We start from the raw sequence: 57,671 nt of genomic DNA, 5'->3' as shown, positions 1-57,671 counted from the left end.
TGTAACTTTTTAATTCTGCGGGTAGGTTTGGTAGTATCAATTCGTTGTCTTTTATATCTCCCATTAAATGCAAGTAAACCTTTTTTTCTCTATAGGTACAGGCTCCCCATGGTCCAGAAATATATGGGCCTCCCTGAGTAGCATAAATACTTTCACCATATTGCTCCAAATACTCACCCATTTCTCTCAGTCTGGACGCATGCTTATCAACCACTGAGCCATCAGGCCGCGGACCAATACCTAACATCAGATTCCCTCCATTACCTGCTGTTTTTGTTAGAGTACGAATAGCTATTGGAAGAGGTGAAGCATCAGATTCCCCATTGTAAGCCCATGCCCCCGAAAGAACGTGACAGGTTTCCCATGGTCTGTTTGTTTGAAAACGACCAATACCGCGTTCCGGCCCATCAAAATCACCCATGTGCCATTGAGGCGTTCCATGACGATGATTCACAACCGCTTTGGGGTTTACATCCCTGATAATCTTTAGCATTTTGGGCGAATCCCATCTGCTTGGAGGCAAACCGAGACCATCGAACCAGATACCATCAACACCGGGGTAGCTCATCAGCTCTCGCAGTTGTGGATATAAAACCTGTTCATTGTATTCTGTATGCGGAAGTTCTTTCCGATACAATGGATGTGTCCAGTCCGGTTGCGAATAGTACCACATTAATTTCATATCATGTTTTTCACATGCTTTAGCAATATCGACCATTACATCTTTGCCATAAGGTGTATTCATAATGTTAAATTCGGTCGTTTTAGTGTTCCACATACAAAAACCATAATGATGCTTTGTCAGAAAGACAAAGTATTTCATACCTGCTTCTTTCCATAATTTAACCCACTCCTCAGCATTGAATTTATCAGGATTAAAGGATTTATAGCTATTGTTATACTCTTGCTCTGGAACACCTTTAGTGATCTTACCATCGGTTGAATGATGCGGTCGACGACCATGCCTCCCCCAGCTAAGTGCAACTTGAGTAACCGATGCAGGATCCCAGCACACCAAAACTCCAAATTTAGCTTCTTTCCACCATTGCATATTTTCCTCAGAAGCAAACATATAAGGCAAATAATCTGGATCTATCGTTTTTAGATAATCTTTTAGCTGCTTGGTTTGATAATAGGGTTCAATACCATCGGTATGGGGTTTATGGTGGTGTTGTGCATATACTAAGCTACTAAATTGCAGCACCAGGCATATAAGTGCGAGTCTTATTGTATTCATATTATTAAATTTACTTTGCTGACTGTATTTATTACTGATTGTTGATTTATATTTTTAAAGGAATTACGCTATAACTTTTTGTTCATGAAAGCAAGAGGGTTCCATTATTTGCGATTATTAATTGCCATTCCACCTCTGTATCGTTGAAGCTCTTTGTGCATCTCTTCAACGCGCTCAGGGTATTTTTCGTATAGATTTACTCGCTGCTCCGGATCTTTTTTCATATTAAAAAGCAATCCGACCGTTTCAAAATCCGTATATCCCCTTAATGCTTTAAAATCAGCAGGCATGTCCCTATGCCCACCTGTGTGACTGTTGATATAGAGCCAATCGCCTATGCGAATGCCCCATTTAGATGCCCGAGTATTGTGTATGGTCGCCTCCCGCAAAGGTGTTTTATGGGGTTGACCCAAAAGCACAGGGAGAAGATTATAACTATCTGGAGCAACATCTTCTGCTAATTCCACTCCGGCGATTGTAGCAATAGTCGCCATTATATCCACTTGTGAAATCACCTCATTAGATACTGTACCGGCTTTAATTTTACCCGGCCATTTGATTATAAACGGTACGTGGTGCCCCCCTTCCCAAACATCTCTTTTCAAGCCTCGAAAATCACCCATACTAAAGTGGTCGTATTCAACAGCCCGTTTCCAGGCATAAGCCTCCGCGCCATTGTCGGAACTAAAAACAACAATCGTATTTTCATCCAAACCTTTATCTTTCAGCGTCTGAAGCACTTGCCCTGCCACCCAATCGGTTTGAACCATAAAATCACCATAGGCACCAGCTTCTGATTGTCCGTCAAACTCATCATTCGGTATAATGGGTGCATGTGGCGAAGGCAAAGCAAAGTATAAAAAGAAAGGTTTTTCTTTATCCTGCATTTCAATCCACTCTACTGTTTTTTCGGTCAATGTTGGCAGCACTTCATAAGGGTTCCAGTCTTTTACACGTGGTCCGGGACGAAATTCCCATGCTCCTTCTTTTGTTTGAAAACCAATATTTTCAGGCATCATTAATTCGCTAGGAATGGCCAGTGCACGATCATTTTCAATCCATACGTAAGGCGGAAAATTAATCGTACCATCTCCATAATAATAATCAAAGCCCTTGTCCAGCGGCCCTCCTTTTATGGGTTTGCTCCAATCAATATCTTCAGGGCCGTATGTCTTTCTAAGCTTCCCCCACTGCATCACTTCATAGGATGGTTCTTGTTCAAATTCCCAATCCCATCCCAAATGCCATTTACCAATACATGCAGTGGTGTATCCATTATCTTTTAAAACCTGTGAAAGAGTAACATCATCATCCTTGAAAAAAGAAGCTCCAAAGCTCCCAACAATACCATGCCTGGTACGCCAGTGATATTTACCCGTAAGTAAAGCATATCTACTTGGTGAACAAACACCCGACGAACTATGACCATCGGTAAAGCGCATCCCTTCTGCAGCTATCTGATCAAGGTGGGGCGTTGATATTTTTGAATCCGGATTTTGACAATTCAAGTCTCCATAACCCATATCATCAGCATAAATTATCACAATGTTAGGCAATTGCGATTGCACGGGCTTTACGCACGAGGGCAGCAGTATACTAAACACCAATAATTTTAATAAAAACCTCATAATATCGATCTTAATCTGAATTAATATTTTAGCTTATGCCAACCATTCTAATTGTCTACCTTAATTATTTTTCATTACTAATTCCAATCAAGGGTTAAACCTATTGTTTATAAAGAGGGATTTCATCCCTTAAACCCTGACTTACTTTCCTTTTCTTGATAAAAGAAAGTAAACAAACAAAATCAAGACTAGGCCTGCTTCGCTATAAAAACTACGCTTCTTTTGACTAAATCGCTAAAACTCGAACTCTCCTTACGTCGAATTCTCAAACAAACACGATTTCACGTCAAAACAAACTTGTTTTTTTGCTCACCAGCCAAGGTCTATCCTTGAATTATCCCTAAACCAATTTTTAACTATTGATTGGCATTACTAACTAATTCGGTACTATTTATTCATAAAAAACTCTAGTCATGCGCTTTGAGCAAGGCCTTTTTCATCTCAACATAAATGGTCTTTGGTTCTAACTGTTCATCCCATGGAGCAATAACCCATTTCTTTTCATTCTTATAGTGAGGGACGTCTTTTATGTTCCATAAGTTAAATCCAATAACACCTCCATGACGCATTTCCAGTAGCGTATTGAATATACTCATGTAGGTTCTCATATGGTCTTGTTCAGAGCCAGGATTGTCTGTGGGAACATGTATATTACATTCGGTCACATGAAATTCAAGATTATTATCATGAGCCCAGCTAATGAGTTGTTTTAAAGATTCTGCATCAACTTCGGGTGTTTCCCATTGTACATCTCTACCATAACTTATGTGTGCCTGCCATCCGATACCATCTACCCGATACCCATTATCACGCAAATAGCGAACTAAATCTTTAATTTTATCCCACATGCCTGTTTCCATACCGCCATGTTGATTAATAATTAACTGTTTATTTGTTGCTTCTTCACATGCAATTTCAAATGCCTGAATGATATAAATTGGGATTACACCTTCTAAGTGTGGATAGCTTGATACATCAACTTGTATATATCCAATAGTCTCCCATGGCATTTCCCAACCATCATCACCTGCAGCAGCTTTTTTCCAGGTACCATCTCTATTAACACTTTCATTGATCACGTCCATCCATTCAACCACATCCTCGTTGTTATATCTTTGACATAGAGCAGTCATAAACTCTCTGAGGTTGGTTGAAAGTTCTTCCTTGGTACGCTCGTCATTTCGAGCCCATCGTGAACATTGGGGACTTATCGGCCCATGAATGCGAATGATTTGCTTTTGCTCCCTGGCAAATTTTATCCAGGCATCAGATTTTTCCCATTTCCAGATATTGTTGTCAGGGTGAACATAGCTTTGTTTAAAGTCATTTGCAGGAGTCGTATAAGAAAATTCTTTTGCTAACAAGTCAGTTTCTTCCGTTCCAATTGCATCGTACTTACTGGTTGCTCCTACGAAAAGTGTATTTTTTGAAAAGTTCTTTGAAACGATGTCCCTTATTGGTGTGTTTAATTCTTCATCAGAGAACTCAATTTGCTCATCAATAACTTTTTCCAAGTCTGATGAACATGAACAACAATGGCTTATTATTAAGACTACTGCCAAGAGCTGTGAAGTATATTTAAATGTATTGTCCATGAGTTTCAGTTTAGTCAGCTGCATCTTCTAGTGCTTTTTTCATCTCAAAATAAATGGCTTTGGGTTTTAACTGCTTATCCCAAGGGGCAATGACCGTCTTACTTTTGTTTTTATAATGCGGCACATCCTTAATATTCCACAAGTTAAAAGTCACCACGCCACTATGGCGCATTTCCAGTACGGTATTAAAAACACTCATGTAAGTATCAATATGCTCTTGCTCACTTCCTGGCTTATTAAGAGGTACATGAATATTGCATTCTGTCACATGAAACTCTAAACTGTTAGTATGCGCCCATGCAATCAAATCCTTTAAAGCCTGCCTGCTAACTTCGGGTGACTCCCAATCGACATCTCGACCATAGCTGATGTGTGCCTGCCAGCCAACACCATCCACCCTCAATCCAGAATCACGCAGGTAACGTACCAAATCCTTCACCTTGTTCCACATCTCCACATGCATCCCTCCATGTTGATTAATGACCAGTTTTTTATTGCTTGCTTCTTTGGTCGCAATTTCGAACGCCCTAATAATGTAAAGGGGAACCTTGCCTCCCAGATGAGGGTATTTATCCTTATCCACTTTTTCATAACCGATAGACTCCCATGGTAATTCCCATTTTGTATCCCCAGTTTCTGAAGTCTTCCAGCTACCATCACGACTAACCGTTTCATTGATCACATCCATCCACTGCACCACTTCTTCATCGTTATAACGACGACATAATTCGGACATGTATTCACTCAGGTTAGTCAGCAATTCAATATCCGTACGTGCATCATTTTTTGCCCAACGCGAGCATTGAGGACTTATTGGGCCATGAATTCGGATGACTTGCTGATGCTTCCTGGCAAACTGAATCCAGGCGTCAGCTTTATCCCAACGCCAGGTATCATTATTGGGATGCACGTAACTCTGTTTAAAATCATTAGCTGGCGTTGTATAAGAAAATTCGCGCGCAAGCAACTTTGTTTCCTTGCTCCCAATCTTACTATACATGCTGGTGGCACCAATGTATACATTATTTGCAGGATATTTGTCATCTACAATTTGCCTGAGAGTTTGAGTCTGTGAGCTTAAATGACTAGCAAATAGAATTATTGATCCAACAATACTGAGTATGTGCTTATTCATAATATTTCGGATGATTATTTAATATTCTTATTACTCTCCAATGATCTCTATTAGCTCTTTGGCAAATAGTTCGGCACCTTTAATGCTAAAGTGCACCTTGTCATTTGGATTGTCATCTCTTAAGTTTTCAACAGAACTAATTTCATCACCCTCAATCAAAAACAAACGTTTATCACCCTTGGACTGCTCATGATAAATGAAGTTTCGAAGAGCCAATCGGTATTGATCAGGTGTAATCCCCGTTTTTTCACTTTTCTCCGACTTAGTGTATGTCAATGTGATACAATAGATTTTGGCATCAGGATGGTTATTTCTGATCGATTGTAAAAAACTTTCATAGGCAGCTATATATTGCTCAACTGTTTTTCCACTAAAAATAAGATCGTTGTAACCTATTAAAATCGTTATTAAGTCCGCCTTTGGCAATTCGTCAGTCATATCGGCTATTGCCTGCGATACTTTAGCACCTCCAACAGCTAAATTATAGTAATCGTATCCCAATGACTTTGCTACCAGGTATGGATATGTCAGATAGGAAGCAGAGCCTTGACCTACCCCATGCGTGATGCTATTACCAATGGCCAGGTAAACAGGCTTACTGTCATCTGCTAATTTTTCCAATTCACTCGTGCCCCATAATTCCATCGAATTTAAAGCCACATTGGCCCAGCTAGGCATAACCACCTCAAAATAAGTTGACAAGCCTGGATACTGATTCACCACCTCAATGGTCATTTGCTGCGAACATTCTTGCGCGTTAAATTCAAACGCTTGCGTTGGCTGTCCATTTTGATTGATAGCGAAAGCAGCACCTCTGTTGTCACCCAACTGTGGCATAAAGGCCAACTTTACTCTAACGCTTTTAGTTTTGAATTGCATACGCACGCCACTGTTCGTTCGGGCTTTATCAGCATTAAATAGTGACTGCGACTGTGGCAATGCCAATGTTTTTTCTGAGAAACGACTCCAACTTAGATATTCATTTGATCTATCAACATAATTCGCACCCTTCACTTTTATTTTAGTATCCTTGATATCTACATTTCGGTAAGTAGCAACTCGATTTTGCTTCTTATCACAAGATGTGAATAACAAAACGATGACCAGCAATAAGCAGTTTAATCTAAACATATCAGTATCTCCTTTGTCAAGCATTACTCTTCATTCCTAAGGATTCCTCATGAATAAAAAATCCTTAAACCTGAAGAATCAATGCTTCACTTTAATTCTATAAACAATTCCAGTTATAAAACTAAGGTACCTATCTGAAAAACGAGGTTCATAAATCGTTCGATGAAGAGGTGAAAATTGCTCAGCCACTAATCAACACCCTCCTCAATGAGTTCAATATCTATACATTGCACAACTACACTTGCTTTAAATTCCTTCTATGCTCCTCACACAGAAACCATGCGTCACACCACGCATATGGTATGCATCAAATAGCGCGAGGTGCTTGTATGTAACTACGCGAGGTGTTTGCGCTTATGCACGCAAACACCTCGCGTAGTTAATGAAGTGTATTTTCTACAGTCAGATCTTAATTTGCACAAAGCAATTGCATATAACCATCACAACCACCTCCCCACTCCGTGGTACTCCTCCTTTTTGCAAGGAGGAGAGTCATGCAATCCCTTCCACTCCTAAGCTTTAGGAGGGGTGCCGACAGGCATGGTGGTATATTTAGTTTTCAATGCAAATGCCTTGTTAGTTATCCTTAGCGATAATGGAATACAACTCTTCAGCAAACAAAGCAGCCCCTTTAATGCCAAAGTGAACCGGATCCTTCGGATTATCCTCTCGTAAGTTCTCCTTGGAACTTATTTTATCGCCTTCAACAAAGATTATTTTGTTATCATCCCGGGAGAATTCCGCAACCAATTCATTTAAAGACTTTCGAAAATCATCTGGGGTATAGTTAGTCTTTTTACCCTTCTTTGTATTAGTATAAGTGACACTTATGCAATAAATCGTTGCATTGGCTTGATGCTTGCGAATTGTTTTAAGGAACTTCCGATAGTCTTTTTTATAGTCTTCGGGTGTTTTTCCAAAACCCACCAAGTCGTTATAGCCAATAAGAATAGTAATCAAATCGGCTTGTGGCATTTCTGATGTTTGCTCGGCCACTGCCTGAGATATTTTCGCTCCTCCTACAGCTAAATTAAAATAGTTATAATCCAGTTTCTCGGCTAACAAGTATGGGTAGCTCAAATAACTGGCTGACCCTTGTCCGACACCATGGGTGATACTGTTTCCTATTGCGAGGTATACCGGCTTCTTATCGGGCGTAAAGACCTCCAAATCGGCCCCTTCATCTACAATCAATTGATGAAGTTTAAGATTTATTAAACTTGGCAATACTATTTCAAAGACCGTCGATTGACCTGTAAACTTATTGGTAAGATCCAATACCATTTCTCCTTTACTCATAGAGTTATTAAATTTATAGGTATTGTCAAACTGTCCATCTTGAAGAACTAAAAACTCAGCACCTCTATTAGTTCCTTCAGCAGGAACAAACTTCAAGCTTACTTTATTGCTGGCTGTTTTAAACAAGAGCTTAATCCCACTGTTCGTTCTTCCATTAGCCAGGCTAAACATCCTTACTTCGTTTGGCGAATGGTAGGTTTTATGAGAAAAGCGACTGAAGGATAATTCATTACTCGAACGCGTAACATAATTGGCTCCCAATACATGGATATTTTTATTATCAAGACGAACACTCCCCTCTACAAAAGGTACAGCTACCTTCGCTTTATCTCCCAAATCAATTTCCTGAATGATATATTCTCCTTTTTCAATAAAGAGTAATTTTAAGGTATAAGCACCTGTTGCCTGAATTGGGAAATTCAGTTCCTGCGTACTCCGCTCTTGACTCAAATTTAAGTGACGCACAATCTGTTTTCCACCTTCGGGATGCAGTACCACACGTCCTTCACCACCTTTACCCTTAATGTGTAGACGAAACGTTTCGCCGGCCTTAAGCTGCATTGGCATTTTCGACATCATTTGTATATCCCATGGATTTTTACCCAAGTTGAAAACCGCAACTTTTAAGGTATGACCATCATCACTGGCAATCCTTTTGAAGTCAACAACAGCACCATTGGCTCCTTTGGTCTTCCAGCTTTTTGATAACTCTTGTGAGAAATGCCCATCAATTATGGCCATCGAAGCCAATCCTTTTCCTGAGTCTTTTTTCGTTTTTTCTCCCTGAGCTTTTCCTGCATAATTAACCTTGTTTTGTTTGGCCTGTTCTTGCAGTAGTGTTAATAGTTTATTTCTTAATTCAGCTGTTATTTCACGATAAGCCGGATCTCCAGCCAAGGATATTTTCTCAAGTGGATCTCTCTTGTAATCATATAGTTCAACACCTAAGATGGAAGGTTTATGAACAATGGAACCTTTTTGAAATTCACCTTTTAACCAAAGAGTCAAGCGGTAACGTTCAGTACGCATTGAGTAGCCCATATTATTGTTGCCACGCGGAAACTGACTGATCGCATAATCCTTTACTTTTTTATTGGGCTTCTCCAACACCGGAAGCAAACTATGCCCTTCCAGCTGTTTTGGTACATTAAAGCCAGCGTATTCAATCAATGTTGGGAATATATCCACCATTTCGGTCATGGTAGCAGCTCGCTCACCCATAGCCATTCCAGGTGCGCTAATAATAAAAGGCACCTTAGTGGCCTGCTCAAAATTGGAATGTTTGCACCACAAACCATGGTCACCCAGATGCCAGCCATGGTCGCCCCATAGTACCACGATTGTATTTTCATCTAATTTCAGCTCTTTTAACTTGTCCATTACCTTTGCCACCTGGGCATCGGCAAATGAAGTAGCAGCACGGTAGCCATGAATCAACTCCTTTTGCTTATCAATTGACAAATCTCCTTTATCAGGAATATCTGAGTAGTTACGTAATTCACCCCAGGTGTGGTAAGCATAATCGGGTGAATGCTTGGCTTTCTCCTGAAAAGGATGTACCTCTATATTTTCACGTTTATAGAGATCCCAATATTTCTTCGGTGCGGCAAAAGGCAAATGCGGCTTATTCAAGCCAACAGCCAAAAAGAACGGCTTATCACCTTTTGCAAACTGCTCCAATTGCATCATACTAGCTTCTGCCACTGCACCATCGGGGTAGGCATCATCAGGCACAACTCTGCTCTCGACTGATGGTGATAGATTACGCTCTTTTAAATAGGCATTGGTTTCAAACCAGTTTAGCTTTTTACTTTTTGCTTCTTGATAAGCTTTAATAGCTTCTGGATTCTGGTATTTCCCATTGGCAGGATATGCGTAGCCTTTGGCATACTTGAGTTGGTCTTTTTCCTTGTAGGGTATGGTCCAGGAAAGTGGATCATTGCCTTTGGCTCCGTGCATCAACTTACCAAATCCAACAGTTTCATAGCCTTTATTCTTAAAAAACTGAGGTATCGTGATGATGTCAGGCGTTTTATCGCGCATATCCGTTTTTAAATCGACTACCTGCGTGCGATCAGGTCGCATACCTGTAAAGCAGCTAATACGAGAAGGTGCACATACTGCCTGCTGACAGTAGGCATTATCGAAGATGACACCCTGGGCAGCTAATTGATCGATACCTGGTGTTACAAGACCTGTTTGACCATAACATGCCAGATCTGTTTTTAAATCATCTACAACGATGAATAAAATATTCGGCTTGTCTTTAGGGCTTTTGCAAAAACTTTGCAATGGCATCAACAAGACTGCAGTGAATAAGAGTATTTTTATATTTTTCATTCTAAATGCGATTATCTATTCTTATATTTTTTGATAAAATGTTTTAGTTATTCTATTCCAGATTTATGCCCTGTTGTTGCACAATAAATTCAAATGCCAACTCGGCTAAGTCCTTATCGTTAACAGTCGCTCCCCAGGCTCCGTGCCCCTTCCCTTCTAGTGGATAATAAGCCAATGGCACCTTATTCGTTTCATAAATCGTTTTTAACTCCTCTGCCTTAGAAAAAGGAACAGTAGGATCTTCCGTTCCATGTGCAATAAATAAAGCAGGATCATCACTATCAAATCGTTGATGACCATAAATTTGCTCCATTACATCCAATGCTAGCTTTGATCCCCATAAATCAACGATGGTTTGTATTTTATATGCCTGATCTAAATGTGTAGTCGCTAATGTTGGATCCTGCTTGCCATAAATCTCATCTCTAAAATCTTCTTGATTTGATATCCCCAAGGTAATGGCTGTTATAGCGCCTGCAGAACCACCACCTACGGTAATAAAGTTAGTGTTGATTTTATAAGTATTGGCATTGCTTACTAACCAACGAAGAGCCGCCTTGGCATCTCGCTGTGCGGGATAAATGGCTAAAAACTGAGCGGCTTTATTTTTAGGAATGTTTACTGCATAATCAAGCCACTGTTGCGGAACGGTGCCTTTATCTCTCTTAAGTCTGTAATCAAGCGAAATAAAGACCCAACCTCGTGAGGTATAATAATTGGCCCATTCAATTATTCTTCCTTGTTGTTTGGAACCGCCAGCAAAACCGCCGCCATGAATAAATACGAAGGCAGGTCGGTTATCAGAGGTATTATCAGGCGTATACACATCTAACTTCAAAGGAAGCAATTGCGCACTTTCACTGTTAATGCTTTCATGACTCAGACCTTGAGCATATATTATATCTTCCTTAACAAGTACACCATACATTGGAGTCGATTGCACGGTGGGTATTTCACTTTGTGAATCAACTGAAGCTACTTTATTATTGCTACCACAAGATGACAAAAGAATAATAAACAGCAGGATGCAAGTAGGTATTATTATATTTTTCATGATTTTAGGATTTTAAACAACTTCATGATACAGGATTAAATGATAAAAAGATATAATTCAGTTAATTAGTAATTTATTTCTTCTGCCATTTGTTTTTACTCGGATCTAGCTTAACGGCATTAATTGATTGGCGCCATTCTTTTACCAAGTGGTGCATTTCACTTGCTTTGTCAGGCATACTACTACTAAGATCCTTACTCTCTCCAATGTCATCTTTTATATTAAATAATTCTATGCGCCCTTCATCGTACCAATCAATTAATTTATAATCGCCCAATCGTACAGCTGAACTATTACTATCGCCAGTACTTCCTGGTCGTCCCGCGGGTGAATGCCAAAAAAGAGGCGCATTACGCTCAAACTTATTTCCTTTGATGGCATTTGTTACATCCATGCCATCCATGTGATCGTTGGGACGTTGTTTTAAACCGGCCATCTCCAATACCGTTGGATAAATATCTGTGCCAGTTACCAAAGCATCAGACACAGAGCCTGCCTTGGTTTGTCCAGGCCATTTCACAATAAAAGCCTCACGAATACCACCTTCGTACAACCAGCCTTTACCATAGCGCAAAGGATAATTCGAGGTGGCCAATTGACGTGTATTACCACGGGTAGATAAACCGCCATTGTCAGCCGTAAAAATGACAATGGTGTTATCCTCAATTCCCAAGCCTTCTAAGGTGGATTGAATCTTTGCCATGCTCTGATCTACACTCTCGATCATGGCCGCATAAACCGGGAAATCCTGACGCAGCTTATTGTCGCCTGTAATGGTCTTTTCATATTCAGGCAGTTCATACTTCATTTTAGCCAATTTAGCTTCGTACTTGGCTACCAACTCCGGTTTTGCTTCAAAAGGGGTGTGTACACCATAATGCGAGAGAAATACAAAGAAAGGTTCATCTGATTTCTTCTTCACATGCTCTGTCATGAACTTCACCGTTTCATCAGTCAAACGATCGGTAATATATTCTCCTTCTTTTCCATCTTCTAAACCATGTATCTCATCTTTTTTATAGCCTTTACGGCCTGAGGGTGTAGATTCACCTTTCCGATAGGGGTAGACGTAAGTTGGAGGTGCGCCTGCAGCACCACCGGCCACATTAACATCAAAACCCTGATTTTGCGGCATATTACCTTCTTTATCACGAAATAACAAATGCCATTTACCGGTAAAAAAAGTGGCATAACCGCCCTCATTCAAAGCTTCGGCAATGGTTACATCTTCGGCCACCATGCCTTTGCCTCCTGGCACTGGTCCGCGAGCAGGGTATTTCCCTGTCATTACTCCATAACGAGCAGGCACACATCTGGGGTGTGCCGTATAGCCCTGGGTAAAGCGAATGCCTTCATTAGCCAGTTGATCAATGGCTGGTGTTTCGTAAAATTCAGAACCTTGACAGGCCAAATCCATCCACCCCAAATCATCGACATAGAAAATTAAAATGTTTGGTTGCGATGGCTTTGTACGTTTTTTAGCGCCTAAAACAGTGACACTAATTACACAACTTAATAACAATATGGAGAATAAGGTACGCATTACTTATAAATTTAAATATTCATTAGATTACTTGAAACGTAAAAATAGCTTCTACAAACCAAATGATGTATTAATAATCGTTCAATAGAGACCGAAAGATTGCTCTGCAAGCACCAACAAAACACCGATAAGGACTTTTAATAACACAAAAAAGGGCTCCTGCATAACAAGAACCCCCTTTCATCACTAAACTAATCTTATAATATTACTGCTTTGTCACTTTTTTACGAATCACTTCACCATCAACCACCATGCTAACGATGTAAACACCTTTATCTAGTTGCGCCACATCAACCTGCTTGTTGCCTGTGTTACTACCATATACTTTTTGGCCCGTTAACGAGTAGATTTCAACTACTCCAAGCTGACCAGTAGTTTTTATGTTTAATGTCGATTGTAATGGGTTTGGATAAATCGAAAGTTCAATAAGGTTATCATCAATACTTGTTGCTGTTTCCACAGTAATCATAACAACATAAAACTTCTTCATTCCATTTTCTGCCTCCACCAAAATACTGGCTTTTCCAGCACCTAAAGAAACATCAATGTTTCCATCAGCAACTACAGTTGCAGTCTCAACGTCTGCTTCGGTAGTCATTTGCCTAACAGTTACCGTTGATTTGTCACTTACAGTGGCTAGTGCAGAAAAATTAACCACTTGCGTTCCGGATGGAACGCTTAAAGTATAATCACTAACATCAGCACTAAAAGCAGGACTTAAGGTTCCAACAGAATTTGTCATACTACTTAATGTAGCGTCTTTATTACCATTTAATAGTTTAATATAATCAATTTCAACTGTACCTGCAGTCGTAGGCTCAGATAATAAGCTAGGCCCCATAAATGATATACTTTCTATTATTCCATTCCAATATTCATGCCCGCCTAAAGGAATCCTATAAACCTTAAATTCAGAATCATTTACACTGGTATTTGCAATCCCAATATTCCTATTTCTTCCAACTGTAGGATCCCAATATAAAATTTTCATTTGATTATCAGTAGCTCCAAATGCTGTATTGTTTTTTATCCTGATTTCAACGACATCAAGCACATCTGAATCAATACCCAATTGTTCTTTTATTAATTTAGGATAATCTCCGGATAAAGACATAACAGCATTGCCTCCAGCAACATCTACACTGCAGTGGCTTGAGGTTGTCCATCCTTCAGCATCTGTATCAGTATTAAAATTCCACTCAAAAAGAGTTTCATAATCTGCCTTTTTAGTAAAAGTAGCAGAAATACTTTTATCGGCATCCATTGTTAAAGTAGCTGGATTTGTAGCTCCACTTAAATCACCACCCCACCCTGAAAACTCATAGCCATGATATGGGATTGCTGTAATGGTTTGGTCTGAATCCTGCGGCACATCACCACTAGAAGGTGAAATTGTTCCAGGGCCAGAAACTGATGTTGTTAAACTATACGTATCTATTCTTACTCCGAAAAACAAATCATCGACCACGAAAGTTTGAGCTCCGGAAGCCTCAACAGTTTGAGCCTGAACTACAAACTTATTAATATTCACAGTTGCATCCAAGCTAACAGTCTTACTAAATTGCTCCCAGGTATCGGATTCCTTAAATGCAGTACCAATCACCGTTGTCATACTACCATCTGTGAATACCACTTTAAATTTTGCCTGTTGGCCGACTACTCCTTTTGCCCAAAAAGACAGTTCGTAATCTCCACTTACTAATTCGGTTAATCCGTCCGTTACATACTGCACACCTTTATTTGCAATTCCCTCAATTTGGTAGGCATTAGTTGAACCATCATGACCTGGGGAAACAATTTTCCTACTAATGCCACCACTATTGATCCAACCAGCATCCCCTCCTTCGAAATCAGGATTCGGCACATAATTTTGCGCATATATATTAACGGATAATGCGACAATAAAAAGAGTAAACAATTTTTTCATAACTAAACAGATTTAATAATTAACAACCCAAAAGTATGGTTTTGATAAGCTTTTTGGGTTGAAATAACGTTCTGTAATGGTGGGCAAATAGTTCATTCACTGATGCAGAACGATTTAATCATCTATAACGAACGATTTATAAAACACGTCAACAAACAAATGTGCCTACGTTTACATTGGAAACAATCTGTTCAAAAAAAACTATGCAAAAATCTATCTACCTCATAATTTGTCTTATTTTATCATCCTTATCGATGCAAGGTTATGCACAAAACCCTCGTCAGTTTTTTCAGGATACCTGGAAAGAAAAACACTACATCACACCAAGTTCATATACCAATAGCACACTCCCAACTACTTCGGGAGATGCTAGGGTTACTTTTAACACCAATTTGGTTTTAAACAAAGTATTACCCACTCACCTGGGTGTGAATACCACCTTTAGAAACGGCAATACCCAATTAGACCGCACTCAGCTATATACCAATGCTGGCATTGGTTCTATGCGTTACCCTGCCGGCAGTGGGTCCAATATCTATTTTTACGATGGTAACACACCCACAGAAACACGGGTAGAGTTTAATCCGATTGATGGCACCCTCAGCAAACACAACAGCATGCCACCAGAGATGTTTGTCCAGTTTAAGAAGAATGCCAATAGTGAAGCCACCGTGGTAGTCAACTATTTTTATGCGCGTTATGGTATCACCACCGAAGGAACACGTGAAGCCAGAGTACAACAAGCAGCCGATTATGCCGCTGGTTTTGTTCGTAGGCTAAATATTGAGCTGGATGCCGGTATTAAATACTGGGAAATTGGTAACGAATGCTACGGAGCCTGGGAAGAGGGCTACGAAATAGATGGTGTGGTAACAACAGGGCAAGAATATGGCGAAGACTTTTGTGTGTTTGCTGAAGCGATGAAGGCCGTTGATGCATCCATTAAAGTAGGTGCTGTAGTCACTCGCGAAGATGACGACTGGAACAGTGGCTTGCTACCTGAAGTGAAAGACCATGCCGACTTTTTGGTGGTTCATAATTATTTTACAAGTGTGAAAGATGCCACAGCAGAAAATATACTGGCCAGTGTGCCCCAGGTAGAAAGTGTACACACCACCTTACTGGATTGCATTGAGAAATACACCGGTAAACCACGTGACTATTACCCGGTGGCCATGACCGAGTTTAACTCACGTGGCCCCATGAACTGCACCATGGTCAATGGACTATTTGTGACACAGGTATTGGCCGAAGCCATTAAAAACGGCTATGGCATGGTTGATCTGTGGGTGTCGGAATGGAACTGGAGCGAATCAGCACAAGAGAGCAAAGGCTTTCTTGCAAAAGCTGATCCTCAGCAGGCCGACTATACGCCGCGCCAGAGTTACATGCCCTATCAATACATCAATAGCCACTTTGGTGATCAGATGATTGAGGCGTCATCCAACAATGCCCACATTAAAACCTATGCTTCCACTTTCAGCAGTGGTGAGGTGGGCTTGATCATCATCAACACCGATGCCAATGCCCATACCGTAAATATTGACTTATCGACTTTTGCAACGGAAGAAGCGGACATGTACTGGCACGAACTACATGCCAACAGCCTTGAAGCCGGTGACCATAAGTTTTACATCAATGGCGAAACAGGCACAAGCACAGGAGGTGGCCCGAATAACTATGCCAGTATTGCACCTTTTAAAGCGCAGCTAAAGAGTGAAAACACTTTTGAAGCCAAAAAATACAGTGTTAACTTTTTGGTATTAAAGCCAAAAGTGACAGTACCGCGTCGTAATGTGTTGATGATTGCCGTGGATGATTTGCGTCCCGTTCTCAACTGCTATGGCGAATCACAGATTCACTCTCCCAATATTGATCGTTTGGCAGAGCAAGGTGTCGTATTCACCAAAGCCTACTGCCAGTGGGCAGTGTGTGGTCCATCGCGTGCCAGCATCATGAGCGGACTCACACCTGATGGGACTGGCATTCGTAATTTATCTTCTCAATTAAGAACAGAGAACCCTGAAGTGCTTACTTTGCCCGAATATTTTTTAAACAATGGCTACACCACTGCCGGTGCTGGTAAAATTTACGACCCGCGTAATGTGGATGATAAACACGATGCCTATAGCTGGACCATTCCATATACCAACCCTTCGGACTATACTTACCCGACTGAGTACGGTCCTTTTGTACAAGGCAGTAACTACCGGGTAGCAGCCAATATGGCCACAGAACAAGGGCCGGCAGGTGTTGATGACGATGGTTATACCGACGGACAAATCGCCCTTGATGCCCTGGGTAAATTAGATGCTTTGGCAAGCGAGTCAGAGAATTTCTTTTTAGCGGTTGGTTTTAAAAAACCCCACATCCCCTTTGTGGCTCCAAAAAAATATTGGGATCTGTACGATCGTGCCTCACTCGATTTGGCAGAGTTTCAGAAGATGGCTACAGGTAGTCCTGATTATGCTTATAACACACCAGAACCTATGAGTTATGATGATGTGGATGATGTATGGACACACAACGACCCTACTTTGGGCGATGGCATACTAACACCTGATGATCAGCGTGAATTACTGCACGGCTACTACGCTTGTGTTTCCTACATAGATGCACAAGTGGGTAAACTACTGAATAAATTAGAGGAAAGGAGCCTAAGCGAAAACACAGTGGTGTTGCTATTTGGCGATCATGGTTATCATTTGGGTGATCATAACCAGTGGGGCAAACACACGCAGTTTGAAAATTCGGTGAGAGCACCTCTAATCATCTCTTCACCCGATGGTAGCACTGGCATAAATAATACACCGGTAGAATTTACCGATATTTACCCTACCCTGTGCGATTTGGCCGGATTGGATGTACCACAAAATACTTTACAAGGCGAAAGTCTGTCGCCGGCCTTGCGTGGTGAGGAACTTAGCAAAAACATGGCCGTTAGTGAATACCGTAAGGGCGGTGGAGCCAGTTACTCATTCAGGACTGATCGATACCGCATGACCCTGTGGATGCATAGCAGCAACGATCGTACCGACCTGATTGACTGGGATGAATCGCGTATTAAACTGATAGAACTATATGATTACGAAACCGACCCGCTAGAAACAATCAACCGGGCCAGTGATCAGGCCTACAGCACAGTTATTGATGAACTAAAATTAAAAGCTGCCGATTGGTGGAGTCAGCAATATTCATTTTTAAATGAACTACCTACCAGTCAATTAGGCATTCCGTATATTGAGCATTTCGAAAATTATCAGATAAATGATGCTTTCCAGGGTGATTATTGGCTGCATGCTGAATCCATGTGGAACCGACTATGGAAATCGGATTACCTCAATAGTTTTACGGCCCAGGTAGTAGACGACAGCCCCAACAATGGTAGCCAGGCACTGGAAATCACCTTTAACGCTAAAGAAACAAGTGAAGGTGGCAACCTTGTTAAACTCAGAACCATTGACATGTCGGGTTTCGGAGGTCAGGATTTTATTGTATCCTATAAAGCACGAACCAATAGCAGTGGTCAAAATATGCTATCCATTGGCAGTATTAATAATCCATCAAAATACAATGCCCTCAGCACCGAGTACACCGAGTTTTTCGACACTGTCGTACTCAGTAACAACCGCTTGTTTATTTACTTCAACAACCTGGCTGTGCAGAAAAATACGGAATACAAAATATGGATTGATGATTTGAAAATATCCCGATCAACAGCTACCATTGTAGATGCTATTGATGATGCACCGATGAACGCCATTAGTGTTTACCCCAATCCGGCTAAAAGCACCTTGTATTTTAAAGGCGTTGAGCTGCTTGATTCATCACGCATCTATACTATTAACGGGCAAATAATTAAGCACATCACTAAGCAGCACTCATCCATTGACATTGGATCACTGGCAAAAGGTGTATATTACATCGAAATACAAAGTCAAGGACAAAAGACAATACTCAAATTTATTAAAGCATAAATAATGTTTACATCACTCTACAAATTTCTGACAGTCTGTTTTTTCTTATGCTTCATTCTACAGCAGGCATCAGCTCAAAAGCCATATAATATTCTTTGGCTGAGCTGTGAAGACATCGGTCCGGTACTGGGGGCCTATGGTAGCGAAGGCATTGAAACGCCCAACATTGACCGCTTGGCACATGAAGGTGTTTTATTTAAAAATGCCTATGCCACGGTGGGTGTTTGTGCGCCAAGTCGTGCCTCTATTATAACCGGCATGTACCCCGTAAGTATTGGTGCACAGCACATGCGAACAGGTAATCATTGGGGTTTTAAAACACCTGAAGAGGAGAGCTATAAAAGAATTATTAAAGTAAAAGATAAAACAGGCCGTAATGTGCCCGAATATTCGGTTGTGCCACCGGCAGAGGTGCGCTGCTTTAGCGAATACATGCGTGAAGCAGGTTACTACTGCACCAACAACGCCAAATGCGATTACCAGTTTAATTGTCCCATAACTGCCTGGGATGAGGTAGGCAGCCAGGCGCATTATAAAAACCGGGAACAAGATCAGCCATTCTTTGCGGTGTTTAACCATGGCGTGAGTCATGAATCGCAAATATGGAAGCGCCAAAACGAACCCATTACTGTAGACACAGCACAAATACACATACCCGCTTACTTTGCCAACATTCCGCTTGTGAGACGCGATGTGGGGCGAAAGTACTCCAACATCGAAACTCTGGATCAGGAAATTGGCGTGTGGCTAAAAAAGCTTGAGGACGAAGACTTGCTTGATAATACCATCATATTTTTCTGGAGCGATCATGGCGGACCACTGTTACGTCAGAAACGCGCCGTTGGCAATTCAGGTTTACAGGTGCCTTTAATCGTTCGTTTCCCCGATAAGAGAATGGCTGGCACCGAAGTAAAGGACATCGTTTCGCTGATGGATTTAGGACCCACCGTTATGTCGCTGGCAGGTATTGAAACACCGGATCACATGCAAGGACAAGCCTTTTTGGGAAAGCACAAAGCACCAACAGCACGCTCCTATAACTTTGGTAGCGCCGATCGTTTTGATGAACACACACAGATGAGTCGTTCGGTGATTGATGGGCGCTATGTTTATATTCGTAATTACCTGCTTAATCAGCCCTATACCTATCCACTCTTTTACCGTGAACAGATAGAGATGACGCAAGAGCTGATAAAGATGAATACCGCCGGCGAGTTACAAGGTGATGCGCAATACATTTTTCAGAATAGCTTACCCTATGAGGAGTTGTATGATCTGGAAAATGACCCCGATGAAGTAAATAATTTAGCCCAAAGCCCAGAGCACAAAAACAAACTGATTGAACTGAGAAATGCATTGTACCAATGGCAGCTGGCCATAAACGATAAGGGTTTTATACCAGAACACGATCTGGTGAACATGATGTGGCCAGGAGGTGTACAACCAGCCACGCTGCCTGTTACCTATAGCAAAGAGGGCAAGAATCTGGCCTTACACTCTGGTACACAAGGTGCCTCAATCGCTTATCAAATGGGTGCAAACATTGGATCTGATCACTGGCAATTGTATTCAAAACCGTTAAAAACAAAGAGCGGTCGAATAGTTGCTCGCGCGGTTCGAATTGGCTATAAAACATCGGATATTACTAGTTATACATATTAAGCTAGTTTAGAGAATTACAATGTAGGTAGTTAAAACCTTGGCGAGCGAACAATTAACTTAATTTGCTCAATTTTACGGGAACACATTGAATCAAATAGTCGACAGTTATATTTCTGATAAAAGAAGTACAGTTTAAATTGAACATCTTTAACAGAACAGAAGAAATAATAGTGAGCTTCTTCACCACGGAGATCAGTGAACTTTTTTTCTTTTAAATCGATGCCAAAATAATCCTCCAGGTACAACACAAACGAATTGATGGAGGTATTTATCCGAATAGCTTTGTCAGAAGGTGTTACTGACTGATGTACAGAATTATCAACAGACCATTCCCAAATAAGCGAGCTAACACGTGGTTGAACATCATTGGTCACAATGGGTGTAATTTTTCCCTTGTATCCATCCACTTGAGTAAACATTGGCTTCAGTACTTTTCCCTGCTTATCAATTGTTGATAAGAGATCGGAGTGCGTATCTAATATCTCTCCAATTGAAAACTGTCCCAATTGTTGTGCTTTTAAAGGTGTAACAGACTGAAATGAAAAGCACAATAATATACCCTTAAAAAAAATGCTTAAACGTAAAATTATCATCTACAACACCATTAGTTAAACATAGAATAATTTTGCGTACGCTCAACAGCCACTAATAATGGTTCTAGCTGCCTGCCATTATCTGGGTAATTTTTCGGCACCCTACTTTGGGTAAATGACTGATCAGCTCCGCAAAAGCAGATTCTACTGCCTAACAACATTAATTGTAAAATTGCCTTCGACAAAATGGTAACTTCAGTAAGAATATACTCTTTCAATATCTTTATATTCATAATAAACACGATTACAAACGACAGATTCAAGAGCTTGGTTATTGAATAGGCAAAACTATTAAATGACTTATTACCAAAAAAAAGATAAAGGACGAAAACGGATTTATGAGGTATGAAGCGGTTAAAAAGAATGAAGATCCATTATACGGCATTAGTTTTTGCCATTTCATTCTTCGATTTAAACAATAGTAATTGCCATTCAATTAAGCATCGCCAGTCATCGGCATAATCAACTTCGAAAGAACGCTCTTTAAGTGGACTTTTAATAATGATACCTTTAGGAATAAAGTTGGCCGTTTTAAGAATCATTACACTTTCTATTTTTGACAGAACGATATTAAACCCAGCTTCCTTAGCAGAGTTGGATATTTTTGGCAAAAAAACAATACGCTGATTGGTTAAATAAAGTTTACCCATCTGATTATTGAAATTAGCCATTCCATCAATAATTATTGCCTCATTTTTTTTTACAATAAGGTTAGTGCCAGCAAACTGTTGCTTTAATCTAGCTACTCTAAAGTGCATAATTATCCCGCTTAAAAGCGAGCATATCAAACCAATTAAAATGGCCAAGTATACTGTATCTAGTTGAGCTCTAAATCCGAAAACAACTAATAGTAAATAGGCCATTATCATGAAAAAACTTCCCAAGATAAGGGTTAGCAAAATATTCTGATTATTCATAAACTTGGATTTGAGGGTAAACACCAGAGGAGATTTTACTCCTCTGGTGTACATTAGAAACTAACCACCTTTATTTATTAACCACTATTTTAACAGTTGCTTTCATTTGACCATTAAGGCTATATCGGCAGAAGTAAACACCATTCGATAGCTTTGAAACGTTTATTTCTTCTCCAAAAACACCTTCTTGTCGATCGCCAACCAAGCTTGTAGCACACTTCACACCTCTGAGGTCAAAAATATCCAATACAACCTCACCTTCCTCCTGTACATCAAACCATACCTTAGCCTGAGGGTTTACAAGCGGATTGGGCGTAACAATAAGCAAGTCATCCATTTTCTCAGGTGCATGCCCTATAAAATCAGGACTTCCATCCACAGCATCTGGATCATTAATGATAACAACATATACACCATACACCACAAATCCACCTTCTTTACCGTCATCGGCAGCAAAAGCTAAAAACCCAGTTCCTTCTTGCAAGGGATTAATGGTTATAAAACGCTCACCCAATGCCAAATCAACAATCTCAGGCGTATAATTACCTGCTAATATCTGCAAGGCATCACCATCAGGATCGGTAAATAACTCATTACCATCGATCGTATATCCTTGCTTTGGATCGGCCATGTTTAAATAGATAATACCTAAATCAGGATCTAATATTGGTGCACGGTTCTTATCTAAGACCTCAATTAACACACTGTCGCGCGTGGTATTGCCAGCAACATCGCTAATATTAACATGGTAGGTATACAAACCTTGGCCATCATAGTCTGTTCTTAGCTTTAACTGTATAGAATGATTATTCAATGTCGTCATCTCCAACTCAGGATTATCATTGTTCTCTTCTAGGTCAAACGATAAAGCTTCACCTTCGGGGTCGGATGCCATCATATTAACGACTAACTCATCCCACTCTCTCACTTGCAAGGTATCCACTTCCTGATTTGGATGATAAACAACTTCGGGAGCACCATTCACATTAATAGTGATATCGACCTGATCATTAGCACGATTAACATCATTAGACTTAACAATTAGTTTGGCTTTGTGCTTCCCAGGACCTGATAAATTAGCATCAAATGTAGCAGTAATACCAACGCTTTCACCTTGAGCTGCTTCTCCTGAGTACTGATCTAATTCAATCCACTGGTTTTTACCTGCTGCGGTTAAAGGTCGAACTTTGTAGATGGAATTATCCCAGGATTCATTTGCTGTAGAATACCATTTATATATACCGTCGGCCCAGTAAACACCCACGTATGTTTGTTCCTGTAACTGCTGATTAGTGTTTACATCATAACCAATAAAGCTTTTGTCAATAGGCGGTGCCACCATCACATAAAACCGTTCTCCCGCAGGAATACTAACTGGCTCAGCTAATGGATATACAACCCACTGTCCTTCTGTTTGTTGATCAAGCAAATAGTTTTGCTCATACACCTTTGTTCCTGTTTGAGGCACATCGTTCTTATTCTCTTCCGTTGCTTCATCTCCTCCTACATAAATCATCACATTTACATATTGATCAAGCTGTTTTAAATAAGTCCAGGCTTTAACATGTGTGATAAAGAATCCTCCTTCGGGAGCAACAAACTCATTACAGAATGAAAGAATTGCTCCTCCTGCAATAGGCGTAAACAAACCGTCGGCCGTATTTTTAGTATCAATGGCCATGGAATCAACAACATTTGGCAAGTCAAAAGTATAATTACCTACCTCATCAATAATGGCAGAACCTCCATTGTTATTACTCGATGGCACCACAGCTGGTACAAGCTCGAAATTCAAGGTTGTTTCGCCTAAATTTTCAACTTCAAAACTATAGCTACCGCCTTCTGATGCGTTAAGATTAAAGGTTTGATGCGTTGCTGTCCAGTCAAACACTGGCGATTCAACCACTTCAATATCAACACCCATGCTCACCACACCAAAGTCTCCTTCAATATTCACCTGACCATCAACATTGGCAAATTCATCAACCAAAACAATTAGTTCAAACTGTTTAACTTCCCAAGGTTTAATTTCAATTGGATTAATTAATTTACCTGTACTAGCAATGCTTACCTGATCACCATTTTCATCGACCAATGCAATTTCGGCCAGCTGGTTAGTTTTAATGTAGGTAATAGTTGCGATATCAGAACCTGTATTGGTCATTTCAAAACCATCTCTAACCGTTACATCTTTCTTGTAAACAACTTCATTCCAAGACAATTGCTCGGTAACACTAACCTTTGGTTTTCCTGCAAAATTAATTAAGACAGGTATATCTAACTCTGACTGAGCTGAACTGTTGCTCAATAAAGTCACCGTATCACGGTACGAACCACTTTTATAAAACCGATTACCATCAACAAGCATGTTAAAATCAGAACTCACTCCACTGTTCAAACTTGATTTTAAGGGAGGAGCAATCATCATGCTTCTTTCATCTTCAAGATCTGTCCATGGCAAAATCCATGTTTTCGGCTTATTAAGCACTTCCGATTCATCAGGACTCTCTAATCCATATTGCTGTAGACCTTCGAAATATTGTAAACTGTTATAATGAAAATAAATACGTCCATCGGCCAAGAGTTCTAACTGAAAAGATATATTACCACCAGAACCACTGCCTTCCTCTCCGCGGTAGTTGTTCCATTCAATAACTACCCGATCTTCGTGAGTTTTCAACATTACACCTTCTCCTTCATTAGCCGCCACTAATGGGCTCCAAAAAGGAGCTATCATACCCGCTAAACCATCATTGACCTCAAATTCTAAGGAAAAAGGCTCGCCGCTTGGTTCAAAAACTGTCACATAACCATTTTTTGATATCCAAATAGAATCATATACTTCGCCATAAAAAGGAAAATCAAAAGGTAACTCTATGGCATGTTGCTTTCCACTTTTAATGTCCAGCACATCACCATCGTTAATAATAGATTCCCACTTGTAAAAGACACTTATTGAATCAGTGGCCCAGGTATACCCATACAAACCATCCTTTTTAACGCTATTTTCTTTCGATCCATTAATGGTGGTTTGGTGATACACACCGGCATAATGACTATTGACATAACTGTACTCCAGGTTAGCACCTGAAGCAGATGCTGTGAGTGAGAATGGTAATTCACTTACTTCACCCGCCATCACATTCAAGGTAATATCTGAAGGTATGGTGTGAGTATACTGAGGGTCTACCTGCCCTTTAGCTTCTAAACGAACACTTTCACTTGCTCCATTGCTATAAACCAATGTCACTGTACTTGTTGCATCACCAACTACAGTCGGTTCGAAGATAACTGGCAACAACTCATGCGCCATCGGCTGAATAGCGAACGGCAATGAAACACTACTTGAAAATGCATTATTGCTGAAAGTTATACTCGTCACTTGCCCCTTATCACTACCCGTATTATCCACTTTTAATAATTGCTGACTCGCATGGCCCAGGTTTGTTGTTTCAAACCTTAATGTGTCAACTGCCTCAAAGGCTTCAAGTCCTGTAATATTAATAGTGAATGGTAGTTGCACCTGACCCGTTGCTGTATTTGCATTAATCACAAGCGTATTCTCATATGAACCTGCATAAACATCATACATGCTCGGATCAATCGATAGTTGAACCGTTGTTGATTCATTCGCTTCCAAATAAGCTTTTTCGGGCGTTGAGTTCAATATCATGGAAGCGTCGCTCCTTGGCTCAAAACGCACAACTAAACCATCGTAAACATCCTTACCTGTTTCATCCAGATTTTTATAAACCACATAATCTTCAGATGTAAAGCCATGCAAGGCAACAACATATTTCATATCGGGAGTTAAGGCACTTACATCTTTATAACGATACTCAACAGTACCATCGCGATACAACACCACCTGATAAGTCATTTCATCTGTTTCGGCATTAGGGTCTCCTGCAATTCGTTCATGTACCGTTATTGTAAAAATGTTTCGGTCACCATACGAATAGAATATAAACTCCTTAATAGGAAAGTATGTACTGCTATCACTAAATAATAAAGGCGCCATGGCACCCAAACCAACAGAACTTGGGTATTCGGCAGGAAGCTGAACTCCATTTTCCCAGGTTTCGTAAAAATAGATAACACCTTCAAAACCGTGCCATGCTGTTTCCATCACTTCATTAAAAAATGGCACTCGGCTTCCTAATTGAAGCGTATCTTCCCAAACAGATATTTCGTCGTATACGGCACCAATTTCTGAAATGTCTTCCCAAGTACCGGCAACAGGCCCACCAACATCTTCAGATGTTATCAACTGATATGACAAGGCATCAGGCATAGTTGCCTTAGCTTTATTCAGCATTGAATAATGAGACAAATCAAATTCCAAATCAGAACCTATACCATTATTTGTTACATCAAGGCTTATCGTTCCTGTTTCACCATAGGCCAAATCCAAAACAGCATTACTAATAGAGGCATCCATACCTGCAGGTGCTGTGCTATTCATTTTAACAGGAATACCAATGATTCCATGATTAGTCTTTAGCCTAATCTTGGTTTCTAAGACTCCCAAATGAGTTGGCGTATAGGTAAAAGGCACTTCATCAGTATAATCAACGTACACAGTAACGGTATCTGTAAAATCCTTTGCAAAACCAGTGGCATCGGAAAAGATATCATACACTTCAAGATTAGCAAGTCCCAAGTTCTTAAGTTCGAGTACATGCTTATCTTCGATATTCTGAAGTACTTTAAAATCATGTACAGTCATCGTATCTACTGAAGCCGCTTGACCGCTAACATTCACATTCACTTCCATTGACACGTAGGCTTTATCCATATCATTGGTAAGCAAAGTAACCGATGCCAGGTGTTTACCTTCTGAAAGGTTGGTTGCATCAATGTGCACCTCTACATCCTGTGAATCTCCGGCTTCTACCTCTCCATTACCTGGTTTAATAAAAACATATGCTCCATCATCACCTGTGCTTAAAGCACGTACAAGTGGAATAAAGGGGCCATCCCTCCACGTTTGCAAATCAAAATACGAACGCCCATTATCTTTTGACATCAAAAATACACTTGGATAAAAGGTATCAACAGCCAAACCAAGTGGCATCTCATCCTCCTTTGGAAAATGCAATATTACCCAAAAAACTTCTCCATCTTCAAAACGCTGTGGTTGATAAAGCGGAATACGCTGAAAGCCGAATACCTCTGTAGTATCTGAATAGTACTCTTGCAAATAAACCAATTCAGCTTCCTCAATTCTTGTAGAACCTTTACGAAGCTCAACGATAATTGGCTTTTCATTGGTATTGGTATACATGGCCACCTCAAGGTGGGTTAAATTGAAAGTATAATCGTAATCCACATTAAAGCGAGTAGCCTGAATCAAGCCTGCATTCGTATTGTAAGTACTTAACAAGGAAGCAGCATCTTTCCCGTTCTCATACGACATACCTGAGGTAAAAACAGTCTTGTCATAATCCCAATAATCAGTCGGTTTCGTAACAATTTCACCCGACTTTAGAGTCAACACTTGCGTTTGAGGGTTAACAGGCACCTCAAACAGCTGAGGGTTACTCTCGGCATAATTTAATTTCGCACTTAGCTCCTTTTGAATACTGGTGGTTGGGGCTTCTTCTTCCTCCTCTTCTTCCCAATAGAAACGCTCGTTTTCAACATAATTCTCCCAATAAAGGATGCCTTCACCTACGTTTGATAGTTGTATCATTTCGCTGTAGGTGGTGCCAGTGGCCACATCTATATTAAGGTTAATCGTATTTTTAGATAGTTCAAACTGAGGCGAATCAGTCGTTGTTATATCAATAATATTTGATATCTCAGAGATATTACCAAATTGATCTTCCGATTTCATGGCAAACCAATAATCCGTATGCTTAATGAGTCCTCCAATATTAACCTGCACCTGGGTGCCTGCGTCAAATGGATTTTCAAACACAATCTGTGGCTTTAAATCAAAATTATCAGCTGTTATTTCAGAACCACTCAAAGCCAAATAAATGTAAGAAGGCTGAAAATTATCCGGATCAACAGGAATAGTCCATTGCAAACGCACTTCCTGATGGTAGATCTCTGTTGCTTCCAAGTCATCAATTGCTTCAGGCGGTAGCTTTTCATCGTTGGCCAAAGCATTTGGTGCATTTAGCATTCCCGAACCATATTTATTCTGATGCTCAAACACAAAACGTTTAGTCGAATTAACAACTCGGTTTCTTAATTCATCAGGCGTCATTTCATCACCACCGTACTTAGTTAATACCAGTGCGGCCACACCCGATACGTGCGGACAAGCCATGGATGTACCTTGATAAAAGCCATATTCGTTATATGGTAATGTACTTAACACACCACCTTCTTGTTCGTACCAAACCTGATCTCCACCTGGAGCGGCAATATCAGTCCACTCACCGTAGTTAGTATAAGGCGCAGCATATCCCTCTGGACCAAGCGAGGTAACGGCTACCACCTCTTCAAAAGTTGCCGGGTAATGTGTTTGCTCTAATCCATCGTTACCGGCGGCAAAAAATAAGATACCACCTTTCATAGGACTTCCTTCGTACTGACCTGCTTCGGCAATGAAATAGTTAATGGCATCGTACACCTCAGGCTCGTAGTAATTAGGAACCGTATAACCCCAAGAGTTTTGCGATATAACAGCACCATTATCGGCACCATAAACAATTGCAGCAGCAAAATTACCCGATGTTGATGAGCGATTATCAAATACCTGACAAGAAATCATACGCACGCCATTGTCCGTATATTTTTTTCCATCTTCATCAGTATGTGTCACACCACCACCCGCTACGCCGGCAACTCCTATCCCATTATTATTAACGGCACCTACTGTACCAGCTACATGCGTTCCATGCCCATGAGGTGTCACTTGTCCTGAAAATACAAAGTTATACCCGTTAATATCATCAACATATCCGTTCTGGTCATCATCAACGCCATCTTCTCCATTAAGCTCAGCCTCATTAATCCAAATATGTTTTGAGAGATCTTCGTGATTAACATCTATACCACCATCAACAATGGCGACAATTACACTAGAGTCACCAGATGAAATAGACCATGCCTTTAAAAGCTCTATGTCTTTACCATTTTCATACTTCTCCAGGTTTGTTTCGTAATGCCACTGTTGACCAAACAAAGGATCATTGGGTGCTTCAAACTCTTCGTTCGTACTTTTTAATACAGACTGTTGAACAGGAGCTTCGTTTATGAGCTGAAGCTTACCTGCTTTGTATTTTACTGGCTCCTGATCTCCATCTAAACGTACCTTTTTAAACAAAGGCTTAGCTATATCAATCTCTGCTGAATTGGCGTATAACTCAACAGCATACTCCACATCCACCTGACTATCAAACTCTACTTCTAACCAAAGATGTAAGCCGTACTCGCGGTGTTTAGCTTCATCTTTTAGCGAAAATGGGAACACGCGTTTGATACGTGTGATACCAATTTGATCACCAATACGATCAATACTCGTTACACCTATACGTGTTTCTGTTGCACTGGTAACATCCAGACTTTTTAATCCAATACTTTGCTGAAAGACTTCTTGCTTCAGTTTTAAACGTATTTTACCTTTTTCGATGTGTTCGCCTAAATTCTGTATTTGCCCTATTTGAGCAGATACACTTGATGTTAACGCGACCAACAAGATTAGGATACTATATGTATAAATTCTTCTCATCTCTACTTAGTTTATTTAGCAACTTCACGAACATACCTTACCGACATGGAGTAACTCTGGTTGACAATGACAGAACCTGGTAAATCACCCGATTCAACTACACCATAACAGCTTACTAAACCAAACTCCTCATCTACACTTGAGGTCCACCAGTAACCATTGGAATCCTGTAAATCAAAGACATTACGCAATGACGGATCCTGACTACTATACCTTTGGAAATAACCACTGTAATTAAGATCAAGGCCTGTTTCACCATCCATTTTAATCTTCGAATCGGCAAATAAAGGCCCACCTAGAGCCACTAACATATCTTCATATTCCAGAATAGTTGGTAAGCGCCATCCTTCGGGTGCAGCATAATAAGCTGCTTCATAAGAGTATAGTCGACCATAAAACTTACGATCTTCTTCGGTTTCAACAGGAGTACCGCTTTTCACTACTGAGCGATCGGAAAAACCATAATACAATGATCCTACACCTGCATCAAAAGCGTAATTATAATTTTCGGCCATCCACTCTAAACCATTGATTGTTGCAAAGCGGTATGTTTGATTATCGCGTGAGTCAGTCCAAACACCCCATTTACCACGAAATCGGATATCTACTGTATCCATTGATATTTCACCATCTAACTCAACCGTCCACTTTAACGAATAGCTTGTGTCTGCTACTCCTTCAAACAATGAATTAGCATTATCAAGGTGATGAACCTCACCTAACTCACCATCAATTATTTCCCATTGGGCACTGGCACCAGCTGGCAAAAAAGCATTGAGTGTATGAAACTTACTATCTCCAGATGTGATGATATCTAATTCATCGATACCTGCATCTGCAATAAGTTGATCCGTTACAAAAGTAAAATCGATTGACTCCTTTTTAGAACCATATATTAATGACCAGCGAATGGTATACTCTGTTTTTTCGCTACCTACAAATTGTCCTTTATTAGAATCTTCGTTGATTATCTGTCCTCCATCTCCATCAATAATTTCCCATTTACCTGCTGCACCAAACTTAGGTTTAGCAGCTTCAAGGTATAATGACCGATTATTAAAAATGGTATCTGCAGGGTAAGCCATAATCACCGGCTCCATCTTTTTAAAAGACACATCGATTAAAGCGGACTCATAATCTTTGCCTCGGCTCAACTCCCAGCCAATAACATATTTTTCACCTGGTTCACCATAAAAACTTGTTTGATGATGATTGACGTCTTCAAAGCGGCCATTTTGACCACTGTAAATGCGCCATGTACCCTCTTGACCTTCAGGCGCTGCTACTGCACCCAAAGAGACCACATAACCCTCATTTTCGATATCGATAAAACTGGGTCCTGCATCAGGATTTAAGGCAGGTAAGGCTTCATCTTTCTGGCATGCAAAGACGAAGATAGCCAGTACAATCATCGATATTTTATATAACACTTTATAATTCATTTGAAACCACATTAACAGTTTAACCAATTATTTTTAGTAACCCTCGTTCTGATGTTCTTCGTTAATCAGTGGGTTGGCATCAATTTCCGATTGAGGAATTGGAAAAGTAAGGCGGTAATAGTTGTCATCGCCAAATACAAAATCAGCATCGGCCCAATGGTCACCTTTTCGTAAAATTGGCAGGCTGCGTCGTTTGATATCATTTAAACGAAATCCTTCTCCAAATAACTCTTTACGTCGTTCAAGCAGTATTTCGTCGATTAGAGCCTGCCCTGTTGCTGAGGACTTAGATGAACGCGAAAAAACACGCTCTTGCACAGCCCACAAGGCATCTTGAGCATTCCCATAGTTACCCAATTCTGCTTCACATTCAGCTTCAATCAAGTACATCTCGGTTGCACGAATACTAATTCTTTCGGCATTACCAACTTGGTTATTATGAATGAATTTGGTTGTAAAGTGTCTTTCTGTATCAATCTCATCATCTTGATAAATGACATACTCTTTACGAGCATCTCCGGCACGGTAAAGGTTTACAAATTCGTCATTCAAACGAATCGAACTATAACCGGCAATCGGATAGTAGAACGATGGAATAGACAGATAGGTGTTATTATCGGATAAGGTATAAGCCACGGTAAATATGGTTTCTGAGGTACGGTACGAAAAGCCATAATTAACCCAATAATCCAGCGACATTAACTCCAAACCTTCGTAGGCAGCTTTTGCATGATCACGGGCTTTTTCCCACTCATGCATATCTTGATACAAGCGAGCTAGCAAAGCATTGGCACCACGCTTGTCCAGGAAACCTTCATCATAACGATTATCGGCTCTGCTTCCCTCGCCATTGTTATCTAATAAACTAACCGCAGATAATAAATCAGATTCAATTTGAGCATACACCTCGCGGTTTAAAGCTCTTGGGTAATCCTCCGAATTGGCATCCACAGGTTCTGTTACATTAATGATCGATAATGCATCAGGATTGGTATGGTATGCTGGTGCATACAGTTGGGCTAACTTTAACATAACAAGAGCCCTTAAGGCTTTCCCTTGCCCAACTAATTCGTTTTTCTGCTCTTCAGTAGCATCAGGCACTGTGTTACCATAGGCCACAAACTGGTTGGCATCATAAATAATTTTGTAGGCTGCCCACCAAGGCGAATCAACCCATGAGTAATTAGGTAATAGCTCTAATTGGTAGGCCTCTACAAACCACCCCCAATTACCAGCACCAGGCACAACCATAACATCATCACCCATTAAATCGGACATGATAGGCCAATACAAACCTTCAAAAGAATAGGTACTTAAGGCATCATATGCTCCAACCAACGCTGCATCGGCTGTAATAATTGATTTGAATACATCATCACTTGGTAGTGCAGTGGTTGGTTCTTCTGTAAGAAAGTCATCGGAGCAAGACCATTGGAGGGCTGCCATGAAAACTAGAAGAATTGGTATATATATTTTAATACTTTTCATACGATTATTATTTGCTTTCGTTTGCCAAATAGAACTCTCAAATAAATTTTTCATCAGTAACCTTTGTGTAAATTGGATACAAAAATTAATTGTTTGTTTCATCGTTCTAATAATTACAACCTAGATTCTACAAGTCCATTTTAACACCAAACGTTATCACCTTTGTGCCCGGAATAGAGTTAGATGTTGTTCCACTCAAAGCTCCTTCAGGATCAAAGCCTTTGTAATTACTTAGGGTCCATAAATTCTCGCCTGAGGCAAATATTCGAAGCCCCTGAACGCGGATTTTACTGCATATATTTTGAGGTAAATTGTAAGCTATGGAGATGTTCTTTAAACGCAAATAACTCGCATCTTCCAAATAGCGTGAAGACATTTGCTCACCATTATCGGTCCCATCAACAATGTAGCGAGGCACATCTGTATAGCGGTTGTTAGGTGTCCAGGCATTAGCTGCATCAACAGCTAAGTTATAGGCCGGATCACTACCATCGTGCATGTTTGAAGCATAATCTGAGTTATAAACCTGGCCACCAATACTGTAATAAAAATAGAAGCTAAAGTCGATGTTTTTATAAGTCAACTGATTACTTAAACCCCCAAAGAAATCAGGAATGGCAAGACCCAAACGAACCCTTTCTGCATCGCTATATTCACTTGTTACTTGTCGGCCAGAACCAAGAGGATCGGTATATGAAGTACCTGGCTCAGTTTCATTCGAACTATCATCAGATGACACATTGGTGTACCACATTGGCGTACCGTTATCTGGGTTTACGCCAGCCCACTCTCGCATATAAAACTGATACAGACTAGCACCTTCTTCGACTAGCTTAGTACCACTCTTAATTTGATCGGTGGTCATGTCCAAAATTTCATTGGTATAACTTGAAAAGTTGGCGCTTATATCGTAGGTAAAATTAGTATTACGAACAGCACTGTATGTTAATGTTGCCTCAAAACCAGAGTTGTTCATGGTTGCCAGGTTGGTTTTAATACTTGGGAAACCCTTACTGGCTGATAATGGCTTGTCGAATAGCAAATCAGCAGATTGACGGGTGTACCATTCAAAAGAAGCATCTAAACGATTGAATAAAGTGGTTTCTAAACCAAGGTTAAAAGCTGCATTCTTTTCCCACTGAATGTCCTGATTCTCTAGCTGTACAGGAGACAATCCTGGCAAGCCACTATAATTGGCGCCACTACCATACAAACCATAAGACTCATAGTTACCGATTGAACTATTACCTGATGTACCATAACTGGCTCTTAACTTAGCATAGTTAAGCCATGACAATTTGGGCATCCATTCTTCTTTGCTTAAGTGCCATCCTCCACCAAAAGAGTAGAAAAGTCCGTATTTATTGTTCTCTCCAAAACGTGAGCTACCATCACTTCGCACACTCGCACTAAGGTTGTATCTTCCTTTTATATTGAATTTTGCCTGGCTTAAATAGGAAACCATCGTCCAAGCACTAGAATAACTTACAGGCATTTCAGGTGTACCTCCCCACACTAAATCAGGCTGAAAAGGAACTGAAAAATCAGTTACACCAGCTTGCAACACATCATACTGACTACCTGTTGCTTCTTGCCCTGCCAGCACCTCTATGCTTGAATCTCCAGTTTGGCGTCTCCAACTAAAGATGTTTGAAATACTCCAATTTATATTTTCGGTACTTGCTTTTGTGCTACGTCCATTTACACCAGCTCCATTACCATGGTAAGGATTGTAATAGTTTAAGCCTTTATCTCCGCTATAGTCAATTCCTCCTGTCGTACGAAATGAAAGAGACGGTAACAACTGAAAATTAAGGTAAGCATTCGTCAAAGCTCGCTTAGTTTCATATTCATATTGATCATATTCATACAAACCAACCGGGTTAAAATCATACACGGCTTTATTATCCCAGTTGAATGTTCCATCAGGGTTATAAACAGGTGATGCGGCATTAATTATTTCAGCCGAACGAACTGGGTTTGCTCCTTCTCCACCACCTGGAGGTGCATTGGTTTCGGAGTAAGATAAGTGATTGCTCATCCCAGCTGAAATCCAATCATTTACTTTGTGCTGCACATTTAATTTGGCAGAATACCGTGTAAAGTCAGAACCTATAGTGGTTCCGCTATCATTAAAATAACCTAGTGAAAAGTAAACTTTAGTATTTTCGCTTCCTCCAGCTACATTAAGATTGTAGTTATGGATGATTCCCGTTTTGTACACTTCATCTCTCCAGTCTGTATCGGTTAGCACCTGAGTACCTGGAATAACTTTCCCATTATCATCCAAAGGATTATCAACACCAAATGGATTAAAACCAACAGTATTGGCTACGTGCTTATGAGCGTATTGCGTTGCTTCATCAAGTGACTGGCCGTCTTTGTATAAAGCCCAGTTATATAAGCCCATCCACGACTGCTCATATATTTGTGAGGAATTCATTAGCTCATAGCCATCTCCTATACGCGAAGAGACACCAACCTGACCATTAAAAGATATACTTGTTTTACCTGCTTTCCCTTTTTTGGTGGTTACCATGATAACGCCATTGGCTGCACGTGAACCATATAGTGATGCGGCAGCCGCATCTTTAAGTACCGTTAAGCTTTCAATATCGTTAGGGTTTAAATCGCTTAGTGATCCGGCCATAGGAACACCATCAACAACGTATAATGGAGAACTGCTCGCACTTAATGAACCGATACCTCGGATTCGCACGGCCGCTGTTGAACCGGGTTGTCCTGAACTACTTGTTACCTGTAATCCAGCTGTGGTTCCTTGTAAGGCTTTTTCAAATGAAGTGACCGGGCGGTCTTCAATAATTTCATTATCTACCACTTGAGCAGCACCTGTATAGGCTTCTTTAGTTGTGGTACCGTAAGCTACCACTATTACATCATCCAATTGCTCGTGTTCCGGATCTAATGCAATATCAATCTTTGTTCGGTTGTTAACAGCTTCCTTTCTCATAGACATACCTATGAAAGAATATACCAAAGTGGCATCTCCAGAGCTAACGTCTATTGTATAATACCCATCTAAATTCGTAACAGTTCCTATTTGAGTTCCATCAATAAAAACATTTACACCAGGTAAGGATTCTCCCGTTGAACTATCTGTCACGATACCTTCTACACGCAGGTTTTGCGCATAGCTTGCCAAGGTGACAATACTCAATAGAATACCGCATAATATCTTTTTCATTGCTATAATGTTTGTTGTCTTAGTAGCTTATTGACTCAATTATCTTATCAACTTATGTTTGTGTACTCGTGGCTAGTTTGGGATCAACGGTTGGAATGTTTTTTTGTGGGTAGGGCAATATAAATCAGCAATACCATGAGTTTAGATGAGCTGAAAATATTCTCAAAGCATCAAGGCATTGGTGAATATTAAAATATCCCGGCTGACAGAACTGTTTCCGACAGGCTGTAATGACAACCGGGATAATATATAGATACTATTTATGAAAGCATAGTTTAACCAATGCCAATACCTCCGCCACCACAATTTGACGTTAAGGCAGGAATTGCTGTCATAGGATCAACTAAATTCCAATTATGGTCATAATACTCAGAACCATATTCTTCAGAAATACTGTTTTCAAGGAACGATTTAATCTCACACAATTGAACTGGACCATTAACACCAACTCGGTCTGGGTTTTGCATATAAATTGTTATGCCTGTTTGATAACCATAAGCTGTTAATGAAGTAAGAGCAGCTAAAGCATGAAAATCAGTTGTTTCATTAAGGCTTAATTCAATTATATGGGCGCTTGTTAATGCGGCAAAACCATTGATAACACATTCGCCTTCGTACTCCCAGTTCTCATCTTGTGTTTGTTTTCCAACAATAGCAAGGCGTGTATTATATCCCATTGTTTCAAGACTATTGAATCCATCAAATGACTTCATCTTATTGTCGATTATGATATCGCCGGATAAACTTGTTAATGCCTCAAAAACAAGCATTGAAGAAAGATTACCATTACCATTGATATCAATAGAACCTCCAACCGTTTCAACATTATTAAACGCATCAATTGCTGTAAATTGGTTTCCTGAAACTGTTACATCCCCAGCAATGCTAGTTAGGTTATTTGTCCATCCTAGTAGGTCAGACGAAGCAGTTGCTTTAAGGCTTGCAGAACCAATACCGATTCCACCGCCTCCACCTTCAGAAGGAGGATAAAGACCTTGTATTCTGATATTTCCACCAGACCAACCAACTGCCTTAATTTCTGTAAGGTTTGCAATTGAAATAGTCTCAATATCTCTTAAACCGTTTAAGATTAGATCTCCTACAACAACTTCATTTTCAATAGAAACAGAAGTAACACCCTCGAACTCTGCAATTTCAATATTACCACCTACAACGCCAAGGTTAACAGTAACAGATCCTGCAATTCCAATAATGGATGCATCCCCAGCTACATCAGTTGCAGATATATCAAATGAATTCCAACCAGCCCAATCGCCATTAATTTCCATTTCACCTACGAGATCAAGTGCCGAGAAGTCAACATCCTGCATACTGTAATTGTCCATCATGTACAATCCATCATAAACCAAAACTAAGGCAGGTGCACTAATTGATACCAACGATTCGTTATAGCCAATACCAAATTCACCACCAACACTAGCTAATTTTGCAAATGATACAGCGGCATTTTCATCACTCATCTCTGTTACAAATAAATCACCGGCAACAGTTTCAAGTAAAGGAATGCTTACTGTTACACCACCTTCTACACTCAGGTCTCCACCAATCATTAATAATTTGGCTAATTTAGCAACTTGCTCTTCATTGCTCACAACAACTTTACCTGTTACAATTTCAGCACCCTGAGCAACAAAAGCGTCATAATCAGAGTCGGTAACCAAGTTACCATAGAAAATAGCAGCCTTATTATCTTGTACAACTGTCTCTAAATCGGTAAGGTTGCCTAATAACTCTTCATAATCGCTATTTACATCGGTTTCAAGTGCTGTAATAGCAGCTTGCAATTCGGCAATTGCAGTTAATAAGGCGGCATCTTGTGCCTCTTCTAACTCTGTTACTTTATCATTAATGTCATCAATTTGGCCTTGCAGATCATCAATATCATCTCCAACACACCCTACAAATGATATTGTAAAAAATGCGATCATCAAAAGTGAAATAAACTTCATTTTCATAGTCTACTTTTTTTAATTAATAATTTGAATTTTTAATTCGAACTTCAGTAGACAAATCTATGTTTGAGTCTAATATTTGATGAATCACCACCCCCTCACATGTCTCATTGAGCAAAATGAGACATACAAACACCTCAACAAGTAAATTATAATCACCTGACAACCTTGTCTTTAACAAAGTTCAAACCACAACACAGACAGTATTTTGATTTTTTTAACAAAATTGGCTCAATGAAACGCCCAAGCTATTTAATTCTCAGAAAAGCTTATTGAATATGGGTATTCTGATATAAAATCTGATTTATAATCGAAATATTAATTTTTAGAATCTGGCAATTCGCTTGTGTATTCAGAAGGTGTTTTCCCGGTTATTTTCTTAAAAATTCGGTTAAAGGTAGCTTTGGAGTTAAAGCCAGCCATTTCTGCAAGGTGTGTTAAAGTATGGCTTTCATGAACACCCTTTTTCATTAGTTCAATTACTTCCTTGGTCCTATACTCATTAATCACATCGTAAAAAGTTTTCTTAAGTTCTGTGTTAAAAATGTCAGATATGCGATTTTTAGCAAGACCTGTTCCGCTTGCCAAATGTTGTAGGTTCAACGAAGTGTTCAAATAAGGTTTTTGGCTTTCTATAAAGTGAATCAATTTGTGCAAGTCAGCTTTATTCTTAATGGCCAGTTCTTCTAACTCTGATTTTGACATTCCCAAGTATTTTGTCAAACTCTTTAGTTCTTGTGCTTCAGAAAATAAATGCGGCTTTCTAAGAGTAAAATACCCCATCCAAATAGTTAAAATGGTTAATCCTAAATAATAGATATTAAATAAGTTGAATGGCACATCTATTCGTAACATATAAAAAATAGAACCAGAAACGCCTATCGACCATAGAAATACATTGGTTATTACAAATTGCTTTAACCAACTCACAGCATTGCGCTGCACTTTCGTCATTCTTCGTTCTCTAAAATATTGAAAATGATGCAAAATCCTCATTGAAAGAATCGTATATATAATTCCTTGAAGAATAATAACGATGTCATTAAGCTTAAAAAGCGTGTCGAGCCACGGTGTTGTATCCGCCACTAAAATCTTCACCTTAGCATCTCCTGATTGGAAGTAAAAAGGAGAGAATGCTATAAATCGTATAAGAAGAGGAACAAAGTGGATCCACATTTTTTTTAAGTTCCTTGCATCCTTATATAAGTAGGTTTTAATATATAAATACATCAATGGAAAAAACATCAAAATAAGCCCGGATGTTATTCCATACAAATGTGGGAATCGAGAATAAAATTCTATTGATTGCAATACAAAACTTAGCACTGTAATGGCCCAAGTAAATATTAGCACTCCTAATACTTTATTTGCAAAGAAATTTTTAGGATAGAACCACAAAAACAAGGACAATAAAAAAATTAATACTGTCCCAACTAGTAATACTAATTTAAAATATTCTTCAAAAACCATTAAAAATACGATTTTATAATTTCAAACAATGCAATTTGAATTATGTTTAGGTAGTCGGTTGCCAAATCCAATGCATAGCGAAAATACCGATTATAATTTAAATAACATTATCAATCCTCTTTCTAATTCTGGTCCTTACCTACTCTCCCATCCTCCTCCTAAAGCTTTGTAAAGGTACACCATCGAAATTAGTTCATCACGCCTCGCATTGTTAAGGCTAATTTCTGCATCTAAGAGGCTACGTTGTGCATCCAATAAATCTAGATAGTTAATAACGCCATTGAGGTATTGCAATAGGGCAAGTTTTTGGTAAGTGCGCGATGCAACTTCTAAGTTAGATTGTGCCACATATACTTCTTTAGCTTTGCGAACAGTCATTATGGCCGCGTTGGTTTCCTGAAAAGCGACTAAAACAGTGCGTTGATACGAGTATATTTGCTGTTCTAATAAGGCTTCTGAAACTTTTTGTCGAGCTTTTAGTTTTCCTCCCTGGAAAATTGGTGCCAAGATATCGCCAGCAATAAACCAATAAGGCGACTTTAACAATTCACCCAAATCGTCGTTTTCCCGACCAAAACTAGTAGTTAAGGCCAAACGTGGAAAGCGATTGGTGGTGGCCACTCCAACTTGTGCATTGGCAGCAATCAACTCCTGTTCAGCCTGGCGAATATCTGGTCGACGTTCTAATAAACGAGCAGGTAAACCTGCGGGCAAACTGTCTGGCATCTCTTGCAAATCCAGCTCAGTCCAGTTGTTTAATTTATTTTCATAGGTTCCCAATAACAAGGCTAATCTATTTTGCGATAAGCGAATTTTACGCTCCAGCACAGGCACAAAGGTCATTGTTTTGGCCAACTCAACCTCTGCCTGCTGAACCGATGTTTCGGATGTTAAACCACCTCTAAATCGTAAATCAGCCAAGCGAACACCCTCTTTCCGGGCATAAAGTGTTTGCTGAATAATATCCAATTCATCGTATTGCGCGATAAGGATAAAGTAAGTTTCTGCAACCTCAGCTACTATACTCATCTGCAAAGCTCGCTGTCCCTCCTTTGTTGCCAGATATTCGGCAATGGCGGCGTCTTTGCCCCAGCGGATATTGCCCCATAAATCGAGCTCCCAACTCAACGAGCCTTTCAATTCCAACTCGGGAGATATCTCCTCATTGTTGCCACCAAAGTTTTCCATTTCCTTTTCGGCATGAAAATCGGCTCCAATATGTGGGTATAAGTCGGCTGTTGCTATGCGTTTGGCCGCCATGTATTGTTTTAGCCGTGCACTGGCAATCAGCACATCTTTATTATTCTCTAATGCTACTGTAATAAGGTTCTGAAGTGTTGTATCGGTATAGATATCCCACCAGGCAATGTCATCAATGGTAGTCGAGTCAATACTCATCTCTTCCAATTTATCAGGAAGACCTAACTCTGGCCTGGTGTACTTCTTACCAATTTTACACGATGAATTACCAATTACCAAAAGCGTAATAACCGCAGTATATATGAAGAGTTTATTCTTAATTAATTTATACATCGCCCTATTTATTTTCGCTCTTGTTAAACCTAGCTTTTAATTTATACGTCACCACAAAAAAGAATGGAACCAACACAATTCCAACCGTTATGGCTACCAACATACCGAAAAATACTCCCGTCCCAATTGAGTGACGACCTGCTGAACCAGGGCCTGTAGCTAATACCATTGGTAACATACCCAATACAAAGGCCAATGAAGTCATTACAATTGGTCTAAAACGTAGCTTACCCGCCAATAATGCAGCCTGCACCACATCCATACCTTTGTCAACCTCAACTTTAGCAAATTCAACTATTAGTATCGCATTTTTGGCTGCCAAACCAATAAGCGTGACCAAGCCAATTTGAAAGTACACATCGTTTTCAAGCCCTGTTACCCAAATACCAGCAAAAGCGCCCAAAGCAGCAATTGGCAATGATAACAAAACAGCTACCGGAACTAACCAGCTTTCATATTGAGCCGCTAAAAATAAAAACACGAATAAGAAAACCAGGGCCATAATCATACCTGTTTGTCCACCTGCTTTTTTCTCCTGGTACGATAGTCCGCTCCAGTCTAAACCTATATTATCAGGCAAACGTTCATCTACTATCTGCTCCAATATTTCCATGGCCTCACCCGAACTGTATCCACTGGCTGGTGTACCGCGTATAATAGCCGATGAAAACATATTAAAACGATTGATATTTCCTGGCCCCGTTGTATAGCTCGAATTACCTAAAGCAGTTAAAGGCACCATGGCGTCGTCGGCACCCTTCACAAAGAAAAGACCCAAAGTGTTTTTATTGGCTCGGTATGGTGCTTCGGCCTGGATGTAAACCTTATAAATACGGTTAAACATATTGAAATCGTTCACATACACCGACCCTAAAAAGGCTTTCATGGTAGAAAATACATCAGCTAAAGGAATACCTAACAATTTCACCCTATCGCGGTTTACATCGAAATATAATTGTGGAATATCGGCTTGCAAAGCTGATGACACATTGCTCAGTTCTTTGCGTTGTGAAGCATAAAGCAATAAGGAATCGGTTGCATCCACTAAATTTTCCCAACTAGCACCCGACTTGGCTTGCAACTGTAGCTCAAAACCGCCTGATGTACCCAAACCTGGTATAACTGGTGGCTTGTTAAAGAAAAAACGTGCCTCTGGGATATTGCTTAAATCTTCTCTTGCTTTATCTATCACACTTTGCAAGCTTAGTTCATCATCCTCGCGCATACCCCAGGGTTTAAGGGTAATTGTTAGTTCTGCTCTGGACTGATTAGTGCCAACACGAGGGCTTCTACCTGCAATACTCTGCACATATTCAACGGCTTCTTGCTCTTGAAAATAATCAACCACCAAACTTGTTATAATGCGGGTTCTTTCCAGTGTAGCTCCTTCATTCAGTTCAATCTCAACCGTAAAAAAACCTTGATCTTCTTCGGGTATAAATGAAGTAGGAATAACGCGTGCCAGAATAAAGATAAACACCAATGCCATTCCAAACCCTGCTAACATACGTTTGGGGTTACCAACCGCCTTACCAAGAATATGCTGATACTTGCTATTACTAATATCTAACCATTTGTTTATAGTTCTGAAAATTACATTTTGCTTAGAGCCCCCTGGTCTAAGTATAATGGCACACATAGCTGGACTCAAAGTAAGGGCCACAATGGTTGATATTAATACAGAAACAACAATGGTAACGGAAAACTGACGATATAATTCACCTGTAATACCCGACAGAAAACTTACGGGCACAAATACAGCAGCCAACACCAGAGATGTAGCAATCAATGCACCTGATAAATCTTTCATTGCTTTGTGGGTTGCTTCACGGGCACCAACCTTGTCCTCTTCCATTATGCGCTCCACGTTTTCAACAACCACAATGGCATCATCCACCACAATTCCAATGGCCAAAATAAGCCCTAAGAGGGTTAACATGTTTAATGAAAAACCCATGGCCATCATAAAACCAAAGGTTCCAATTAATGAAATTGGCACTGCAATTACTGGTATAACTGTAGCTCTCCAATTTTGGAGCGAAAGAAAAACCACAATCACAACCAAGAGCAATGCTTGAAATAGGGTTACATATACCTCTTTAATCGACTCCTTGATGTAATCAGTCATATCAAAAGGAATCAGATAGTCTAATCCTTCGGGGAAGTTACGGCTGATATCACTTATGGCGGCACGTACATTTTCAGCCACCTCAACAGCATTAGCCCCAGGTAGCAAATAAATGGCCAACATCGCAGCGTTTCCATTATTAATACCACTTTCCTGTGTATAGGACGATGCCTCCAAGGATACTCGTGCCACATCGCGCATGCGGATAATTGTTCCATCGGTATTGGCTCTCACAACAATCTGCTCAAACTCAGCTGCCGTTTCCAAACGCCCTTTTGTGGAAATGGGCATGGTTACATCGATGGCATTCATCGGTTGTAAGCCTAACTCTCCAGCTGCCGACTCGCGGTTTTGATCTTTTAAAGCATCCTGCAAATCTTTAACCGTTAAGCCAAAGCTGGCCAGGCGATCGGGCATCACCCAAATTCGCATACCGTAATATCGACTTCCTCTGTTAGAAACGCGTCCAACCCCAGGTATCCGGCGCAGCACATCAAGCACATTGATTGTTGCGAAGTTACTTAGGTAGATCTCATCGAACTTGGGATCTTCGGATACTAGACACAAGGTCATTAATTGGCTAGATGATTGCTTTTCAACGGCTAGTCCATTTTGCACCACCTCGGCAGGCAAACGTGATTCGGCCAGCTTAACACGGTTTTGAATCTCCACAGCTGCTAAATCAGGGTCAGTACCCACATCAAAAGTAACGTTGACCGATATACTGCCTGAATTGGAACTACTTGATTCCATGTAGATCATGCCCGGTGTTCCGTTTAATTCCTGCTCAATTGGCGTTGACACCGCTTCAGAAACAGTAACGGCACTGGCTCCGGGATAAGAGCCACTTATTTTTACAACAGGGGGCGATATTTTCGGGTATTGGTCAATTGGTAAAAACAATAAACCAATAACACCTAAAAGAACAATAAAAATGGATATAACGGACGAAAAGACCGGTCTTTCAATAAAAAATCCTGGTTTCATTATTTCAAATTTAATCCGTTAATACTGATGCTGGAACAGCTTTCACTTTAATACCAGGATTCAACTTTTGCTGGCCTTCGATTATTATCTGTTCTGTTGATCCCAAACCACGCTCAACAACAATTGAATTATCAATTTCAGCGCCTGTTTCTACAAAGCGTTTCTCGGCAACACTATCCTGACGCATCACATAAATAAAGCTACCGCCTTTTTCAATGATGAGGGACTTACGCGGAACAACAATGGCATCTTCAATTACATCCAATAAGAATTTGACCTTGGTAAACTGACCTGGCAGAAGCACCTGGTTAGGATTGGCCAGCTCGGCCCTCACACCAAAAGTACCTGTTTTAGGGTCGACCTGTGGATCGGCAAAATCAACAATTCCCTCAAGCGGATACTCAGTATTATCAGCCAATGTTACTTTGACCGTTGGCTGCCACGAGCGTGTACTATCAGTTTTTCCAATTTCAACATTTCGTTCTTTGCTGCGCAAGTAATCTAAGGCTGTCATTTTAAAATCAACCAGTACCGTATCGCTTTGTACAACAGTTGCCAGTAAAGAACTATTACCAGGACCAACCAGGGCACCAATATCCACATAACGCTCACTAATATTACCATGTAACGGCGATCGTACAGTTGTAAAATCCAACTCTAACTGATATTGTGCCAAATCAGCTTTACTCATGGCCACATTGGCCTCAGCACTTTCAAAAGCCGCTACAGCATTGTCTAAATCCAATTGGCTGGCTGCATTTTGCTCATATAGCGGCTGCAGTCGTTCTACATCACGCTGAGCCTTATTTAGTGAGGCAACATCTCTCTTCAACTGAGCTTGAGCCTTATCTAGTCGAGCCCTGTATTGCGCCTGATCAATCAAAAATAATACTTCGCCCTGCTCCACTCGCTTACCTTCATCAAACATCATTTTTTGAAGATAGCCTTCAACTCGAGCACGCACTTCTACATATCGATAAGCTCTAATGCGCCCTACATACTCTCCATACAGTTTAACATTATCTTTTTGAACAGGCGTTACAACAACCGAAGGATAAACAGGTTTATCTTCTTTTTTGCATGCAGTTATTCCAATTGCAAGTAGGCAGAACAGCCACAGTTTTCTATAAGTCATAGTTGTTTAGGTTATCAGCTAATACAGTCTAAAAATACTGTTTTAGATAATACAAATAACAACACGTTTAAAAATTGTCGCTAATCAAACAAAAAAAAGTTTTTATACCTGAAATAATTACACCAATTTAGGGGCGCCCACCTCGTAAGGATTGTTAGGATTGTTACTCCACTCAAACCAGCCTCCATCGTAAACCGATACACGAGGCCATCCCATTAACCAGGCATTAAAAAAAGCTTCACTACCACGCCAACCTGTACCACAATAAAAAGCCAAATGTTTGTCGGGTATAATATTTACTTCTTGCCAAATCGCTTCCACTTCCTGAGCTTCCCTAACTGTGTGATCGACATTTCTGTAATTCTCCATGTGATAGGCATCTGTACCGCAGTTACCAAAAATAGCTCCAGGTATTCGCCCGGTTTTCTCTATATAGTTGTAGCCACTTACTTCCCCAATAAATTCAGGCCACGAGCGCACAGAAACCAAATCTGCATTGTCAGAAGCCAGCATCTCTTTTGCTTCATCCGTATCAACAAATAGCTCAGGATACTGGGGTATTTCAACACCAAAGTCCAATACAGCCTGTTTTGCCACATCATTGGTAGAAATAGGCAAGCCAGCATCTTTCCAGCTCTGAAAGCCACCGTTTAAAACACGTACATCTTTTACGCCAGCGTACAACATTATGGCAGCACAACGTATGGCTCCTAAATGGCCGGCAGCACTACCTGGGAAATCGCTATCGTTATCAGGGTGCATGTACTTACCATACAACACAACGGTTGAATTGGCTGTAATGCCATGATGTTCAAATGCTAATTTTAATTCCTCAGGACTACGTCTATTCCAGGTCTCAGGCGATTCAAGCGCAAGCGTATCCATATCAATTGCGCCAGGAATATGCCCACTTAGATAAGCATCCCTGTTGCGATAATGAGCATGAACAACAACCACGCGTTCTATTGTAGTTCCCTCAGATGAACCATCATTGATAATAGAATTTAACCACTGCGGATAAACCAAACGATCGAACCTCTTTAAGGTTTCAAGTGGCAAACCTCCCTCTATCCATTCATCAATAAATTCATGATACACATAAACATCTTCGTATTCACCTTTTACAAACAACTCGGCGACTTCCGCTACCTCTTTCTCATCGTAACCATAAATTACAAGGGAATGATGAGGCGCAATATCTTTATGCCGAACAACTTCAATCCAATCCATATAATGAGTCCATTTGTGTGGCAATGATTTAGCGTTAGGAATATGTCCACCAGCGGATTCATTCTTCATCGGCCAGCCGTTATAGGCATCAACAGGACGCGTATCAATTAAACGCACATTTTCAATATAAAGTAGTTCTTGTAGTTGTTTGGTCGTCAGTTTTTTTATCATCACTCTTAACTTGTTGTTTTACCAATCAATATCGGAGTAAAATCCTTAAGTATCAATGCCTAAAGAAGCAAAAATTAAAATTATGAATTTACACCAAAAAATGCACACTCAAAATGTAACCTTATAGGGTTAGGTATGTATACTTTTATTACACATCTGAAATACTTTAATGAAACAATCATATATCAAATCAATAGTCAGCAGTAACTTGGCATTTGTATATCTCATATACATTTTAAGTGCTTGCAGTTTATGTATCGCACCAAAACAGTTCCATTTCCTCATCAACCTATTATCGCTATTACCTTTGATTTGGATTACGTGGAAGAAGAATATCCTGGTAAGTTTACTTCTGCTCAGTTTGCTTTACATACCACAAATTACGTTTGGACTTGTTGACACAAAGCACTTCTCGAGTGACATTTATATTCTTTTTCTTTTTTCGGTTTTGCTCAATGTGAGCATTAATGCCATAAGAAAACACAATATTCAATACCACGAACAGCATTACAGGTATAAAACGCTATTTGATAACTCGATAGATGGAATTTGCTTACTGGATGATAACAAAAATATTATAGATGCGAATATATCTATTGCTACAATGTTCAAATACCCTTTGAAAGAACTAATTGGCATGAACGTACATCAACTAATCCATCCTGATGATACTTCTAATTCTACCGAGTTTTTTAAAAAATTGGGCACCGATGGTTATTATCGTAAATTTGAGGGGAGAGTAATATGTAAAGACCAAAGTGTTATTTGGATACAGGTTAACTCTACCAGTTTTTCGAACAATTTGATTCCCTCAGGTTCACTGGATATTATACGAGATATTACTGAACGAAAAGAAAAAGAGAATTTAATAAAACATCAAACCCACCTGCTTCAGCAACTTAACCAAACCAAAGATCGCTTTTTCTCCATTATTGCACATGATTTACGTAGTCCTTTCCAGGGAATTATGGGTTTAAATGATTTGTTAATTAGTGAATTTGATATCCGGAACAACGACGATAACAAAGAACTCATTAAGCTTGTACATAAACAGAGTCGTAATTACTATGGTTTACTCGAAACATTACTACAATGGTCGTCCTTACAAACAAACCGAACGACTTTTAAACCAGAAAAGCATGCACTCAATAAACTAATTGAAGAGCAAGTAGAACTGGTTAAACCCATGTTGGACATGAAAAACATCGCTATTTCATCACAGATAGCCGGCGATCATTGCTTTGTAATGGCTGATAAAAACATGATTACTTCTACGCTGAGAAACCTCCTATCCAACGCTTTAAAATACACTCCTAATTATGGCGAGATATCCGTAAGCAGCGAGTTGGATAAGGCCTCCAATGTGGTAAAAATCAAAGTAAGTGACAATGGTGTTGGTATGGCCCCTGAGGTTAAGACTCATTTATTTAAATTGGACAAGCTACAGTCAACAAAAGGAATTATGGGAGAATCGGGTCATGGATTGGGCCTAATCCTTTGCAAAGAATATATTGAAAAGCACGGTTTTAGTTTGGAAGTAGAAAGCGAAGTATATAAAGGAACAACCCTGAGTTTTAAGCTTGAGCTAGCCAATTAATTATTATCCTTTAATAAAAAACTACGTACTTTTATGTGTTATGAAATCAGCTACTAATTATTCTTAGACAGGTGCAATATTGCTAGCTAGTTTCATCCCGATAAATCGGGACAAGTAGTGGCAAAAAACAAAATTTAAACAGATGAAAGTACTCATATTCTACACCAACAACTTCTCATACTCTCCCTCTGAAAAAAATCTGGACGATGCACCTCCCCCTGGTGAAGCTAAATCTTTTTCAGATTGCCTGCTTGTTTTTATTCAGGTTGAAAAAAGTGATGAAGAGAAAGATGTAAGAAGTCGTGAGAAAAAATTGGTGAACCATTTAAAATGGGCATCCCGCAAAAATAACAACACAAATATTGTACTGCACTCTTTTGCTCACTTATCTGATTCTAAGGCATCGGTAAGTTTTACAAAACAACTGTTTGACGAAGCGCAAACACGACTTCAAAACGCCAACTTTACGGTCAACCAAACTCCTTTCGGCTATTTTTTAGACCTAAAAATTGATGCTCCCGGTTTTTCACTGGCTCGCATTTGGGCCGAGCTTTAATGCTTAAAACAAAGAGTTGATGATAGTATCGAATAGTATATTTTCTCAATACACCATTTATATTATCGAAATCACCCCGCATTTATCCGTTTTCATCCTATTTTAACACAACCCTAAAGCCTAAAAATGTACTTTTGATCTTTGGAGAGATTAAATAAGGATGATTCATGCATCCTTTAGATAATTATGCTGTCATTACAGCAAAAGAAAACCTAATACATTTTAACCCAAATTGAATTCATGCATTACACACATAAAATTGGGCTGCTTATAAGCTTCTTATGTTTTTTCGTAATTAGCTCTAATGCACAAAACAAGCACACTATTAGCGGAGAAGTGCTAGATGCAGCAACTGGCGAGGCATTAATAGGAGTAACCGTTTACACAGCCGATAAAACCGTAGGCACCATGACCAACACCTATGGCTTTTACTCACTTACCTTACCAGCTAAAGAACAAACCATCTATTACAGTTTTGTAGGTTATCAAACTCAAAAAAGGGAAATTAAACTTACAAGCAATCAAAACATTAAAATTGAGCTAGTAGTAAACAAAACCGCACTAAACGAGGTGGTTATTAGTGCTGAGAAAAAAGATAAAAACATTACTTCAAGCCAAATGTCGGGTGAAAAGCTAGACATGAAAACCATTGACAAACTACCAGTTTTATTCGGTGAACGTGATGTGCTAAAAACAATACAACTGCTTCCGGGTATTAGTACGGTCTCAGAAGGTGGCAATGGTTTTAGCGTAAGAGGTGGTTCAATCGATCAAAACCTGATTTTATTGGATGAAGCACCCGTTTATAGCGCATCTCACTTGATGGGATTCTTCTCGGTTTTTAATTCTGATGCGATTAAAGGCATGACGGTTTATAAAAGTGGTATACCTGCCAATTATGGTGGCCGCGCAGCATCGGTACTTGACATTACTATGCGCGATGGCAATATGAAAACATTTCAGGGTTCAGGAGGAATAGGTTTATTAGCCTCACGCTTGACATTGGAAGGGCCTATTATCAAAGATAAAATGTCATTCATCGTATCTGGCCGACGCAGCTATGCCGACTTAATGGCCAAAGCAGCTAACCAGGTTAGTGGTGATACCAAAATGTATTTCTACGACTTAAACGCTAAATTAAACTATAAAATAAACGACAATAACCGACTCTATTTATCGGGTTACTTTGGCAAAGATGATTTTGGCTTTGAAGATTTAGGCATGGATTGGGGAAATACGACTGCCACACTTCGATGGAATCATCTTTTTAGTTCACAGTTATTTTCAAACACAACAGCCTTATACAGCGAGTATGATTACGGTTTTAACTTTGGAGATAATGGAAGTATGTCATCGGGCATTAAAGATGTTAGCTTAAAACAAGATTTTACCTGGTATGCCAACCCTCAGAATACCACAAAATTTGGTTTTAACACCACTTATCACACATTTTACCCAGGTGAGTTTTTGTTTGAAGACAATTCTATATCAGATATTAAAATTCCTGAGAAACAAGCATTAGAAACATCTGTTTATGCCAGCAATGAGCAGAAACTAAATCAAAAATTAGTGTTTGATTATGGTTTAAGGCTATCAATGTTTAATCAGTTTGGCCCGGGAGAAAACGTTACTTACAACTCGAACAATAACATCATTAACGAAGAATTATATGGTAAAGGCGAAGTAATGCAAAGTTACTACGGTTTTGAACCTCGCTTGGGCATAAACTACCTAATGAACAGCAAAAGCTCTCTGAAGCTTTCGTACAACCGCATGGTGCAGTATTTACACCTAATGTCGAACAGCACATCGGGTCAACCAACTGATACCTGGATGCCGAGTACATTTAATATTGAACCAACCACAGTTAACCAGTATTCTGTTGGTTTTTTCCGCAATTTCATGGATAACAGTTTTGAGTTTTCAATAGAGTCGTACTACAAAACCATGAATAACATTAGTGATTATAAGGATGGCACTCAGGTGATGCTGAATGAAGACATAGAATCCTACATTCTTCAGGGCGAAGGGCGAAGCTATGGCTTAGAGTTTTATCTTAAAAAGAAATACGGCGACTTTACTGGATGGATTAGTTACACACTTTCGAACACCGATAACAAAATTGAAGGTATCAATAATGGTGAATGGTACGATTCATCGTACGACAAAACACATGATGTATCAATTGTGAGTAGTTACCAATTTACGCCACGCGTATCCATTTCGGCCAATTGGATTTTTTATACTGGCAACGCCGTTACATTCCCGAGTGGTAAATACGATTTTGACGGTCATCAAGTCCCCTATTATACCGAACGCAATGGTTATCGCATGCCTAACTATCATCGTGTTGACCTTAATATTCATTTAGAGGGAAATAAAAACAAGCGCATTCAGTCAAGTTGGGATTTCTCGCTGTATAACTTATACAATAGGATGAATGCTTACACCATTAATTTTCGCGAAAGCGAGACAAACCCTAATGTAACAGAGGCTGTTAAACTAAGCCTATTTGGCATTGTTCCATCAGTAACATGGAACTTTAAATTCTAAACCTACAACCATGAAACAATATCTAATCAATAAAATCATGTTCTCATTTTCACTTTGTGTTCTTTTAGGTTCAATGCCATCGTGCGAAGAAGTGATCGATATTGACCTGAATGATTCTGATCCCAAATTATCAATCGATGGCAAGATAGAAATGGGGCAAACAGCACAAATACAGCTTTCATATACCACCGATTATTTTTCGGAAGAGGCCCCAAACTATGAAACAGATGCAATTGTAAACATTAAAGAACTGAATGGACGTGTGGAAACACTCATTCATCAAGGCAAGGGCTTATATACGGGCAACATTGTTATTGGCAGAGAAGGCTTTGAATATGAGTTGGAAATTAATGTTGATGACAAAACATACCTTGGCAAAAGCAGCATGTTAACACCAACCGAGATACTCAACATCGAGTATTTAGAATTTGACGGCTTTGGAGGTTCAGAGGAAGAAACTGAATACCAATTGCAGATAGTACTCAAAAATAATCCTTTGGAAGAAAACTACTACCTGCTGAAATACTACATAAATGGTTCAGATAAAGAAGATACCTATAGCGTATACTCCCATGAATTCTTTCCCAATGAGGAAACCATTGAATTTAGTCCAATGCGATTTATCTTTACCAAAGATGATGTGGTGACGGTTAAAGCCTACTCTATTGACGAAGGCACTTACGATTATTACTCACAGTTGGACGAAATTATTGATCCACACGGAGGAGGTAGTTCAACACCTTTTAACCCTGCATCTAATATGGGGCAAGATGTATTGGGCTATTTCAGAGCTTGGTCGTTTGATCAAAAAACGGTTCAGATTGAAGAAGAAGAATAAAAAATATTGCTGCCAGAAACCCGATTAGTTTCTGGCAGCTCTTAATTATTTTTTTGATGTGATAATAATGACACCATGCTCCGCTTTGTCTCCATATAGGGCTTTTGCAGATTGATCTTTGATGACAGAAATTGACTGTATATTATCAGAATCCAAATCATCCATTGAGCCTTCATATTCTTCACCATCCAGTAAGATATAAGGCTTATTTTCGCTTGTAGATCCTTTGATTCGAACACCCTCAGCCTTGCTTCCTTCCCGCACTAAAAGATCACCAACAGAAGCATCTGATTTTCTCATTGTTCCATAGCCAACTACCACAACTTCCTCAACTTTTTTATCCGATTTATCATCGATAATTACAGCAGAGTTTGAAACTTCTTCGCCATTTGCATCCATATTTTTGGTTGTTATTTCCACAACGCCAAATTTGGCTGCTTTCCCATATTTATCAATGGCTGCTTTATCTTTTAACACATTAACACTAGCCAGAGCAGCAGGATCAAGCTTTTCCATCTCTTCTTTGCTCACTTTTTTCCCATCAACGTAATACAACGATTTTTCCATTGCCTTTTCTGCTTTTCTAGCTGAAGATTTAGGTATAACAAAGTCGGTTGTATGTATTATAAAAGCTCCATTTTCAGGAACGGCATTAATAACCTTCACTTTATTACCAGCTGGTGATTTACCAATAGCCCTTACTTTATTTAAATCAAGTGCAGCAACCTCCGACCATGACACTTCTTTATTATCTATCACAAAAATTGGCTGATTACCTTTAGGTCCATTCATTAAAATATGTCCATCTGATGCCATCAATGAAAACTCTTCACCCTTGGAATTAGCAAGGTTTGTACTTTTACCTTCCCACTTACCTGATAAACTCTCCTTCTTCTGGGGACTCTTATTCTGCAAAATAAACTCCATATCAATTTGCAGTGTTTTACCGACTAAGCCTTTATCTGTAATTGTTGGCAACGCTTCGATAACACGAACAACCTCTTTATTTAGCAACTCCTCAAGTTCTGTTTTTGAACCTTTTGAATTACCGTTATTAACTTCATTTGTGGAATACGCTACAACCACAACCTTATCAAGCTTAACAGCCTTTGAGTTACTGCCAATTTTCACACCGCTAACGGTTCCTTTTTTGCTTATTTTAAAATTAGCAGTAACAATTCCTTCAATACCATTCTGCTGTGCCTCCAATGGATATTTAATAGTTTTGGCAACATGTTTTCTTAAATCCTCATTATTACTAATCTCGATAGAAACATTTGTATTGGACGTGGTTTTTTCGGGGTTGGTAAAAGCCAGTACGGCCAATATAATTAGTGGGGCAACTATTAAGCTTTTTCCCCATCCTATTAATCGATTTGTATTTTGTTTATTCATCATTACTAATCTTTTTTTAGTTAAACTTTGATTAAAGTTATTCACCAATTGCATCCTTGTACGGCCCTGTATTATATTGAGCAATGAGTACTGATATTCCTGAGGTTCAGTTGCTAATTGCACCATCGCGTTGTCAACACAATATTCATGGTTTTGGGCAATTAGGCGACGGAGCCACCAAACAAATGGGTTCCACCACTGAATAATCAATAAAAACTCAGACAGGGAAATATCAATTGAATGTAATTGAGCACAATGTGTACGCTCATGTTCCAAAATCATTTTGCCATCATCTTCTCTCTCTAAATGCTGCGGCATAAAAATGGTTCTGAAAAACGAAAAGGGGTTAATACCCTCATCCTTAAGTAATATAACTTTGTAATTTTTATAAGTACTCAGCTTTCCTTTATTTTTTAAACGGTTAATAAAAGCATAGCCATACAACAATCGTATTACTAAAAACAAGCTGACTAAAGCATAACAAACAGCAAATAAAACAGTCCAGTTAAAACTCGTTTCAACTACTTCAGGTGTAACTGCCATTGGTAAATCATGAATGATTAATGGCACGCCTGCAGCTTGAACTGGCACTTGAAACAAAAGATTTTTCAACCACAAAGGCATTGCCAATAATGGCATAATCCATGGTACAAATATGGTGGCCAATAGCCATACCCTATTGCGTTTAAAAAAACTATCGCGCGCCAAAATTGTCACATATATCAATACGGAAATGGCAATTATAGCGCCTGTCTTTAATTGTAGCTCAATAAATGTATCCATTAGTCCTGCTTTTTCTTTTCAATAATATCGATCAACTCTTTTAAATCCTCCACATTTAGCTTGTCCTCATTTACAAAAAATGATACAACGTTTTTGTAGGATGATTCAAAATAATCAGACACCACATTTTTAACAAATAACTTACGATATTCCTCTTTGGTAACAGCAGGATAGTATTCATGCGAATTTCCATAAGAATTGTGGGCTACATACCCTTTTTCTTCAAGGCCACGAATAATGGTACTGAAAGTATTGTAATGTGGCTTAGGCTCTGGATGTTGTTTCAATAAATCTTTCACAAACCCTTTACCTGCGTCCCACAATATTTTCATCACATCCTCTTCTCGCTTCGTTAATCGCTTTGTAATCATTATTTTTCTATTAATGTTATTGTACCATGAATGTATTGACTTTACAAATATAACTATTGAATTCGTTTTAACAACTATTTTTTTAGTTACGTAACGAGTTTTTTAGTTTGAAATGAAATACACATAAAAAAAGATGTTTTTATTATTCACATTCAAGCAAATAACGAAAACATCTTTTCTATACGTACTAAGCAAAAAGGCTTTAGCCAAACAAATTCTTTAACTCTGCTATCTGATCATTATTTAATTCATCCTTATTATTTAACATGGATGTTAAAACCGTCATTTTAGCAGCATTTTCCAGAACTTCTATGCGGTCAAAAGCCTGAAGCATGGAACTACCTACTGCCAATACACCATGGTTTTTCATTAAGATCACATTGCTTGTTTTAGAAACCAATGCAACCTTATCGGCCAACTTTTTGGAGCCGGGAGCACCGTATTCAGCCATGCCAGGCTGACCAAGTATGGTATATGCTTCAGCCAATAAATGTGTATTCACTTCCCGATCCATAGCTACAAACAAACTACCCATTGGGGCATGTGCATGCACAATTGCCTTCACATCAGGTCTTGTTTTGTAAATTGCCAAATGCATACCTGTTTCCATGCTTACTTTCAATGATGAATCAACAACTTTACCTTGCATCGTTACTATTGCAATACCCTTAGCTTTAATCTTTCCTTTATCGGTTTCTGATGCTGTGATGCCTATCAAGTCATCATCCAAGCGCATACTTATGTTTCCTCCCAATGAAGTGGTAAGTCCCTTTTTATACAAACGGCGCATCCATTTCGCTACTTCTTTTTTATCTTTTATCCAGGACTCCTTATGCATATCAACTTGTTTTGATCAAAAATAAGCATCTGCCAGCAAAAATTAATCAAAGAGTTAAAGATATTAGTCATATTTCAGACAAGTGCTTCTTTTATTCTATGGATAAATTATTAAAAACTATATTTTTGTTTTCCATGATTACGAAAGAACACAAACACTACATATTAATTGGACTTCTCTTATTGATCCACTTCATTGGCTTTGCTCAGGCAAATATTGAGTACGAAACAAGCAAACCTAAAGCGGGCGAAGGTCTTCATAGTTTTTTGCTGCGTCATAAACTTCCGCCAAAGGATTTTCAAGATACCTTCATTAAGCTCAACAAGGGAAAATTTGGCAAAAACCATTCGCTCCTAGCACATCAAACATACTTAATTCCGAAGTCGGAAATTGAATTATACGAACCGCTATATGGCACTGAGCGTGAACGCTTTCCTCTGGAATCAAAAGCGCTTAAAGGTACTGCTTTTTACTTGGTTGCAGGCCATGGAGGCCCTGATCCTGGAGCAATAGGAAAATATGGAAATCATGTACTGCACGAAGATGAGTATGCCTACGACATTACTCTTCGATTGGCCAAGAAACTTCAGGAAAATGGAGCAAATATTCATCTTGTTATTCAGGATGAGGATGATGGCATTCGCGATAATCAAATACTAAAACTTGACAACCACGAAACGTGTGGTAGCAAAACCATACCTCTTGATCAAAACAAGCGACTCAAGCAACGTACGCTTGAAGTCAATAAATTATACAAACAAGATACGGAAGCCTATCGTCGTTGCATCATCATCCATGTCGACAGTAGAAGTAAACGTAAGCAGATAGATGTATTTTTCTATCATCATAAAAAAAGTAAAACAGGCAAGAAAATGGCCACTCAGCTGCGCGATACGTTTGACGAGAAGTATAACCAACATCAACCATCACGGGGTTTTTCAGGTACGGTAAGCGATCGCAACCTATACCTTCTTCGCAACACTACGCCAGTATCTGTCTTTATCGAATTAGGCAATATTCAAAACTATCGCGATCAACAACGTTTTGTAAAAGCTGATAACCGACAAGCCTTGGCAAATTGGCTTTACGATGGAATAAAGAAAGATTTTGAAAGGAATAATAAGAAATAATCCTTATTTTTATCCTTTCGAAAGATTAACAATTAATCGAAACATAATTAAATAACTATACTAATGAAACCAACATTATTAATTTTAGCAGCAGGCATGGGCAGTCGATATGGCGGCTTAAAGCAAATGGATGAACTTGGTCCGCATGGCGAATCAATAATCGATTACTCGGTATATGATGCTATTCAGTCGGGCTTTGAAAAAGTGGTATTTGTTATTCGCGAATCGTTTGCCGACGCATTTAAAGCTCGTTTTGAGCCTAATCTGGCTGGTAGAATTAAAACCGAATATGTTTTTCAGGAGCTGAATGATTTGCCTGAGGGCTACTCACTACCTGAAGGACGTGAGAAACCTTGGGGAACAGGTCATGCTATTTTAATGGCCAAAGAGGTAATTAACGAGCCATTTGCTATTGTTAATGCTGATGACTTTTATGGCCGTGAAGCCTACAAGCAAGTATTTGATTTTGTTGCTCAAAGCACTGACAGCAATGAGTACGCAATGGTGGGTTATGCACTTAACAACACACTTTCGGAGCATGGTACGGTATCACGCGGCGTTTGTGAGGCTGATGAGAAAGGTAACTTAGTTAACATTACCGAGCGCACCAAAATAGGTTACGAGGGCGAAAAAATCTTCTTTTATGAGGAAGACAACAAAACTGAGCTAACAGGTAAAGAAGCTGTTTCGATGAATTTTTGGGCATTCAAACCAGAGTATTTTAAACATTTAGAAGCTGCCTTTATTGAGTTTTTGAAAGAAAAAGGAACAGAAATGAAATCTGAATTCTATTTCAATGCGGTAGTGGATAATATGATTAAAAAAGGAGAGGCTAGCACAAAAGTTATTCGCACTGATTCAAAATGGTTTGGCGTAACGTATAAGGAAGATAAACCTTTAGTGCAAGAGAAGTTAGACGAGTTAATCTCAAATGGTATCTACCCTAAAAAACTTTGGTAGACTAAAAGCATTTCAATATTTCAAAGAGGGTGTCCAAAAACGGATTCCCTCTTTTTTCGTTCATAATCAATTGATTACAGCTGAGTTAGTTTGTTCATGTGCCTGATATTTAGTATCTTAAAAGCATGAAACAAATCAATTTCAAGCCCTATAATCAAGGTCA

Annotated in this window: 33 protein-coding genes (1 of these 33 running past the window's edge); 8 read left to right on the top strand and 25 right to left on the bottom strand. The window is 39.5% G+C overall.

Annotated elements, in window-relative coordinates; genetic code table 11:
- The 9 genes from FNN09_RS03895 to FNN09_RS03855 all read right to left on the bottom strand — a co-directional run.
- A protein-coding gene (locus FNN09_RS03895) for an alpha-L-fucosidase (protein ID WP_143300174.1) crosses the window boundary here: on the bottom strand, positions 1–1,237 show its 5' portion. Its footprint begins 572 nt before the window's first position; the window shows 1,237 of its 1,809 coding nt (coding positions 1–1,237); it begins with the start codon at positions 1,235–1,237; its stop codon lies off the left edge, out of view.
- Positions 1,238–1,341: 104 nt separating this feature from the next.
- Positions 1,342–2,865, bottom strand: coding sequence for an arylsulfatase (locus FNN09_RS03890; RefSeq protein WP_143300173.1), 1,524 nt, complete (start codon positions 2,863–2,865; stop codon positions 1,342–1,344).
- A gap of 407 nt (positions 2,866–3,272) precedes the next feature.
- A complete protein-coding gene (locus tag FNN09_RS03885) occupies positions 3,273–4,460 on the bottom strand; it encodes an endo-1,4-beta-xylanase (RefSeq protein WP_185968856.1) in 1,188 nt (395 codons plus the stop codon).
- 10 nt (positions 4,461–4,470) lie between these two features.
- Entirely contained in the window at positions 4,471–5,595 is a 1,125-nt protein-coding gene (locus FNN09_RS03880; protein WP_143300171.1) for an endo-1,4-beta-xylanase, read from the bottom strand.
- Between the two features lie 30 nt (positions 5,596–5,625).
- Complete coding sequence (locus FNN09_RS03875; RefSeq protein ID WP_185968855.1) at positions 5,626–6,726, bottom strand: SGNH/GDSL hydrolase family protein; 1,101 nt, start codon at positions 6,724–6,726, stop codon at positions 5,626–5,628.
- Positions 6,727–7,302: 576 nt separating this feature from the next.
- Positions 7,303–10,365 (bottom strand): sulfatase-like hydrolase/transferase, encoded by a 3,063-nt coding sequence (locus FNN09_RS21320; protein WP_143300169.1) that lies wholly within the window; start codon positions 10,363–10,365, stop codon positions 7,303–7,305.
- A gap of 52 nt (positions 10,366–10,417) precedes the next feature.
- Positions 10,418–11,419 (bottom strand): alpha/beta hydrolase, encoded by a 1,002-nt coding sequence (locus FNN09_RS03865; RefSeq protein ID WP_143300168.1) that lies wholly within the window; start codon positions 11,417–11,419, stop codon positions 10,418–10,420.
- 73 nt (positions 11,420–11,492) lie between these two features.
- Positions 11,493–12,962, bottom strand: coding sequence for a sulfatase (locus FNN09_RS03860; protein ID WP_143300167.1), 1,470 nt, complete (start codon positions 12,960–12,962; stop codon positions 11,493–11,495).
- A gap of 205 nt (positions 12,963–13,167) precedes the next feature.
- Complete coding sequence (locus FNN09_RS03855; protein WP_143300166.1) at positions 13,168–14,889, bottom strand: T9SS type A sorting domain-containing protein; 1,722 nt, start codon at positions 14,887–14,889, stop codon at positions 13,168–13,170.
- A gap of 203 nt (positions 14,890–15,092) precedes the next feature.
- Here FNN09_RS03855 and FNN09_RS03850 point away from each other — a divergent pair, with 203 nt between their 5' ends.
- Entirely contained in the window at positions 15,093–18,866 is a 3,774-nt protein-coding gene (locus tag FNN09_RS03850; RefSeq protein ID WP_143300165.1) for a sulfatase-like hydrolase/transferase, read from the top strand.
- 3 nt (positions 18,867–18,869) lie between these two features.
- Positions 18,870–20,528 (top strand): sulfatase, encoded by a 1,659-nt coding sequence (locus FNN09_RS03845; protein ID WP_143300164.1) that lies wholly within the window; start codon positions 18,870–18,872, stop codon positions 20,526–20,528.
- Between the two features lie 29 nt (positions 20,529–20,557).
- On the opposite strand, the gene FNN09_RS03840 is transcribed toward FNN09_RS03845, so the two are convergent.
- The 13 genes from FNN09_RS03840 to FNN09_RS03780 all read right to left on the bottom strand — a co-directional run bounded on the left by FNN09_RS03840 (position 20,558) and on the right by FNN09_RS03780 (position 46,487).
- Complete coding sequence (locus tag FNN09_RS03840; RefSeq protein WP_143300163.1) at positions 20,558–21,121, bottom strand: hypothetical protein; 564 nt, start codon at positions 21,119–21,121, stop codon at positions 20,558–20,560.
- An 11-nt stretch (positions 21,122–21,132) separates the two neighbouring features.
- Positions 21,133–21,354 carry a hypothetical protein gene (locus tag FNN09_RS03835; protein WP_143300162.1) on the bottom strand — a complete coding sequence of 74 codons (222 nt, stop codon included), beginning with the start codon at positions 21,352–21,354 and terminating at the stop codon, positions 21,133–21,135.
- Between the two features lie 141 nt (positions 21,355–21,495).
- A complete protein-coding gene (locus FNN09_RS03830; protein ID WP_185968854.1) occupies positions 21,496–22,038 on the bottom strand; it encodes a GRAM domain-containing protein in 543 nt (180 codons plus the stop codon).
- 70 nt (positions 22,039–22,108) lie between these two features.
- Positions 22,109–29,725, bottom strand: a complete 7,617-nt coding sequence (locus tag FNN09_RS03825) for a S8 family serine peptidase (RefSeq protein WP_143300160.1) — start codon at positions 29,723–29,725, stop codon at positions 22,109–22,111.
- An 11-nt stretch (positions 29,726–29,736) separates the two neighbouring features.
- A complete protein-coding gene (locus tag FNN09_RS03820; RefSeq protein WP_185968853.1) occupies positions 29,737–31,167 on the bottom strand; it encodes an FISUMP domain-containing protein in 1,431 nt (476 codons plus the stop codon).
- Positions 31,168–31,200: 33 nt separating this feature from the next.
- Positions 31,201–32,709 (bottom strand): RagB/SusD family nutrient uptake outer membrane protein, encoded by a 1,509-nt coding sequence (locus tag FNN09_RS03815; protein WP_185968852.1) that lies wholly within the window; start codon positions 32,707–32,709, stop codon positions 31,201–31,203.
- Between the two features lie 73 nt (positions 32,710–32,782).
- On the bottom strand, positions 32,783–35,860 hold the full coding sequence (locus tag FNN09_RS03810) for a TonB-dependent receptor (RefSeq protein WP_143300157.1): 3,078 nt from the start codon (positions 35,858–35,860) through the stop codon (positions 32,783–32,785).
- A 275-nt stretch (positions 35,861–36,135) separates the two neighbouring features.
- Positions 36,136–37,836 carry a hypothetical protein gene (locus FNN09_RS03805; protein ID WP_143300156.1) on the bottom strand — a complete coding sequence of 567 codons (1,701 nt, stop codon included), beginning with the start codon at positions 37,834–37,836 and terminating at the stop codon, positions 36,136–36,138.
- 315 nt (positions 37,837–38,151) lie between these two features.
- Positions 38,152–39,009, bottom strand: a complete 858-nt coding sequence (locus FNN09_RS03800; RefSeq protein WP_185968851.1) for an AraC family transcriptional regulator — start codon at positions 39,007–39,009, stop codon at positions 38,152–38,154.
- Positions 39,010–39,438: 429 nt separating this feature from the next.
- Complete coding sequence (locus FNN09_RS03795; RefSeq protein WP_143300154.1) at positions 39,439–40,836, bottom strand: efflux transporter outer membrane subunit; 1,398 nt, start codon at positions 40,834–40,836, stop codon at positions 39,439–39,441.
- A 4-nt stretch (positions 40,837–40,840) separates the two neighbouring features.
- Entirely contained in the window at positions 40,841–43,951 is a 3,111-nt protein-coding gene (locus FNN09_RS03790; RefSeq protein WP_143300153.1) for an efflux RND transporter permease subunit, read from the bottom strand.
- Positions 43,952–43,961: 10 nt separating this feature from the next.
- Complete coding sequence (locus FNN09_RS03785) at positions 43,962–45,086, bottom strand: efflux RND transporter periplasmic adaptor subunit (protein ID WP_143300152.1); 1,125 nt, start codon at positions 45,084–45,086, stop codon at positions 43,962–43,964.
- Between the two features lie 117 nt (positions 45,087–45,203).
- Positions 45,204–46,487 carry a rhodanese-like domain-containing protein gene (locus tag FNN09_RS03780; protein ID WP_143300151.1) on the bottom strand — a complete coding sequence of 428 codons (1,284 nt, stop codon included), beginning with the start codon at positions 46,485–46,487 and terminating at the stop codon, positions 45,204–45,206.
- Positions 46,488–46,794: 307 nt separating this feature from the next.
- On the opposite strand from FNN09_RS03780, the gene FNN09_RS03775 reads away from it, so the two are divergent.
- The 4 genes from FNN09_RS03775 to FNN09_RS03760 all read left to right on the top strand — a co-directional run bounded on the left by FNN09_RS03775 (position 46,795) and on the right by FNN09_RS03760 (position 52,031).
- Positions 46,795–48,084 (top strand): PAS domain-containing sensor histidine kinase, encoded by a 1,290-nt coding sequence (locus tag FNN09_RS03775; protein WP_185968850.1) that lies wholly within the window; start codon positions 46,795–46,797, stop codon positions 48,082–48,084.
- A 142-nt stretch (positions 48,085–48,226) separates the two neighbouring features.
- On the top strand, positions 48,227–48,640 hold the full coding sequence (locus FNN09_RS03770; RefSeq protein WP_143300149.1) for a threonyl-tRNA synthetase editing domain-containing protein: 414 nt from the start codon (positions 48,227–48,229) through the stop codon (positions 48,638–48,640).
- Between the two features lie 240 nt (positions 48,641–48,880).
- Positions 48,881–51,193 (top strand): TonB-dependent receptor, encoded by a 2,313-nt coding sequence (locus FNN09_RS03765; protein ID WP_143300148.1) that lies wholly within the window; start codon positions 48,881–48,883, stop codon positions 51,191–51,193.
- Positions 51,194–51,203: 10 nt separating this feature from the next.
- Complete coding sequence (locus tag FNN09_RS03760) at positions 51,204–52,031, top strand: DUF4249 domain-containing protein (protein WP_143300147.1); 828 nt, start codon at positions 51,204–51,206, stop codon at positions 52,029–52,031.
- Positions 52,032–52,076: 45 nt separating this feature from the next.
- On the opposite strand, the gene FNN09_RS03755 is transcribed toward FNN09_RS03760, so the two are convergent.
- The 3 genes from FNN09_RS03755 to FNN09_RS03745 all read right to left on the bottom strand — a co-directional run bounded on the left by FNN09_RS03755 (position 52,077) and on the right by FNN09_RS03745 (position 55,418).
- Complete coding sequence (locus FNN09_RS03755; protein WP_143300146.1) at positions 52,077–54,209, bottom strand: M56 family metallopeptidase; 2,133 nt, start codon at positions 54,207–54,209, stop codon at positions 52,077–52,079.
- Positions 54,209–54,580 (bottom strand): BlaI/MecI/CopY family transcriptional regulator, encoded by a 372-nt coding sequence (locus tag FNN09_RS03750; RefSeq protein WP_143300145.1) that lies wholly within the window; start codon positions 54,578–54,580, stop codon positions 54,209–54,211. The genes FNN09_RS03755 and FNN09_RS03750 overlap by 1 nt, the downstream gene beginning before the upstream one ends.
- A 202-nt stretch (positions 54,581–54,782) precedes the next feature.
- Positions 54,783–55,418 carry a class II aldolase/adducin family protein gene (locus FNN09_RS03745; protein ID WP_143300144.1) on the bottom strand — a complete coding sequence of 212 codons (636 nt, stop codon included), beginning with the start codon at positions 55,416–55,418 and terminating at the stop codon, positions 54,783–54,785.
- A gap of 134 nt (positions 55,419–55,552) precedes the next feature.
- Between FNN09_RS03745 and FNN09_RS03740 the strand changes: the two genes are divergently transcribed.
- Together FNN09_RS03740 and FNN09_RS03735 are read left to right on the top strand one after the other, a co-directional pair.
- On the top strand, positions 55,553–56,548 hold the full coding sequence (locus FNN09_RS03740) for an N-acetylmuramoyl-L-alanine amidase (protein ID WP_221932413.1): 996 nt from the start codon (positions 55,553–55,555) through the stop codon (positions 56,546–56,548).
- Between the two features lie 63 nt (positions 56,549–56,611).
- The gene (locus tag FNN09_RS03735; protein WP_143300143.1) at positions 56,612–57,508 is read left to right on the top strand and encodes a sugar phosphate nucleotidyltransferase; all 897 of its coding nucleotides are present in this window, start codon (positions 56,612–56,614) and stop codon (positions 57,506–57,508) included.
- The last annotated feature ends 163 nt before the right edge of the window (positions 57,509–57,671 follow it).

Source organism: Carboxylicivirga sp. M1479 (genome assembly GCF_007097485.1).
Taxonomy (GTDB): Bacteria; Bacteroidota; Bacteroidia; order Bacteroidales; family Marinilabiliaceae; genus Carboxylicivirga.
This window is presented reverse-complemented; position numbering and strand designations above follow the sequence as displayed.

What these genes read in the sequence shown, in the direction of transcription:
- FNN09_RS03875 (WP_185968855.1), bottom strand. Translation starts at nt 6,726, where the DNA reads ATGTTTAGATTAAACTGCTTATTGCTGGTCATCGTTTTGTTATTCACA.
- FNN09_RS03845 (WP_143300164.1), top strand. Translation starts at nt 18,870, where the DNA reads ATGTTTACATCACTCTACAAATTTCTGACAGTCTGTTTTTTCTTATGC.
- FNN09_RS03890 (WP_143300173.1), bottom strand. Translation starts at nt 2,865, where the DNA reads ATGAGGTTTTTATTAAAATTATTGGTGTTTAGTATACTGCTGCCCTCG.
- FNN09_RS03810 (WP_143300157.1), bottom strand. Translation starts at nt 35,860, where the DNA reads ATGAAAAAGATATTATGCGGTATTCTATTGAGTATTGTCACCTTGGCA.
- FNN09_RS03805 (WP_143300156.1), bottom strand. Translation starts at nt 37,836, where the DNA reads ATGAAAATGAAGTTTATTTCACTTTTGATGATCGCATTTTTTACAATA.
- FNN09_RS03860 (WP_143300167.1), bottom strand. Translation starts at nt 12,962, where the DNA reads ATGCGTACCTTATTCTCCATATTGTTATTAAGTTGTGTAATTAGTGTC.
- FNN09_RS03735 (WP_143300143.1), top strand. Translation starts at nt 56,612, where the DNA reads ATGAAACCAACATTATTAATTTTAGCAGCAGGCATGGGCAGTCGATAT.
- FNN09_RS03855 (WP_143300166.1), bottom strand. Translation starts at nt 14,889, where the DNA reads ATGAAAAAATTGTTTACTCTTTTTATTGTCGCATTATCCGTTAATATA.
- FNN09_RS21320 (WP_143300169.1), bottom strand. Translation starts at nt 10,365, where the DNA reads ATGAAAAATATAAAAATACTCTTATTCACTGCAGTCTTGTTGATGCCA.
- FNN09_RS03820 (WP_185968853.1), bottom strand. Translation starts at nt 31,167, where the DNA reads ATGAATTATAAAGTGTTATATAAAATATCGATGATTGTACTGGCTATC.
- FNN09_RS03835 (WP_143300162.1), bottom strand. Translation starts at nt 21,354, where the DNA reads ATGAATATAAAGATATTGAAAGAGTATATTCTTACTGAAGTTACCATT.
- FNN09_RS03745 (WP_143300144.1), bottom strand. Translation starts at nt 55,418, where the DNA reads ATGCATAAGGAGTCCTGGATAAAAGATAAAAAAGAAGTAGCGAAATGG.
- FNN09_RS03765 (WP_143300148.1), top strand. Translation starts at nt 48,881, where the DNA reads ATGCATTACACACATAAAATTGGGCTGCTTATAAGCTTCTTATGTTTT.
- FNN09_RS03760 (WP_143300147.1), top strand. Translation starts at nt 51,204, where the DNA reads ATGAAACAATATCTAATCAATAAAATCATGTTCTCATTTTCACTTTGT.
- FNN09_RS03790 (WP_143300153.1), bottom strand. Translation starts at nt 43,951, where the DNA reads ATGAAACCAGGATTTTTTATTGAAAGACCGGTCTTTTCGTCCGTTATA.
- FNN09_RS03885 (WP_185968856.1), bottom strand. Translation starts at nt 4,460, where the DNA reads ATGGACAATACATTTAAATATACTTCACAGCTCTTGGCAGTAGTCTTA.
- FNN09_RS03750 (WP_143300145.1), bottom strand. Translation starts at nt 54,580, where the DNA reads ATGATTACAAAGCGATTAACGAAGCGAGAAGAGGATGTGATGAAAATA.
- FNN09_RS03840 (WP_143300163.1), bottom strand. Translation starts at nt 21,121, where the DNA reads ATGATAATTTTACGTTTAAGCATTTTTTTTAAGGGTATATTATTGTGC.
- FNN09_RS03785 (WP_143300152.1), bottom strand. Translation starts at nt 45,086, where the DNA reads ATGACTTATAGAAAACTGTGGCTGTTCTGCCTACTTGCAATTGGAATA.
- FNN09_RS03815 (WP_185968852.1), bottom strand. Translation starts at nt 32,709, where the DNA reads ATGAAAAATTTATTTGAGAGTTCTATTTGGCAAACGAAAGCAAATAAT.
- FNN09_RS03800 (WP_185968851.1), bottom strand. Translation starts at nt 39,009, where the DNA reads ATGTGGATCCACTTTGTTCCTCTTCTTATACGATTTATAGCATTCTCT.
- FNN09_RS03740 (WP_221932413.1), top strand. Translation starts at nt 55,553, where the DNA reads ATGATTACGAAAGAACACAAACACTACATATTAATTGGACTTCTCTTA.
- FNN09_RS03830 (WP_185968854.1), bottom strand. Translation starts at nt 22,038, where the DNA reads ATGAATAATCAGAATATTTTGCTAACCCTTATCTTGGGAAGTTTTTTC.
- FNN09_RS03795 (WP_143300154.1), bottom strand. Translation starts at nt 40,836, where the DNA reads ATGTATAAATTAATTAAGAATAAACTCTTCATATATACTGCGGTTATT.
- FNN09_RS03825 (WP_143300160.1), bottom strand. Translation starts at nt 29,725, where the DNA reads ATGAGAAGAATTTATACATATAGTATCCTAATCTTGTTGGTCGCGTTA.
- FNN09_RS03880 (WP_143300171.1), bottom strand. Translation starts at nt 5,595, where the DNA reads ATGAATAAGCACATACTCAGTATTGTTGGATCAATAATTCTATTTGCT.
- FNN09_RS03755 (WP_143300146.1), bottom strand. Translation starts at nt 54,209, where the DNA reads ATGGATACATTTATTGAGCTACAATTAAAGACAGGCGCTATAATTGCC.
- FNN09_RS03770 (WP_143300149.1), top strand. Translation starts at nt 48,227, where the DNA reads ATGAAAGTACTCATATTCTACACCAACAACTTCTCATACTCTCCCTCT.
- FNN09_RS03865 (WP_143300168.1), bottom strand. Translation starts at nt 11,419, where the DNA reads ATGAAAAATATAATAATACCTACTTGCATCCTGCTGTTTATTATTCTT.
- FNN09_RS03780 (WP_143300151.1), bottom strand. Translation starts at nt 46,487, where the DNA reads ATGATAAAAAAACTGACGACCAAACAACTACAAGAACTACTTTATATT.
- FNN09_RS03850 (WP_143300165.1), top strand. Translation starts at nt 15,093, where the DNA reads ATGCAAAAATCTATCTACCTCATAATTTGTCTTATTTTATCATCCTTA.